This is a genomic window from Bacillus sp. RC51 (assembly GCF_044908115.1).
Classification (GTDB): Bacteria; Bacillota; Bacilli; order Bacillales; family Bacillaceae_G; genus Bacillus_A; species Bacillus_A mycoides.
The window spans coordinates 115,344-173,014 of record NZ_JBIYCW010000010.1 but is presented as its reverse complement, the minus strand read 5'-3'; the positions used below and the strand labels follow the sequence as shown (position 1 = coordinate 173,014).

Here is a 57,671-nt window from a genome sequence, read left to right as displayed (position 1 = left end):
TTCTGAAACTTTGGCCATTTGTCAAAAAGAAAAAATCCCTTTCGTGTTCGATTATCATCATCACATAGCGAATCTTTGTAATGAACCGCTAGAAGAATTGCTTCCTATGATATTTAAAACTTGGTCACATACAAATGTCCTTCCTAAAGTTCATATTTCTTCTCCTAGATCAGAAAAAGAATTTAGGGCCCACGCAGATTATATAGATTTAGAATTTATTAAACCCTTTTTACACATTACAAAAAAAATTGATCATGATTTCGATATTATGATTGAAAGTAAACAAAAGGATTTAGCACTTCTTCAGTTAATAGATGAAATCTCTTCTATAAGAGGGATAAACAGAAAAAATGGCGCAACGTTACAATGGTAAATTGTAACGTTGCGCTATTTTTTTCAAAAAAAAGTAATTTTTATAGTAAAAAACATCCCCGTTTGTATGCTATTATTTAGATTAGCATTTTCCCCTGAGATTCAACCTTATTGAAACGGAGTCATAATATGATTAATCAAAAAAAATATGTACAATTTGTCATGATGTATATAATTATATTTTCTCTTTGGATATTCCTTATCCCTAAGGATTTAAATATAAAAGAAATTGGAATTCTCTTCTTATTTTGTTTTGCTGCACTCTTTTCTTGCTATTGCTTATATAAAGCAATTAAAAAAATGAAGCGCGGTGATAAACTATTTTGGGCTTTACTACTATGTACTTGCATATGTGGACTAATTATGGAAATAACTTTATTTCTTCATTCACTTTCTATTTATGATCAAGTTATATTCTCATATGAATCACTACCTTTTTTCATCATACAATATATTTTGCTTTTTTCTGGCTTTGCTATAAAGTTTATAAAACATTACTCCATTAGGGGTCTTGCTCAATTTTCATTCGATAGCATATTCATTATTATTATGAATATTTATTTTACCTTAACCTTTATTTTAGATATTTCAAGCTTTCGTATGTTAACAAAGGACACGTGGATTTTGATTGGGTATTTTATCGCACAATCATTAGTAATTTACGCCGTTATTAGCCTATATAGAAGAGAACGGTATTCTTCTAGTAGAATCTCATTAATTATTGGCTTTACTATCATACTTGCATACGGATATATACATCTATTCCAATTAAAAACGGGAATGGGAACTTCTTCTGAAGTCTCTTATTTAATACATACTGCTTCGATTTTACTAATCGGTTTATCGTCCATACTGTACATTTTGGATAAACCAATGCAACATGAAACGAAAACGAAATATTATCGATTCGATTATGTACGCTTTATATTACCTTATTTTAGTATAATCATTACTTTTTCCTTTGTTGTTATTCAACCTTGGGATGATAAGTTCATGCTAATCGGTCTAGTATTATCACTAGTATTATTATTCCTACGACAACTTTACATGTGGAAAGATAATCAAGTATTAATCGATACGTATGAACAGTTGACTACACAACTAGAAGATGAAGTTGAAGAAGGCGTATCTGCCCTATCAAAAAGTGAACAACGTTATAAATCTTTATTCGAAGATCATCCTGATGCTGTTTTTTCTTTAAATATGAACGGGATTTTTCAACAATCTAATAAGGCTTGTGAAAGTTTATTTACAGCCTATTATTGTGAAGTAACAAGCTATTCTCTTCAACACTTCATTGATCCACAAGATCATGAATTATTGAAGAAATCTTTACAAATTACAAAAGAAGGTAGACCACAAACTCTAGAAATTCGTACAAAAGAAAAAGAAGGCTATTATTATCACCTTCACATTACATTCATCCCTATTTTTATAAATAAAGAAGTTGTTGGGATGTTTGGTATCGCACGTGATATTACAACTTTATATGAAAAACAAAAGCAAGTAGAGCATATGGCTTTCCATGATGCACTTACAGGACTACCGAATCGACGGAAATTCGAAAAAGATTTAAAAACGATTTTAAATCTAGCTCAAAACAACACTAATGACGTTGCGGTTATGTTCCTCGACCTAGATCGATTTAAAAAAATTAACGATCGACTCGGCCATGATGTCGGGGATTTATTATTAATTGAAGTAGCAAAAAGATTACGTGGATGTTTACGTTCAAAAGATATCGTTGCCCGCCAAGGCGGAGATGAATTTACGATTCTATTACCAGATATGTACTCTGAAAAAAGTGCTTCTTTTATAGCTGAACAAATTTTAACTATCTTAAATAAGCCTTACTTTATTAAAGATGAAGAACTTTCTGTTACACCGAGTATCGGAATTGCAATGTACCCTGACTATGGAACCGATGTAACCGAATTAATGAAAAATGCAGATATGGCTATGTATCGAGCAAAAGCTAATGGGAAAAATAGATTCATTTTCTTCTCAAAAGAAATGAGTATTGCACAAAATGAAATACACTTCCTAGAAGGTGAACTTTCAAAAGCTCTGCAACAAAATGAATTTTTCCTTGAATATCAACCGCAAGTAAATACAAAAACAAAACAAATTATCGGTTTTGAGGCATTAGTTCGCTGGAAACATCCAAAACTCGGAATTGTATCGCCTGCCCAATTCATTCCTCTAGCAGAGGAAACAGGATTTATTATTGAACTTGGCAATTGGATTTTACGTACCGCCTGCTTAGAAGCAAAAAAGTGGCATAACCAAGGATTTTCTCACTTAAAGGTTGGTGTAAACTTATCTGTTGTTCAATTTAATCACGCATATTTAATATCAACAATTTCAAAGGTCTTGGAAGAAACAGAACTAAAGCCGGAAGCGCTAGATATTGAGATTACAGAAAGTATCGCAATTAATCAAAATCATTCTGTAATTGCTAAACTAGAAGAACTTCAAAATCTCGGTATCCAAATTTCAATTGATGACTTTGGAACTGGTTATAGTTCTTTAGCTTATTTAACGAAATATCCAATCAATACATTAAAAATTGCTCGAGAATTTATTTGTGGAATTACAAATAGCCCTTTAGAAGAAGCGATTATCGCTTCCATTATTAAGCTATCGAAAGAATTAAATTTAGAGGTTATTGCGGAAGGTGTAGAAACAGAAGAACAATGGAAGTTTTTACATGAACAAAACTGTGACCATATTCAAGGATTCCTCTTTAGCAAACCTGTTTCTAGTAAAGATGTTTGGATGTTACTCCACAAAAAAACAACCGTCTAAGTAAGACGGTTGTTTTTTAATACTCAAAAGGCATATCTGAAGCTAATTGTACCTCTTGATCATTATGAGAAATTACTTGGCTTTTCTCTAAAGCTGTATCTGCTAATGAAATACCCCATGCCATCGCTAACGTTAATAGACTACCAATAAGTAGTTTTTTCATATTCCATCACCCACATTTTTCTTTTAATATATCATGAAAATTTATCCATATCGTATGCAATTATGCATATCTATTTTTTAGGTCGTTTTTATTTCTTCATTTTTTTTATAAGCGTTTCTTTATACGCATGCATTTCTAATATATCGAAAAAGAAGCAAGCTTTTTCATAAGAATCTTCAATCTCTGCCCCATCATACTCTAGCTTTTCTAAGCATTCACCTTTTTGATAGTATAACTGTCCAATCAATGCCATACTATTAATTCGACATGATATTTCAATGGCTTTATTTATTTGATAAAGTGCTTCTTCATATTGATTATCTAAGTATAATGTTTTTGCATGATTATGTCTTACCTTCACATCAAACTCTTTATTTTCAGGCAATGCCTCTAATTGCTTTAATATACCTTCAAATAACTCCATACCCTTCTTAAAATAACCATTTTCAGCATAAATATTTGCAATTGCATTTTCTATATAAAGTTTTTGATACACGTCTATTCCAGTTAACTGTTGATTTAGTAGCTTTTTTAGCTCCAGAATACAATATTCATAATCAATCTTCTTTAGCACATACGCAGATACATGATATTGCCATTGAAGAAACTGCTGAAACTCAGGATGATATTCTTCCTTTTTCAGTTCATTCCATACTTTATTATATATTTCTTTATATTTCTTTTGCTTACAAAGCATAATGATTTGATCTTTTAACTGCTTTTTCCTCTCAATATCAGAATAAATGAGTACCTCATAAAAATGAATAATGGGAACTTGTAACTTTGCTGCAATACCTTGCAATATATCCATACTTGGGTATACCGCGCCCGACTCAATTCTGCTCACCTCCGATTGATGACATACATTATCGGAGAGTTGTTTCTGTGTGAATCCTCTCATTCCCCTAATTTTCTTTATTTCGCTTCCTAGTTTTTCTGCGTGCATACTTGCTCACCGTCCCATTATAACAATCTAATTTTTTCAAGTTGTCATACCACTACAATAATGTGAATTCGACAATTTTTGATATGAAATAATGCATAATATATATAAGATTCCGCAAATTCTTCATATAATTCATCTCACATACAATAATAGATTAGAAGTTTTATAGATAAATTATAGAAAACTTGCTCGTGCTTTTCGTTACATTCGGTCTTCTTTATCCTTTATCAGCAGAAGCTGTTCACACCCAAGAATTAGACAAAAATGAAGTAAAAGTTGAAATTGCTCAGCCTAGTTTAACGATAAAAAAATTAACACAACCTCAAAATAATACGAAAAAAATATGGTGAAAAAGTATTTAAAAGATGAGATAAACGAGGCTAAAGCTCAACAAGAGTGAGTGACAACTGAAATGAATGTAGATTCCCAACCTACAAATAAAGAAACAAAAGAAAGTCAAACCGAAGTTCGCCTTGCACAAACTTACGAAAATTATAAAGTATATGGCCAAGATCTTATTGTAAAAGTAGATAAAAATGGAGTAATTACAACTGTTAGTGGTAAAGTTGTCCAAAATTTAGACCAACAACTTAATCTTACTATAACAAATTTTTTGTCGAAAAATGAAGTAAAATCTAAATTACGCGATATACTTCAAATTCTGAGCGATGCGACTGCGACGAAACTTTCTGTTGAAATACTTGTTTATAAGAAAAAAGAAGTTTACCACTCGTAGGTAAACTTCTTTTCATATCCATCCCTTTTCTTCCGCAATTGTAATTGCCTCAATTCTATTTTTCGCTTCCAGTTTTGCTAATACTTCCGAAATATAATTACGCACTGTACCAGGCGAAAGATAGAGCATCTTAGCAATTTCATTTGTAGTCTTTCCTTCTTTCGCAAGTACCAGCACTTCTTTTTCACGATCTGATAGCGGATTTTGTTCCTGCCATAAGCCAAACATTAGCTCCTGCGAAATTTCTCGCTTCCCTTTCATGACATTTCGAATTGCTGAAGCTAAGTCCTCGCTTGGGCTATCCTTTAATAAATACCCGTGAACACCAGTTTTCATTGCCCGTTCAAAATAACCAGGACGCGCAAATGTTGTTAAAATCATTACTTTACAAGGTGACTTTTCCTTCTTCAGCGCTTCAGCAACATCTAAACCACTTTGAATCGGCATTTCAATATCCATAATACTTATATCAGGCCTTAGCGATTCGATTAATTTTAACGCTTCTTCACCATTCGCAGCTTGCCCAACTACTTCAATATCATCTTCCAGATCAAGCAGGGCTCCTAATGCACCACGAAGCATTCGTTGATCTTCTGCAATAATAATCCGAATCATGCCCTCACCTCATCTTTTCCTGTTCTAATTACAATTGGAACTTTCACCGTTAACAGTGTCCCTGGATTGATCGTATCCAGTTCAACTACTCCATCAATAAGGGAAATCCGCTCCTTCATACCACGAATACCGTTTCCATCATGATTTTGCTCCTCTAAACCGACGCCATTATCTTCTACTTTCAAAATCAACTCACCTTGTGATTCTAATATAGAAACTGTACATGCCTTTGCCTTACTATGCTTCACGACATTCGTAACTGCCTCACGTAAACACATACCTAAAATATTTTGTTCAATTGGTGATAACGAGCTAGAATTAGCCTCCTGCTTTACTTCTAATTCAATATTGGCAGCTTGCAAAATCGCTTTTATTTGCTCAAGTTCTTCTTCCACTGTAATCATACGCATATCAGAAATTAATTCTCTCAGCTGTTTTAAAGCGGTGCGAGATGTTTGTGTAATTTCCTTCGCTTCCATACTTGCACGATCTGGATTTTTCACAATTAACTTCTCCACGAGCTGACTTTTCAAAGTAATAAGAGATAATGTGTGTCCTAACGTGTCATGAAGATCTCTTGCAATTCGCTGCCGTTCCTCACGTTTTACTAAGTCTTTAATTTGTTCGTTTGCTTCGTTTAGTTGATTTTTTAACATCTTTTTCTGATTAAAATTACGCATTCCAAATGGCGTAAGAAGCATTAAAATAAACATCGGAACGACATTCACTAAACTCGGGATTGTTAGTTGATTAACATTTATAAATATAAAAGCCCCAAGCATTACAACTAATAAACATAACAACACACGAAATGCCTTCTTACTTGGCGCAAATCCCATCGCACTTGCCGTAAAAAAGCCAAAGAATATCATGAAAGGATTATAAAATACGGCAAATAAACAGGTTAGTATCATTTGAATACACGCCCACAACACGAACGTCCTCTGAACAAAATAAAGTTGACGGTATGTGATAACGAAAACTATCAACATACCGATCCCTATTACAAGCTTCCATCCCGATACTTGTGTTAAATTATAAATTGGAAATAATAAATACACTAACCACATATATGGGAAGAAACCCATGTGTTTCGGAAAAAACTCAAACCTCTTCTTCTCTATCATTTATACCGCTTCCTGTCTCTTTCTTATATATATTGATACTACAACAAATATAAAGAAATAACCTCCTAGTACTGCGATATTTTCCCATCCAATTGATTTTCCAGCTACAATATCCCATGCCCCGCTACCAAAATGATATGTTGGTGTCCATTCACCGATAGATCTTAATACTTTTGGGAATACTTCAATTGGCATCCATAATCCGCCAATTACTGCTAGACTCATATTTAAAATATTCGCTAATCCAGCTGCTGCATCCGCCTTCTTAATTGAACCTATTACTGTTCCAAGGGCTAAAAATGGTGTCACGCCTAATAATAACCATAATCCTGCACCAATCCATTGGCCTATCGTTAACTCAACATTATTAATTAATATTCCTGCCATAAAAATAACTAAGATTGAAAAAGCATTCACTACTGTTTGAGCAATAATTTTAGCTGCTAAATATGCGCCCTCTGGAAGCGGTGTAATTTTTAACAAATGTGTCCATCCTTGCCCTTTTTCCTGAGAAAGTCTCACACCGAAACTAAAAAGGGCAGTCCCTACAATACTGAAAGTCGCCATTGAAATTAAATAATGTGCTTTCCATGCATCTCCGTTTTGCGGGACTTGAATAACATTTGTAAAGATGTAATAAAACATAACTGGCATTAATAATGAGAAAAAGATGAATAATTTATTGCGGAACGTACGTAAAACCTCTATTTTACATTGCATCCATAATGCTCTCATGCGATTCCCTCCTTCTGATTTGCAACAAACTGTTCAAATGCTTCATCTAGGCTTCCACGTTCAACTGAAACGTCTGTTACAGGTAGATTCCTCTGATAAATTGCTTGTAAAGTGGCATCTGTATCTTCCGTCGTTAAAGTGAAGCGCCCTTCATTTGACTGTACTTCTGTTACATGCGGTAATTCCTTTAGTAAACTCTTAGGAATTTTCTCTTTCGAATAAAACGAGATTGTTTTTCGAGAAATCGTCGCTTTCATCTCATCTGGTGTGCCATCTGCGATAATCTTTCCGTTCGCAAATAATAAAATTCGATCTGCTAGCGCATCCGCTTCTTCTAAATAATGTGTTGTTAAAATAATCGTTTTCCCTTCACTTGCTAATTTTCTAATCGTTTCCCAAAACGTTTTTCGAGATGTTATGTCCATCCCTACAGTTGGTTCATCTAAAAATAACAATTCTGGATTCCCTGCAAGTGCCAGCGCAAAATTTAACCTTCTTTTTTGACCGCCCGATAATTTCTCACACCTTTGCTTTCTTTCTGGTTCTAAGTTTGACAACTGCAGTAATATTTCTTTCTCTACGGGATTCGTATAATAACTACGGAATAACTCAATTGCCTCTTCTACCGTGATACTATCAATGACACTTACTTCTTGTAGCATCGCACCGAGGCTATTACGAACATCTCTATGCTTCGGACTCTTTCCAAATATAGAGACATTCCCCTCTGTCGGATCTTTTAATCCGAGCATCATTGAAATTGTCGTTGTTTTCCCCGCACCATTTGGACCGAGTAATGCTACTATTTGCCCTTTATTTACATGAAATGAAACGTTATTTACTGCTTTTTTATGTTTAAATGTTTTAGAAACACCATTTACTTCAATAATCTTTTCCATCTCTCCACCCCCGCCGTTTCTTATATTTACATTGTATGATCTGGAAAAGTTAGGAAACAGTATGATGCGTCATGACATCAATATGACAATTGTCATGTATTCTTTATGAGAGGAATCAACCCGCATACCGCACGCGAGTAGCAGTACAAAAATAAACATGATACAATCGGATAAGACATATATTCGAGGAAGGACAGTGGTTTTCATGATTATTCGTAATGAACAAGATTTAGAAGGTTTACGAAAAATCGGCCGCATCGTTGCACTTGCACGCGAAGAAATGAAAAAGCAAGCGAAGCCAGGTATGACAACGAAAGAGCTTGATTTAATTGGTAAAAAAGTATTAGATGAGCACGGTGCTATTTCAGCGCCTGAAAAAGAATATAAATTCCCAGGTGTAACTTGCATTAGTGTAAACGAAGAAGTTGCTCACGGCATTCCAAGCGATCGCGTATTAAAAGAAGGCGATTTAGTAAACGTAGACGTATCAGCAGCACTTGACGGATATTATGCAGATACAGGTATCTCATTTGTTCTTGGCGACGATGAAGAAAAAGAAAAACTTTGCCAAGCAGCAGTAGACTCATTTTGGGAAGCAATGAAAAAAGTAAAAGCTGGCTCAAAACAAAATCAAATTGGTCGTGCTGTTTCTAACTTTGCACATAAAAGTGGATATAACGTTATTCAAAACTTAACTGGTCACGGCATTGGTCTTAGCTTACACGAAGCCCCAAATCACATCTTAAGCTACTATGATCCAATGGATAATGCCCTTCTAAAAGACGGCCTTGTTATCGCTGTAGAACCATTCATCTCTATGAAAGCTGATCATATTATTGAGCGCGGTGATGATGGTTGGACATTCGTTACACCAGATAAAAGCCTTGTTGCACAATGTGAACATACAGTTGTCGTAACACGCGGTGAACCGATTATTTTAACAGAAATATAAAAAAGAACCGCTTCTTAGTAGGAAGCGGTTCTTTTTTATGCTCTTTTGAAAAGAAGTAATACGGTTGAACTCTTTTTCATTTACGTATATAATTTTTAACGAAGGTTATTGATGATTATCTCTCATAAAAGATGATCAAGGGAGTACCTTCTTTTTTTTATTTAATAGCACCGATTAAAGGAATGCGTTCTATTTATCATAAAACGCTTTCTTCGCTTTAATCTACGAATTGTATACTCTTTTAGACAGTACATATTTTCTTCATCCTGACCAAATTCAAGCTACATTTTATTACTACCTCAATACGAAAGAATTTTTTACAATGGATACATTATTTTGGTTAGCATATATCGTAAAACTTACCTTTATAACGATTCTTTGCACATTGCAGAGCATGAATCAAAAAATAGTGTACGCATCTCACTGCATATTTTTTGCATACACCTATTTTATGAAGATCCACTCAAACAGTCATACCCTATAAAGGTCTGATATCATTCCTTATCAGTATTTCACTCGACATTTTTTGTCGAAATTTGTATATTCACTCCCTATATTATTAGGATATACATTTCGTTTTACGTTACAAAGCATCGAATATGGACACTTTCCTAAAGAGTATACGTAGTAAAGGAGGCATCACGTAAAGCACATTGATCCATGACAAACAATCTCTTCACAAAGCATTTTTATGCAATAAAAGGATTCATAGAGGAGGCACAATGAAAAAACTTTTCAATATATGTTTAATTGTATTCGTACTATTTTCGCAGCTTGCTAGTTTTCCATACAATCAAGTAAAAGCAGAAACATTAACAGGGAATTCATTATTTGACACTGTTGAAATGAAAGATGCAACAAATCATATTATTGACGAAGCATTAAATCCTAAAAACTTAATACAAGTAGGATCAACCATTCACCTAGAATATGCTTGGTCAATAAAAGATCATCAAACAGACTCAACGGTGCTCCAAATACCTAACACATTAAAAATTAAAAGTAATCAACAAGGAAATCTGATGGCAGATCAGCAAATTATTGGTCAATATTTTGTTACAGCAAACGATAACAAAATGAAACTAGTATTTAACGATCAAGTAAAAGATTCCAAAGGTGCTAGCGGAAAAATCAATTTTGATACAGTATTCAATCCAGATTTAAAACCTGGTGCAAAATCTGTTCAACTCTCGTTCCCTCTAGGTACAACAGTTAAGTCTATTTCAGTTCCTGTTCAAGTAGATAACCCAGCTTCACCTACTACGAATAAGGATACCGCCCAACAGCCTATGGAAGAGCAAAAGAATGGTGATGCAGAGCAACCTGCGGTAGAGCAAAAGAATGGCGATGCAGAGCAACCTGCGGTAGAGCAAAAGAATGGCGATGCAGAGCAACCTGCGGTAGAGCAAAAGAATGGCGACGCAGAGCAACCTGTGGAAGAGCAAAAAAACGGTGACGCTCAAAAACCTGTAGAAGAGCAAAAGAACGGTGATGCTCAGCAACCTGTGGAAGAGCAAAAAAATGGTGATGCTCAAAAACCTGTAGAAGAGCAAAAGAATGGCGATGCAGAGCAACCTACGGAGAATCCTGGTGATAACACAACAGGGCAACCTGTTGAGAATTCAGATCCATCACCTAAGCAAATTACAGAAAATATTTTAACAAGTGTCACACTAACAGATAAAGACGGTAAGCCATTTAATAATACGGATAATCGTCCAAGTCCAGATTCTATTACCAAAATCAATTTTACATGGGAAGTTTTAAAATCGCTGAACGTCAAAGAAGGTGATTACTTTACTTTCCAGCTCCCAGAATACTTTATTGTCCACAATACCATTACACAAGATTTAATAGATGGAAAAGGACATACGATTGGATCATTCGTTGTTACGCCTGATGGAAAAGTAACGATGACTTTTAATGAATATGTTGAAGAGCATCCTGATATAACTGGTCATTTAAACATTCGTACGGAGTTTAATGAAGTAAAAATTACAGGGACTACAGAAAAACAAATCCCATTCCCTATTAAAGAAAAAGAAGTTGTTATTGAACTTGATTTCAAACCTAAAGTAACAAAATCTATAGATAAAAAAGGTGTACCTGATAGACCAATTAATACGAATCAAATTAATTGGAAAGTAGAAATGAACAAGACGAAAGATAAGCTTACAAATGCCGTCTTTCAAGATGACATTCCAAATGGGACTAGTCTCAAAGAAGATTCTATTAAGGTTTACTATTTAGAAGTAGATATTAACGGGAAAACAACTCGTGGTGCAGAAGTTCCTAAGGAAGAATATGAACTTACTTCATCCTCTAATAAATTAAATATTGCTTTTAAAAAGGAAACGAATAAAGCATATGAAATTGAATATGCGACAAAGATTACAGATGAAAGTGTTACTAGTTTCAAAAACAATGCAAAAGTATCTAGTGATAATCAAGATAGTGTATCAACAAATGCAACTGTAACTGTTTCACGTGGTACGCATCTAAAGAAAGATAGTAAGTACAACCCAAAAACACAAACAATCGAATGGACAATCACTTATAACGGTGACCAGAGAGATATTAAAAAAGCTGATGCTCTTTTAAAAGATGTTTTGGATAAATCTCATAAAGTTGATAAAAATTCTATCGTAGTAAAAAACGCTTCTTATGATGATACAGGGAAACTTGTTACAGGTGACAATGCCACAAACTTTACTGTAAAAGAAACCGATGAGGGATTTGATTTACAGTTTACTGAAGATATTAATAGTGCCTATGTGATTACTTATACATCGAAAGCTACGAATGATGTCATAAAAGATGGCGAAATCGAAAATAAGATTATTGCAGATGGTAAATGGAATAAAACAAACAAAGTTACGTTAAAACAACAAAACATCATAAAGAAACATAATAAAAATGCAGGCGATACAGATTACAATGCGAAAACAACAAAATGGACAATTGTTGTAAATGATAACAAATATGTGTTAAACGATGCTGTTATCAAGGATACATTTGACTTTGGTGGTCTAACGTTACAGGAAAATAGTTTCAAGATTACTGACGGATCAAATGAACTTAAATTAGGGATTGATTACACACTTCATGTAACTGATAAGGGATTCGAAGTGAAGCTAGCTGGTATTTACAAGTCTAATATGGATAAAACTTTAACTATCACATACACAACAGACTTTAATTACGAGAATCTATCCAAAGAGAAGGATAATAAATCATTCAAAAATACAGCAAATTTATCATGGATAGATATAAATGGGGACGATAAAAATAGTTCATCCGATGATACATTCAATCCTGACGGCTATACAAAAGGAAACGGATTTAAATACGGTTCTTACAATGCCCAAACGAAAGAAATTAAATGGGACATTGGATTTAACTATAATAATAGAACGATTAAGGATCCTTCTATTGTTGACGTATTAAGAGATAACCAAAAATTAATACCGGAATCTATTGAAGTTCGACATATGAAATTAACTGGTGGTGCACATGGATTTGAATTAGGTGATCCTGTTCCATCTAGCGAATATACGATAGAAACTCCAACAAAAGATAACAACAATACATTAACGGTTCATTTTAAAAACGAAATTAATTCTGCGTATTATATTAGTTTTAAAACTTCACTCGCAGGCGAACAAATTAATAAACGCTACGATAATTATGCCGATTTAAAAGATGGATCGAAAACTGTTACTACTATCCATGGTGCATTCGAGATTACCAACGGTGGTAGCGGTGTTACGAAAACAGCGAAACAAAATGACAAGCATATTGATTGGAGCATTTCTATTAACGCAAGTCAGTCAACTATTGAAAATGCTGTCGTAACAGATGACCCAACTGATAATCAAATTCTCGATGAAAAGTCTTTCCATCTATATCCGACAACGGTAGCCGTAGATGGAACTTTAACAAAAGATACAGCAAATGAATTAAAAGAAGGAACAGACTATAAACTCAAAGTAACAACAGACAACGATACGGGGAAACAACAGTTTAAAGTTGAATTCCTTCATACCATTGATCGGGCTTATATTTTAGAATACCGTACACTCATTAATGCAGACCATAATGAAAAGGTAAGTAATAAAGCGACGATTACTGGTCATCGTTTAACATTAACGAAAACTGAAGATGTTAAAGTAGTTGAAGTTAAAGTATCTTCTGGATCTGGAGGTGGTTCTGCTAGTAAAGGACGCGGAAGCCTTCAAATTATAAAGGTTGATGATAAAGATAAAAAAGTACCATTAGCCGGAGCAGAATTTACTTTATATGATCAAACAGGTACAACCGCTATTCGACCAATTACAACAGGTGATGACGGTGTCGCTAAGTTTAACAACCTACGACGTGATAAATATTTAATTAAAGAAACGAAAGCACCTAAAGGTTATGTAATTAGTAAAGAATTAAAAGAAGGTATACTTGTTGAACTAGGTTCAAAAGAAATTACAACTTATACCCTTACAAATAAGAAGTTTGTCGGGAAAGTAGTACTTACAAAAACTGATGCTCACAGTAGGGAAAAACTTGAACATGCTGTTTTCTCTTTACTGGATCAAAATAAACAGGTCATTCCTGAACATAAAAAATTAACAACAAATGATAAAGGACAAATTACTGTAGATAATTTAAAACCAGGAACTTACTACTTACAAGAAACAACAGCTCCTGAGCATTATACATTAGACAGTAAACCTATTACATTTACAATCAAAGAAGATCAAACGACAGTAGTAAACCGAACTGCAACAAATAGTTTAATTCCAGGATCGGCTATTTTAACAAAAGTCGATAAAGATGGAAAAACCTTAGCAGGTGCAGAATTCAGTGTAAGAGACCGAAATAACACAAAAATTCCTGGATATGAAAAATTAACGACAAATGATCAAGGACAAATCGAAGCAAAAGATCTACGTCCTGGAAAGTACCAATTTGTCGAAGAGAAAGCACCTGAGCATTACACATTAGACAAAACACCTATTTTATTTGAAATTGAAAAAAGCCAAAAGAAAGCAACTACTGTTACAGCGACCAATCACTTAATTAAAGGTGGTGTTACTTTAACAAAAGTTGATGATATCGATGGCTCTGCCCTTGAAGGCGCAGTATTTAAAATTGTTGATGCGAATGACGATAAAAAGGTAATTCGCGAAAATTTAAAAACAGGTTCAGACGGTAAAGTAACTGTTAAAGATTTAGAACCGGGTACGTATAAGTTTATTGAAACAAGTGCCCCTAAGGATTATGTATTAAATACAACTCCTATTGAGTTCACAATCGATAAGAGTCAATCAGCTTTCGTCACTGTTACGGCAAAAAACAGTTTAAAAACGGGCGAAGTTGAATTATTAAAAGTTGATGAATTTGGTGAGAAAAAACCTCTAAAAGGTGCAGTATTTAAAATTGTTGATGCGAATAACAATGAAGTTCGCACCGACTTAACTACAGATGCTAACGGAAAATTGAAAGCTGATAAACTACGTCCTGGCACATATCAGTTTATTGAAACACAAGCGCCTGAGCATTATAATTTGCGCACAAAATCTATTGAGTTCAAAATTGATAGAAGTCAAAAAGAGCCTATACTTGTGACCGCTGAAAATACTTTGAAACCAGGAGATGTCGAACTAACAAAAGTTGATGATATCGATGGTACCGCTCTTGAAGGCGCAGTATTTAAAATTGTTGATGCGAATGACGATAAAAAGGTAATTCGTACAGACTTAAAAACAGGTTCGGACGGTAAAGTTGTCGCTACTGGCTTACGCCCTGGCGATTATAAATTTATCGAAGTAACAGCACCGAAGTATTACGATAAGAATACAAATGCGATTAAATTCACGATTACAGAAAGTCAAACAACTAAGACCTTCGTTACTGCTAAAAATAGCTTAACAAAAGGCGGTATTGAATTAACAAAAGTAAATGCTGCAGATGAAAAGGAAACACTTGAAGGTGCAGTATTTAAAATTGTGAATATGGATACTAATGAAGATGTTCGTGCGGACCTTGTTACGAATAGTAAAGGAATGCTAGTTGTAGATGACTTACGTCCTGGTAACTATAAACTTATCGAAACAAAGGCTCCAACTTATTACGATGTAAATGTAGAACCAATTGAATTTACAATCGAAAAAGGACAACAAAAACTTCTTCCACTTACATTTAAAAATAGTTTAACGAAAGGAAAAGTTAAACTAATTAAAGAAGATGATGTGGACAGCAAAATAGCTCTTGCCGGTGCGGTATTCAAATTACAAGACGCAAACGGTACAGAAATTGCAAAAGATTTAAAAACAGATGATTATGGAGTACTAGTTATTCCTGATTTAGCACCAGGGGATTATCAATTTATTGAAACAGAAGCCCCTGCACATTATAAATTAGATCAAACACCTATTAAGTTCACGATTAAAAAAGGTAGCAAGGAAGATCTTCCTATCCCTGTTACTGTAAAAAATAGTTTACTTACAGGTGGCGTCACTTTAACAAAAGTAGATGACGTTGATGGCACTACACTTGAAGGTGCGGAATTTATAATCGTTGACGCTCATGACACTAAAAAGGTAATTCGCAAAGGCTTAACGACTGATGAGAACGGTATAGTTACCGCTTCTGATTTACGTCCGGGAGATTATCAATTTATTGAAGTAAAAGCTCCAAAAGACTATGACTTAAGCAAAAACCCTATTCCGTTCACTATCGGAAAAAGTCAAAAAGAAAATATTACCGTTACTGCTAAAAACAGCTTAACGAAAGGTGCTGTCACCTTAACAAAAATCGATGACATCGATCGTACGATGCTGAAAGGCGCAATCTTTAAAATCGTTGACATGGACGGTAAGGAAGTTCATACAAACCTTGTTACAGATGACAATGGCGAAATTTCTGTTTCTGATTTACGTCCGGGAGACTATCAATTTATTGAAACAAAGGCTCCTGAGCACTATGTATTAGACGAAACACCGATTCCATTTACAATTGAAAGAAGTCAAACGAAAAAGATTACTGTTACAGGTAAAAACACTTTAACAAAAGGTAGCGTTGAATTAACTAAAATTGACGATATTGATATCGATACAAAACTTGCTAACGCTGTATTTAATTTATTAGATGCAGACGGAGAACTAGTTGAAGAAGGCTTAAAAACAAATGATGAAGGAAAAATTGTTGTTGAAAATCTACGTCCTGGTACGTATCAATTCGTGGAAACAATAGCTCCTGAACATTACGATTTAAATAAAAAACCTATCGAATTTACAATTAAGAAAAGCCAAACTGAAATTCTTCATGTTACAGCTAAAAATGCTCTAACAAAAGGTGCAGTGGAACTTTCTAAAGTAGATAACATCGATGACACTACCCTTGAAGGTGCAGTATTTAACATTGTTGATATGAATGGTACTGTAATTCATAAAGACCTTGTTACAAATAGTAAAGGGAAGATCGAAATTAACGACCTACGTCCTGGTGATTACCAATTCATCGAAACAGAAGCTCCTAAGCATTACGTTTTAGATGAAACGCCTATTGGTTTCACTATTGAAAAAGGACAGACAAAAGCTATTTCTTTAACTGCTAAAAATAGTTTAAAACAAGGTAGTATCGAATTAATTAAAGTTGATGATTTAAACGATCAAACAAAACTTGCCGATGCTGTATTTAATTTACTAGATCAAAATGGCAAAGTACTTAAAACAGATTTAAAAACAAACGGTGAAGGAAAAATTGTTGTTGAAAACTTACGTCCTGGTACGTATCAATTTGTCGAAACAACGGCTCCTAAACATTATGATTTAGACAAAAAGCCTATTGTAGTTACAGTTGAGAAAAGCCAGAAAGATATTGCTACTGTTACTATGAAAAATAGTTTAACAAAAGGCGGCGTTGAACTTACTAAAGTGGATGACATCGATGGCTCTACTCTTGAAGGCGCAGTATTTAACATTGTTGATATGAATGGTACTGTAATTCGCGAGAATCTTACTACAAATTCACAAGGTAAAATTAGCGTTTCTGACCTGCGTCCTGGTGATTATCAATTCATCGAGACAACGGCTCCGAAACACTACGATTTAAATAAAGAACCGATTCCTTTCACTATCGAAAAAGGACAAGCTGAACCTATTTCTGTTACTGCTAAAAATAGTTTAACGAAAGGTGCGGTAGAGCTTTCTAAAGTGGATGATATTGATGGTACTGTCCTTAAAGGTGCTGTATTTAAAATTGTTGATATGAACGGTAATGATGTTCGCACTGATCTTACGACAGATGCATATGGTAAAGTTGCTGTTCCTGATTTACGTCCGGGAGACTACCAGTTTATTGAAACGAAAGCTCCTGAACACTATAAATTAAATGATACACCAATTAAATTTACAGTTAAGAAAAGCCAAACAGAACAGCTGCAAGTTACTGCTACTAACAGCTTAACTGAAGGTGCGGTAGAGTTAATTAAAGTTGATGATATAAATCCAGATACAAAACTTTCTGATGCGGTATTTAACATCATTGATGCGAAAGGTAAAGTTGTTCGCACGAATTTAACTACTGATGAACACGGGAAAGTTTCTGCTTCCAATTTACGACCGGGAGATTATCAATTCGTAGAAACGACAGCTCCTAAAGATTATGATTTAAATAAAACACCGATTCCTTTCACTATCGAGAAAAGCCAATCAACTCAAGTTTCTGTTACTGCTAAAAATGGCTTAACAAAGGGTGGCGTGGAATTAACGAAAGTTGACTCTTTAGATGCGAAAGAAACGCTGGAAGGTGCGGTATTTAAAATTACTGATATGAACGGTAACGACATTCGTACGAATTTAGTTACCAATAAAGATGGAAAAATCATCGCTAAAGACTTACAACCTGGAGACTATCAATTTATTGAAACGAAAGCTCCGAAACATTATGACTTAAATGAAGAACCGATTAAGTTCACAATTGAAAGAAGTCAAACAAAACATGTCTACGTTACAGCTACGAACAGCTTAACGAAAGGTAGTGTGGAGTTAATTAAAGTTGACGATGTTGAAGAAAACACAACACTTGAAGGTGCGGTATTTAAAATTGTTAATAAGGATGGACACGACGTCCGTACTGATTTAACTACTGATAAAAACGGCCGTTTAGTTGTGGATGAATTACCACCAGGAGACTATGAGTTTATCGAAACAAAAGCTCCTAATCACTATGACTTAAACGAAACACCTATTAAGTTCACAGTTAAAAAAGGACAAGAACAAATCGCTTCCGTTACTGCTACGAATAGCTTAACAAAAGGCGCTGTGGAACTTTCCAAAGTGGATGACGTTGACGGTTCTGTCCTTAAAGGTGCAGTATTTAAAATCGTTGATATGAACGGAAAAGACGTCCGTTCTGATTTAACTACTGATAAAAATGGAAAAATCTCTGTTTCTGATTTACGTCCGGGAGACTATCAGTTCGTTGAAACGAAAGCTCCTCTGCATTACGACTTAAATCAAAATCCTATCAAGTTTACTGTTGAAAAGAGTCAAGCTGCTAACGCTTCTGTTACTGCTACTAATAGCTTAACTAAAGGTTCAGTCGAACTAATTAAGCTTGACGACGTTGACAGCTCTACTCTTGAAGGTGCTATCTTTAAAATCGTTGATCAAAACGGCAATGATGTTCGTTCTGATTTAACTACTAATAAAGATGGAAAAATTTCTGTTTCTGATTTACGTCCTGGGGACTATCAATTCGTTGAAACAAAGGCTCCTACTCATTACGACTTAAATCAAAACCCTATCAAGTTTACTGTTGAAAAGAGTCAAACGGCTAAAGCTTCTGTTACCACTACGAATAGCTTAACGAAGGGATCAGTTGAATTAACTAAGCTTGACGACATCGACAGCTCTACTCTTGAAGGTGCTATCTTTAAAATCGTTGATCAAAGCGGCAATGATGTTCGTACTGATTTAACTACTAGTAAAGATGGAAAAATTTCTGTTTCTGATTTACGTCCTGGGGACTATCAATTCGTTGAAACAAAGGCTCCTACTCATTACGACTTAAATCAAAACCCTATCAAGTTTACTGTTGAAAAGAGTCAAACGGCTAAAGCTTCTGTTACCGCTACGAATAGCTTAACGAAGGGCGCTGTTGAATTAACTAAAGTCGACGACGTTGACAGCTCTACTCTTGAAGGTGCTATCTTTAAAATCGTTGATCAAAGCGGCAATGATGTTCGTACTGATTTAACTACTAATAAAGATGGGAAAATTAGCGTTTCTGATTTACGTCCAGGAGACTATCAATTTATTGAAACGAAAGCTCCGAAACATTACGACTTAAATCAAAACCCTATCAAGTTTACTGTTGAAAAGAGTCAAACTGCTAACGCTTCTGTTACTGCTACTAATAGCTTAACGAAGGGATCAGTTGAATTAACTAAGCTTGACGACATCGACAGCTCTACTCTTGAAGGTGCTATCTTTAAAATCGTTGATCAAAGCGGCAATGATGTTCGTACTGATTTAACTACTAATAAAGATGGGAAAATTAGCGTTTCTGATTTACGTCCAGGAGACTATCAGTTCGTTGAAACGAAAGCTCCTACTGGCTATGATTTAAGTGCTAAGCCAATTCCTTTCACAATTACGAAGGGACAATCTGGGGTTACCTCTGTTAAAGCTTTAAATAGCTTAACAACAGGTTCAATTGAGTTAACTAAAGTTGATATTGATCACCGTGGAACACTTGAAGGTGCCATTTTCAATATCTTAGACCACGATGGAAAAATAATCCGAGAAGGCCTAAAAACAGACGAACACGGTAAATTAATCGTAAATGATTTGAAACCTGGTAATTATCAATTAGTGGAAACAAAGGCTCCTGAAGGCTATCAATTAGATGCTTCACCGATAAGCTTTACAATTGAAAAAGCTCAAGCTACCCCACTACAAATTACAGTTTCAAATAAGAAGATCGAATCTTCACCAGGTGGAGATGATAAACCAATTACTCCTCCAAATAAAGAGGAGAAACCAGGAAAAGAAACTTCCGAAGAGCTAGAAAAAGAAAATCCTGAGACTCATGGAAAAGAAACTTCCGAAGAACTAGAAAAGGAAAATCCTGAGACTCACGGAAAAGAAACTTCCGAGGAACTAGAAAAAGGAAATCCTGAAACACAGACAAACAAACAGCAAGATGATCGAAATATAGATAAAAAACTTCCAAATACAGGTCATAAAGAAGATCATACACAAGCAGCAGGTATCGTTCTTCTACTAGCTGGATTGTTAAGTATTTTAGCCACAAAACGTAAAAAACATTGTAAATAATATGTTTTACAGCCAATCAATTTATTAGTTGATTGGCTGTTTTTTTTGTGCAAAAAAGACGATACACAAAGTATCGTCTTTTTAACGGGGTGAGGCTGTCCAAAAGTACGGAAAACTCTTGAACAGCCTCGTATTTTCATATGGATGCCTTACATATATCACTGATGACAATTATGAAATGCGGAAACATAGTTACCATCACGTGATTGAAACAAAACAAAAGAAAAGAAACCCTATAACGGATCCCTTTTCCCTACATAATCTAAAGTTTGGGTACACTAGATTCATGCAATGTAGGAGCCTTCAGAACAGAAAGCGAACCTTCATTTAAAATGATAGCATACATATATCCGCTGAAAATATGCAAATGTGCATATAGCGTTTTTTATTTCTCAACATATATTTATTGAAAATTCAGATATATAAAGGTAAGATAAAGTGAAACTTTAATCAGTGAGGGTTTTGTCCATCTCTCATTGATTATTAGCCCACACCAATCGGGCTTTTACGGGCAGCCCGACTCCCATCTAACTTCTTTGCTTTACAGCTGAATTTTGAGATGGGGGTTTTACTGCCCAAAAATAGCGGGATATAGTCGTTATCCGTCTTCTTTTGTCAGTCAGAGAGAATAGAAGAATGGGAGAGGAAAAAATGAGAAAATCACTGAAACAAAAAATAGTAAGCTCCTTGCTTGCTGTATCACTCGCCGTTAGCTTGGCTCCAATCGGACAAGCAAAAGCTGATTCCACGTCAGAAATTACACAGACTCCACCTATTACAAAACAAGTTGATGCAAACAGCGCCATCGAGCATATCCGTTTCTTATCCGAAACAATCGGTCCCCGTCCAGGTGGTACAAAATCAGAAGAATGGGCTTCTCGCTATGTTGGTATGAAGCTTAAATCAATGGGATATGAAGTAGAGTATCAGCCCTTTCAAGTGCCGGATCAATACGTTGGATTTATCGAATCACCATTAGGGACAAAGCGTAATTGGCAAGCTGGTGCTGCTCCAAATGCACTAATTTCTACAGAAGCTGTTACAGCTCCGCTTATCTTTGTTCAAGGTGGTACAAAATTAGACGATATTCCAAATGAGGTAAACGGAAAAATTGTTTTATTCGAAAGAGGTGCAACAGTAGCAGATTATAATAAACAGGTTGAAAATGCTGTTAGTAAAGGGGCAAAAGGTGTTCTGTTATACAGCTTAATTGGCGGACGCGGGAACTATGGACAAACTTTCAATCCTCGCTTAACTAAAAAACAGGCTATCCCTGTCTTCGGTCTTGCTTATGCTCAAGGAAATGCATTTAAAGAAGAAATCGCTAAAAAAGAGACAACAATTCTTTCCCTAAAAGCGAGACATGAATCTAATCTGACATCCTTAAATGTCATCGCTAAAAAGAAACCAAAAAATAGTACAGGTAATGAAAAGGCCGTCGTTGTAAGTTCACACTACGATAGTGTCGTTGGAGCACCTGGGGCAAATGATAATGCTTCTGGTACAGGATTAGTATTAGAACTGGCTCGTGCTTTTCAAAATGTAGAAACTGATAAAGAAATTCGTTTTATTGCTTTTGGTTCTGAGGAAACTGGCTTACTTGGCTCTGATTATTATGTTAATAGCCTGTCCCAAAAGGAACGTGATCGAATTTTAGGTGTCTTTAACGCAGACATGGTTGCAACAAATTATGATAAAGCAAAAAATTTATATGCAATGACTCCTGATGGCTCAACAAACCTTGTAACAGATGCTGCCTTACAAGCAGGTAAACAATTAAATAATGATCTCGTTCTCCAAGGAAAATTTGGCTCTAGTGATCACGTACCATTTGCTGAAGTGGGTATTCCTTCTGCACTATTTATTTGGATGGGCGTCGATAGTTGGAATCCATTAATCTATCATATCGAAAAGGTATATCACACGCCTCAAGATAATGTATTAGAAAACATTTCGCCTGAACGTATGAAAATGGCATTGGAAGTTATCGGAACTGGTGTTTATAACACTCTTCAAAAACCTGTTACTCAAACAGGTCAAAAAGCAGCTTAATACAGATCAAAAAAGGCAACCACATGTTATTGTGATTGCCTTTTTATAAACTTCTGCTTTTCTTTATTGTCCAGCTCCAGCGGCTAGAATATTCGGTGGTTTCGCGCCTTCCTCTGAGGCAAAATACGCCTCTCTGTCAGGAGCTCCATCCACCTCCTATTCTGAACGAGCCGCTTCCGCTTTTCTTTATTACATTTTTTCTGGTGCAGATACTCCTACGATTGCTAATGCATTTTGAAGTGTCGTGCGTACTGCTTTCATTAATTCGTAACGAGCTTTACTTAATTCTAAGTTATCTTGGTTTAATACTTTTTCTGCATTGTAGAAGCTGTGTAATGCTGCTGCTAATTCAAATGCATAGCTTGTAATGCGGTGTGGCAGACGCTTTTGCGCTGCATCCGCAACTACAGCTGGGAATTCACCCAGTTTTTTCAGTAACTCTACTTCTTTCTCAGAAGTAACAAGTTTGTAATTCACGTCTCCGCCTGTAGCTAATCCTAGCTCTTCACCTTGACGAAGGATACTGCATACACGAGCATGTGCATATTGTGCATAGTATACTGGGTTTTCATTAGATTTTGATACAGCTAAGTCCATATCGAAGTCTAAATGAGAATCACCGCTACGCATTGCGAAGAAGTAACGCATTGCGTCCACGCCTACTTCTTCCATAAGCTCACGAAGTGTAACTGCTTTACCTGTACGCTTACTCATTTTCATTTTTTCACCATTTTGGTACAGTTGTACCATTTGGATGATTTCTACTTCAAGTGTTTCTTTATCGTAGCCTAGTGCTTGAATAGCAGCTTTCATACGAGGAATGTAACCGTGGTGGTCAGCACCCCAAATGTTGATTAGCTTATCGAAACCACGCTCTAATTTATCACGGTGATAAGCGATATCTGGCGTTAAGTATGTGTAAGAACCGTCATTTTTAATTAATACACGGTTTTTGTCGTCACCGTAAGTCATCGAACGGAACCAAGTTGCTCCGCCTTCTTCAAAGATTTCGTCACGCTCTTTTAATACAGCAAGAGCCTGATCAATTTTTCCGTTTTTGTATAATGATGTTTCTGAGAACCACACATCGAAGTTAACACGGAAGCTTGCTAAGTCTTTTTGAAGTTTTGCTAACTCATATTTTAAACCGTATGAACGATAGAATTCATAGCTTTCTTCTGCATCAGCTTTTGCATAACGATCGCCAAACTCTTCAGCTAAACGTTTACCGATTCCAATGATGTCCGCACCATGGTAACCGTCTTCTGGCATTTCTTTCTCTAAACCTAAAGCTTGCATGTAACGAGCTTCAACAGAAAGAGCTAAGTTATGAATTTGATTACCAGCATCATTAATGTAGTACTCACGAGATACATCATATCCTGCTTTTGCTAATACGTTACATAAAGTGTCACCTACTGCCGCACCACGTGCATGTCCTAAGTGAAGATCGCCTGTTGGATTCGCAGATACGAACTCAATTTGTACTTTTTCACCTTTACCAGTATTCGTTTCACCGTATGCTTCACCAGCGTTGACGATTGTTGGGATTAAGTCTGTTAAGTAGCTATTATCCATGTAGAAGTTAATGAAACCAGGACCAGCGATTTCAATTTTTTCAATAGAAGCTTTTGCTTTATCGAAGTTTGCAACTAATTCTTCTGCAATCATACGAGGTGCTTTTTTCGCAACGCGTGCAAGTTGCATTGCCATATTTGTAGAGAAGTCACCATTTGTTTTATCTTTTGGAGATTCTAATACAACGTTTGGAATTTGTTCTTCTGTCGCTAGTTCTGCCTTTAATACAGCAGCTTGAATTTCTTCTTTAATCAATCCTTTTACTTGTTCTAAAGAATTCATTATTTTGCCTCCTTCAAATTAAGTGTAATTGTATATCTGCCAGCTTCTTGTTCACTTAGAAGCAATGCGTACGTTAAGAAGAGTTGTCCTTTTTTCTTTTCATCCGACCATTTAAAAAGAACGTTATCAGTTTTCGTTTGCAATGCAAACGTACCAAGTTCACTCGTATACGTACCAGTTGTCCATTCACCTTTCACATGCGTCTGACGCATAGAAATAGCACCTGAACGCATAATGAGAACTTGTTCATCTTGAATTTTAATAATTGTTTTCACTTCGCCTTGTTCGTTCGGCTCTTGGAATGTTATATATGTACCTTGACCTTTTACATAGTATTGACCATTTGCTTCAAAAGCAACGGTTTCCTTCCTCGCCCCTTCACGGATTTCTGTTACGAAATGAACGTGTACCGGCAAGCCTGCAAGTTGTTTCTTCACGTCTTGCACACCCTTCAAATGTTATAGATATTAAATACTACTTATAATAAATCACTTTTCCTATCATATCAAAAAAAGACTCTGTCTGTCTGCTGAAAAATCAGGAAAACTCCTTTTCAAAAAATAATTCACCTTCACTTTATTTCATATGTTAAAATATTTTTTAAATCTAAATATTCTTTTATTTTAAGGGGTGAATTTGGTGCTACCAACAAAATTTAAAAAAGGTGATGAAATAAGGGTTATTTCACCATCTTGTAGTTTAAGTATTGTCTCAAATGAAAACAGAGACCTTGCTATAAAAAGATTAACCGACATAGGCTTTCAAGTTACATTCTCAAAATATGCTGATGAGATAGATCGATTCGCTTCCTCTTCTATTTCTTCACGAGTTCAAGACCTCCACGAAGCATTTAGAGATCCTAATGTAAAAGCCATTTTGACGACACTTGGCGGATACAACTCTAACGGTTTATTGAAACATCTCGATTATGATTTAATTCGAGAAAATCCGAAAATTTTCTGCGGTTATTCTGATATTACCGCTTTAACTAACGCGATTTATGCTAAAACAGGCTTAGTTACATATTCAGGTCCTCACTTCTCTTCATTTGGAATGGAGAAAGGGCTCGATTATACGACCGATTACTTTTTAAAGTGCTTAACTTCTCATGAACCTATTGAAATACTACCAGCTGAAACTTGGAGCGATGACTCTTGGTATATGGATCAAGAAAATCGAGAATTTATTAAAAATGAAGGATATGTTTCGATTCAAGAAGGAGAAGCTACAGGGGATATTATCGGCGGCAATATGAGCACATTTAATTTACTGCAAGGTACACCATATATGCCAAGCTTACAGGGCAAAATTTTATTTCTTGAAGAGGATAGTTTAACAGGAAAATCTACCCTAAAAACTTTTGATCGATATTTACATTCTCTTATGCAGCAACCTGACTTTGAACATGTAAAAGGCATTGTTATAGGACGAATGCAAAAAGGAGCAGAATGTACGATAGAAGACATTCAAGAAATGATTGCTTCAAAGCCTGAACTTACACATATACCTATCATTGCAAATACAAGTTTCGGACATACAACTCCTATTTTTACTTTCCCAATTGGCGGAAGGGCAAAAATCATTTCTAATAAAGAAAGTTCAGCTATCACCATTTTAACTCACTAAAAAAGGAGCGAACGATTCGCTCCTTTTATGGTTTTTCTATTTTTTGCAACGCTTTTTGCGGGATTGATTCTTTCGAGATTTCAGCCCATCCTTTTCCCTGCATACCTTTTGCATAAATTTTTATAAAAGCACCCGTATGCAATTCACGGTTCACCATTCTTTTAATAACTTGTAGCTTTCCATCTTCTGTATACCCTTTAAATGTATACAAATATTCATCGTCTTTTTTTTCACTTTTATCTATAACAGCATAATAATCTTGTATTTCTTTATTTGAAAAGAAGTTGTCTACAAAAGCATGCACACCTTCTGTTTTCGTGTTTAAATAATATGCTGTTCCTCCTAAAATAATGGCGAACACAGCTAAAACTTTAATTACCAATTTCATAAATGCGCCTCCTGTTTGCACTTCTTTCTCACTAACTGTCTGTCTATACCTGTATTATACGAAAAAAGGCATACTATACTCTATCGAAATGCCTTACACTTTCCTTACATTATTGTAAGAGTTTTTCACCTTACAGCAATTTCCCAATAAAAATTTTTTCCGTTTAACAAACTTTTATATTATTATTGAATGATACAAATTTTTATTACAAAAATCAAAGGAGACAGTTTTCAAATGGCTATCTTGCAAGGTTTAGCACTATTACTTGTTGTACTTTGTCTATTTACACTTTTCAGTTACCGTGCGCCTTACGGAATGAAAGCAATGGGCGCTTTAGCTAATGCAGCAATCGCAAGTTTTCTTATTGAAGCATTTCACCGTTATATTGGTGGAGAAATGTTTCATAATGACTTTTTACAATCAGTAGGAGAAGCTTCTGGTAGTATGAGCGGTGTCGCAGCGGCAATTTTAGTCGCATTGGCAATCGGTGTCTCACCCGTATACGCTGTTTTAATCGGTATCGCTACTAGCGGATTCGGTATTTTACCAGGATTTTTCGCTGGATACGTTTGTGCTTTCGTCGTAAAATTTCTCGAAAAGAAATTACCAGCTGGTGTAGAATTTTTAGCAATCCTATGTATTGCCGCACCAATTTCACGCGGAATGGCCATGCTTATGGATCCACTCGTTAACGCAACACTTGGTAAAATCGGTTCTATGATTTCAGTTGCGACTACAGAAAGTCCTATCATTATGGGTATTATGCTTGGTGGATTAATAACAGTTATTTCTACATCTCCATTAAGTTCTATGGCACTAACTGCAATGCTTGGATTAACTGGTTTACCAATGGCAATTGGTAGTCTTGCCGTAGCAGCTTCTGCCCCAATGAACTTCATTTTCTTTAAGCGACTAAAAATCTGTTCAAAGAAAGATACAATCGCCGTGGCAATCGAGCCGTTAACACAGGCCGATGTTGTCTCAGCAAATCCAATTCCTATCTATATGACAAACTTTGTTGGCGGTGCGCTTGCCGGTATTATTACGTCGCTATTCCAGCTCGTTAATAATGCACCAGGGACAGCATCACCAATTCCAGGACTTCTCGTACTGTTCGGATTTAATGATGTAATAAAAGTAACGATTGCTGCCGTATTATGTGGAATCGTTACCACTATTGTTGGATACGTCGGTTCCATTGTGTTCCGCAAATATCCAATCCGTTCTGCTGATGAAATTCGCGGAATTACTTCGGAAGAGAAAGTTGCGTAAAGAAAGGGAGCTATTCTCATCGTTTGAGAATAGCTCTTTTTTATGTCGCATGACGGTAAGTGAAATTATATTGAACACAACTCCGCATATATCGACGTTTCGACAAAGGATATCGACTTAACTACTAAATAAGACAATAATAACCTACCTATTAATAAAAGAAGCCGGCTCAAAACACTTTTTGAGTCGGCTTCACTTTTACTTTATCTAGCTACAGCGGCTAGAATGTTCGGTGGCTTCACTTCTTCCTTCGAGGCAAAAAACGCCTCTACGTCTGAAGCTCCATCCCCCTCACATTCTGAGCAAGCTGCCTCCGCTTTTACTTCACCCAACCGAGCAGCATTTCCCGCACGAATTTGCTTGCTGCGATTGGTGTTTGATCACTATGATCGTAGACTGGAGCTACTTCTACTAAGTCTGCTCCGACTACTTTTATATTTGAATTTGCAATTGCTACGATGGACTCTAATAGTTCTTTAGATGTGATGCCTCCAGCTTCTAATGTTCCTGTTCCAGGAGCGTGAGCTGGGTCTAATACATCTATGTCAATTGTGACATAGACTGGGCGTCCTGCAAGTTTCGGTAATACTTCCTTTAACGGTTCTAATACGTCAAATTTATATAAATTCATACCTACTTCTTTTGCCCATTCGAATTCTTCCTTCATTCCAGAACGAATACCGAAAGAATATACGTTTTCCGGACCAATTAAATCGCACACTTTACGAATTGGTGTAGAGTGAGATAAAGGCTCTCCCTCATATGACTCACGTAAGTCAGTATGAGCATCCATATGGATGATTGCTAAATCCGGATATTTTTTTGCCATTGCCTTAAAAATTGGCCAAGACACTAAGTGCTCTCCGCCGAGACCTAGTGGAAACTTACCGGCACCTAATAGTTTTGTTACATATTCTTCAATCATGTCTATGCTGCGCTGTGGATTCCCAAATGGTAATGGGATATCACCCGCATCAAAATATTTTACCTCTTCTAGTTCACGATCTAAATACGGACTATATTCCTCAAGACCGATTGATACTTCACGAATACGTGCAGGGCCAAAGCGAGATCCTGGACGGAAACTTACTGTCCAATCCATAGGCATCCCGTAAATAACTGCCTCTGACTCTTCAAAACTTGGATGACTTTTAATAAATACTTTACCTGAATAAGCTTCATCAAAACGCATATTCTTTTCCTCCTTATGTGGAACTTAAGGTATCCCAACCTTTCACTATTTCTCAAATTTGGAGCGCATTGCTCCTCTTTCTCGATTTACCTGGGCCTTCTTGTTATCACAAGAAGACTACTTCATTTGTAGCAGTGTAAGTAACTAGCATGTTCAAGCCTTCTAGACAAACACCTTAAATGAGTTACTTACACTTTATTTATTTCAATTTAACGCTCTTACTTAATTAAACCGCCAACAAATTTCGGTAATGCGAATGCTGCATTGTGTAATTCTTTTGTGTAATATTTCGTTTCGATTTCATGGAAACGCTCTTCACTTACTTCTAATGGATCATGTTTTTTAGATCCGATTGTGAACGTCCAAAGTCCACTTGGATACGTCGGAATGTTTGCTGTGTATAGACGAGTAATTGGGAAAATCTCTTTTACGTCTTTAAACACAGTTGTAATTAGTTCTGGTGTAAACCAAGGGTTGTCCGTTTGGGCAACGAAAATACCATCTTCTTTTAACGCTTTTGAAATTCCAGCGTAGAAGCCTTTTGTAAATAAGTTTACTGCTGGACCTACTGGCTCAGTAGAATCTACCATAATTACGTCATATTCGTTTTCGCTTTCTGCGATGTGTAGGAAACCGTCTCCTACTTTTACTTCTACACGCTCATCATCTAATGCACCTGCAATTGATGGTAAGTACTGCTTAGAGTACTCAATTACTTTTCCATCGATTTCAACAAGAGTTGCTTTCTTCACGCTTGGGTGTTTTAACACTTCACGAATAACACCACCATCGCCACCACCAACAACTAATACGTTCTCAGGGTTTGGATGTGTAAATAAAGGTACGTGCGCTACCATTTCATGATAAACGAACTCGTCCTTTTCTGTCGTCATAACCATGCCGTCTAAAATAAGCATGTTTCCGAACTCTTCCGTTTCAACCATATCAAGCTTTTGAAATTCTGTTTGCTCCGTATGTAATGTGCGGTTAATACGCGCCGTAATTCCAAAATGCTTTGTTTGTTTTTCAGTGAACCATAGTTCCATCGTACAATCACGCCTTTCGCTGCAAATTTATAATGGGGACATCATTAATGTCCCCTACCAAAAATAAAACAAAACATCCAAAAAGTATAGTTAAAAGTAAAAAAATACCGAAAATATATTTTAGTCAGAGGGTTCTAACATATATGTAAAAAGGGTTTGCTCTGTAATAGGAAAGAAAACCCTTTCTTAAGAAAGGGCTTCTGTCTCTATTTCTACCGGTTTACGAATCGGAATTAAGATCATTACGCAACCAACTAACACAACAATTCCACCGACTAAAAACGGACTTTGTGGTGAAACTGTATGACCGATGACTCCTGATAAAATTGGAGCAATCGCGCCCCCTAACCAACGAACGAAGTTATAAACACCTGATGTAACAGATCTTTCATAAGGTGAAATATCCATTACATAACTTGTAAATAACGCGTTATTTAAGCCTGATGCTAATCCTGATAGAACGATTAATACGATTTGTAACCACATAATTTTAACGAAGAATAGTGCAATTAAGAAAATCGCAAATACGAGTAAACTACCTTTTAACAATGTTTTCGGTTCATATTTACCTTCTAGCTTATGCGCTAAAATTGCTGATCCGTAAGCTAATGCTAATCCCCATCCGCAAAATACAAATCCTAATTGAATAGCAGATAAATGCATAATAAGTGGTGAATATGCTAACACGACGAAAAATCCGTAGTAATATAACATCCCGGAAATGGCACCTTGCATAAAAGGTTTATACTTCACCAGGTTAAGTAATTCACCTACGCCTGCTGCTTTACGCTTCACTTTTCGCTCCGGTTCTTTTACAAAAAAGAAAACTAAAATAAATGCTAAAAAAATTAAAATACTCGTCGCAAAAAATGGGTAACGCCAAGAATGTCCACCTAATATACCACCTAACAATGGGCCACCTGCCATCCCTAAACCGATAGCTGCTTCATATAATCCTACTGCTTCATGAACTTCTTTACTTAATGCAATTAGTAATGTCATCGCCGTTGCGAAGAACATCGCATTTCCTAATCCCCACCCCGCGCGGAAAAGAGATAATTGAGCAATCGTTTGCGATATACCACATATAAATGCAAATACAGTTACAATCGCAAGACCGATTGTCATCATTCGTTTATCACCAAATCTTGATGCAAATATTCCAGCTGGTAACATCATAATTGCCATCGTTAAAATATAAGCTGTAAATAACATCTCGACTTGCCAATGCGAAGCACCAATTTGTTCAGCAATACTTGGTAAAATTGGGTCGACTACTCCTATACCTGAAAAGGCAAGGAAGGTAGCCACCACTGTAATCAATCTCCCTAATTTTTGTTTGCTCTCCATTTTGATTACTCTCCTTTTGTATTCTCTAAAAATGTAACTGCACGGCTTAAACTATCCTCTAGCTCTGCCTTAACACGCTGCATTTGCTCCATTTTTTCGTCTAACGTTTGCACTTGTTTTTCAAGCATCTCTTTAATTTCTTGAATCACTTCACGGTCACGCGGATTCTCACTATTTCTTCTTTGTTCCATTCTTTCTTTTAACGATAAGAAATGTTGCATTTCTTGAAGCGTAATTCCTAGTACTTCTTTCGCTTCCACAATCCTTTTAATTCTCGCAATGTCCTCGTCTGTATACAGGCGAATGTTCCCCTCACTTCGTTCTGGGGGATGAATTAAACCAATTTCCTCATAATAACGAAGTGTACGCTTTGTTAAACCAACTTGCTTTGTTACTTCATCGATTTTATACATGTTTATTCCTCCCTTCACTTGATTGTTACATTTTACGTTAACGTTAACTTTTATGCAACTGTTAGACTTTTGTAAATGTTTGTCCTATTCAATTGTATTTTTCCCAAGGCAGTTTCATAATGAAGAAAAAGAGATGATAAGGAGATTTTCACATGAATAAACCACTTATTTTCGCTCACCGCGGGGTAAAAGGGACACATCCAGAGAATACGATGATTGCCTTTCAAGAAGCCGAACGCATTGGTGCTCATGGAATTGAACTTGATGTCCATTTATCAAAAGATGGTGAACTTGTCGTAATTCACGACGAAACCGTCGATCGTACAACAAATGGCATAGGACTTGTTTCTGAAAAAACTGTAGAGGAATTACAAGCTTTAGATGCTGGTAGCCATAAAGATCCTTCTTTCCATGAGGCGAAAATCCCAACATTACGAGAAGTATTTATTTGGCTCTCTACAACAAATTTACAACTTAACATTGAATTAAAAACAGATGTTCTTCATTATCCAGATATTGAAGAAAAAGTTGTTGCTCTTGTTCGTGAATACCATCTATCCAATCAAATTGCATTTTCATCATTTAACCACGATTCCGTTTCATTATTAGCAGAAATTGCTCCAGAAATTCCAAGAGCGATTTTGTACGATACACCACTTGCAGATCCTATTGCTGAAGCAAAAAGGCGCGAGGCGACTGGATTACATCCAAACTTTCAATTATTAACGAAAGAGTTTGTCCAATTAGCACAGGGGCAAGGATACGTTTTTCGTCCTTACACCATTAATGAATATAAAGATTTACAAACTATGATTGACTATGGTGTAGATGTCATCATTACCGATTGGCCAGCACGTGCCTTTGAGCTCCTTTCTTAATTGAAGGGGCTTTTTTGTTTTCAAAATTTCATTGTTTAAAATAAACGAAAACCCTCAATACTAATACAATAATGCTTGTATTAATGAGGGGCTGAAAAAGATGGATCAAACTATGAATCCAAAACTTAAAAAATATAAACGTCTTTTCTTCACCGTAATGTTTTCTTGTGTTCTTTTTTTCGTTTTTTCCTTTTTTATTATCATTATAGCTGCAAAAATTATGGGGCCTCCCCCTGTTGCAGTGCCGCAAACGAGTGTCTTTTACGCTAATGATGACACTGTTATAGGACAAAGTAACGAAACACAAAAGCGCTATAATGTATCTCTTGATGAAATTTCTCCTTATGTAAAAGAGGCAACACTATCTATTGAAGATCAACGATTCTACAAACATCATGGATTTGATATAAAGCGCATTGTTGGTGCCATTGTTGCCGATTTAAAAGCAATGGCAAAAGTACAAGGTGCTAGTACTATTACACAACAGTATGCTCGTAACCTATACTTAGATCATGATAAAACGTGGAAGCGTAAACTATTAGAGGCAATGTATACCGTTCGCCTTGAAGTGAACTATAATAAAAATCATATTTTAGAAGGATATTTAAATACAATTTATTACGGGCATGGTGCTTACGGAATCGAAGCTGCTTCTCGCCTTTATTTCGATAAAACTGCAAAAGAATTAACATTAGCAGAAGCTAGTATGCTCGCAGGCATTCCGAAAGGACCTAGCTTCTACTCTCCCTTTTTAAAAGAAAAGCGTGCTAAAGGGCGTCAATCTCTCATATTAGATGAAATGGTAGAACAAGGTTATATTACAAAACAGCAAGCTACCTTAGCGAAAAAGGAAACACTTACTTTTGCTTCATTGGATACGAAAAAAGTTGCAGAAATTGCACCTTACTTCCAAGATGCTGTACAAGCTTCTCTTCTTCGTGATATCGGATTAGATGAGCAAGCCTTACAGCGAGGTGGCTTACGTATTTATACAACGCTAGACCCTAAATTACAATCTGTAGCAGAGCAAGCTGTAAAAAATCATATACCTGAAACAACAAACATCCAAACTGCCCTCGTCTCTATGAATCCAAAAACGGGTGAAGTGGCCGCCCTTGTTGGTGGAACTGATTATAATACGAGTCAATTTAACAGAGCTACACAAGCCGCTCGTCAGCCCGGCTCTACATTTAAGCCATTCCTATATTACGCAGCCTTAGAACGAGGATTCACCCCTGCTACGCGCTTAAAAAGCGAATACACTGTATTCACTTTAGGTGACGGTGTTTCCAAATATAAACCGAAAAATTATAAAAACTATTATGCAGACGACTTTGTGACAATGGCACAAGCACTCGCTGTTTCTGATAACGTATATGCTGTGAAGACAAATCTATTTTTAGGCGAAGACATTCTTACAAAAACAGCGAAGCAATTCGGTATTACTAGCGCATTAAAAGATGTTCCGTCTCTTGCTCTCGGCACATCTCCTGTAAAACCAATTGAAATGGTCAATGCTTATAGCATGTTTGCAAACGGCGGGAAAGAAGTAAAACCAATCTTTATAAGGCGCATCGTTGATCACGAAGGAAATATGCTATACGACGCTCATTTAGAAAGTAAACAAGTTCTAGATAAAAGCAAAGCCTTTGTGATGGAAGAAATGATGGCAGGTATGTTTAATAAAAAACTAAGCAGTTATGCCGCTGTGACCGGTCAATCGATGTTATCAAAATTATCAAGAACATATGCTGGAAAGTCTGGTTCTACAGAAACTGATAGTTGGATGATTGGATTTACCCCGCAGCTCGTAACAGGGGTTTGGATTGGATACGATCAACCTAAATCCATTTCAAACGTAGCAGAACAAGGATACGCAAAAAAAATATGGACCGATACAATGGAAAAAGGATTAGATGGACAGCCTAAACAAGAATTCAAACAACCAGCAGATGTTGTTGCAGTCGATGTTAATCCTGAAAACGGTAAGATTGCTACAAAAAACTGTCCCATTTCTGTGAAAATGTATTTCGCAAAAGGTACAGAGCCAACAGAGTATTGTATGGATCACGTTGATGATAAGGAAGAGTTCGAAAAGGTTAGTGAAGAGAAGAAAAAGGCGGGTTGGTGGAAAAAATATCTCCCGTGGTAAAAAAATAGCTGACGGAAATCCGTCAGCTATTTTTATTCGCCTAATAATGCGTGGCGCAATTCTTCACTAGATTCGTTCCAAATTGCTTCATTATGCTCTTTTAAGAATGTACCAAGTACTTTTTTAGATGATTCATCCATATGATCAATCATGATGTGACGCTTTAGTGATTTATCCATTTTGTTTACATGCTCTGGAAGTGATTTATATCCGCGGCGAATTTCACGATCAACTGTCATTTCACAGGCTGTTGCACCTGCGTAATAAGCACCGTTTGGTGTTCTTTCAATTGTTACCCAAACGAGCCAAAACGGTTTTCCGTTTGGAACTTCATCTTTATTTGTTAAAAACTTAATTCCTTTTTCTACTGTACTACGCGCATGCATCGCACCGATATCAACGAACGCAGTTTTCTCTAATACATCAACAAATACAGGAGAAATATTTTCTAAACTTAATGCCCCAACGCCAAAACCACCATGTCCATCTGTTGAATCATTTTTCACGATATTAAAACCGATTTTTTTCTTTTTCTCTGTCATATGTAAACTCCTCCTCACTTAATGATTAAAAAAGCCTGAAAATAGGCGCAATGATATTTTGTAAAAATACTAATACATATGGAATAACAACATTGAAAATAGGTTGAATTGTGTAATTGCTAAGCGGTGTAATAACAAGAATTAATAACGCAATTGATCCATACTTTTCATACTGTGTCATTTTCGCACGAATATTTGCTGGTGCTAAATCTTCCACAACGCGATACCCATCAAGTGGCGGGATTGGTAATAAGTTAAATACAAGTAAAACAATATTAAGCATAATAAAAATTTGGAAAAATTGATCCAGCGTATCTGCTACTGCAAGTGGCATCGCATTTAACACACCAAATGTTATTAAGCTATACCAAATAATTAAACCAATTGCACTTAAAATAAGATTACTTATCGGTCCCGCAATAGAAACTAATATTCCTGCAAGACGCGGTCTTTTAAAGTTATATGGGTTAACAGGCACGGGTCTTGCCCAACCGAATCCAAGAATTAATACAGCAATCATCCCGATAGGATCTAAATGAGCCATCGGTGATAACGTTAACCGTCCTTGTTTTTTCGCTGTATCGTCTCCAAATTTATATGCAACATACGCATGTGCAAATTCATGCACAGATAGCGCAATAATAATCGCCATTGCTACCAATGGAATTTGTTGCAACGGGTATCTAAATAACTGATCCATAACTCATCTCCTCTTCAATATGTCAAAAAAAGAAATTATTTGTTTTTCCGATTGTTCTTCTTCATAATCCGCTATAATAAGAGTGTAACTTACATAAAAGGAGCGATTGTACATGCCATACGTAACAGTGAAAATGCTAGAAGGACGCACAGAAGAACAAAAGAAAGCTCTTGCTGAGAAAGTAACCGCAGCAGTAAGCGAAACAACTGGTGCTCCTGAAGAAAACATCGTTGTTTTCATCGAAGAAATGTCTAAAAACCATTATGCAGTTGGCGGAAAACGCTTAAGCGACAAATAATTTCAAGTTTTTTCATAAGAAGCAGCTCTTAGCTGCTTCTTATTTCTTTCCTTCTAACAACTCGATAATTCTCTCTTTATATTTTCCTTTTCTTCCATCTTCATAGATTAAATCATGCGGATAGAATAACTTTTGATCCGTTCTCTTCTTACCCGTAATCGCCTCAACAATATCCGATTCACGCGAAAGCTCTCTAAGTTCCCCATTCGGCATAAGGAGTAAGATTGGCAGACGCTCTTCTTCTTCTCCTGCACGGTAAAAGTCATACGGTAAGTCTGATGTTGAATCAACAACTAAATAATACTCTGGATCTAGTCCAATCTTCTTAAATAAGCTACTTAATTCCATCCAATTATCTAAACCGTGCTTATCTGTAAACTCTACATATTTAAATAGATTTCGATTCATAAAACGACGGCATAAGTCACTTAAAATTGGATCTTCTTCCTCTTGCCATACTTGGAAGTAATAATACATTACGTTCTCGTCTAACTTTAAATAATCCTCTACTGTCACTTCTTCTTCAAATAAAGAATAGAAATGAACAGGATGATATTTAAACGCATAATACTTCTCATGCAACGATTTAGCTCGGTGTAAAATCTTCGTTAAAATAACTTCTGCACTACGTGTTACCGGATGAAAATATACTTGCCAATACATTTGATAACGGCTCATAATATAATGCTCTACAGCATGCATACCACTATTTTTAATGACAACTTGATTACCGTACGGGCGCATGACACGCAGTATACGTTCCATATCAAAATTCCCATACTTTACGCCAGTAAAATATGCATCTCTTAATAAATAATCCATACGATCAGCATCAATTTGGCTTGAAATCATACTAATCGCTAATTTATTAGTAGATGTTTTCGCAATTACATCTGCTACCTTTTGCGGAAACTCCTTATCAACACGGCTTAACACATCGTTAATTTCCGTATTGCCCACGATAATCTTTTGCGTAAATTTCTCATGATCTAACGAAAATACTTTTTCAAACGAGTGAGAAAACGGGCCGTGACCGACATCATGAAGTAATGCCGCACATAAACATAATAATCTATCTTCAGCATTCCAATTTGGTCTGCCATCAAACACATCATCAATCATACGACGAATAATTTCATATACACCTAACGAATGAGTAAAGCGACTATGCTCTGCACCGTGAAATGTAAAAAATGTCGTTCCAAGCTGCTTAATACGGCGCAAGCGTTGAAATTCTTTCGTTCCGATTAAATCCCAAATAACACGATCACGCACGTGCACATATTTATGTACTGGGTCTTTAAACACTTTTGTTTCGCTGAGTTTGTCGTTTAAATATACCACCTTCCGACATCCCCCTTTCTTTACTGCATTCTTACTATATATTATAAACGATATAGGAAACAGAAAGAAATGAAAGACTGTATTAATTCCTTGTATATAAAGAAAAATCACTTTTACCGAAGTAAAAGTGATTTTTCTTTATATATTATTTTCCTAAAACAAACTCAGCAACTTCGTCTAAGATCATTTCTTTACCTAGTGGGAAGTATCCTTTATTTAGGTCTTCATTGCTAATTGTAAATACGTGGTTGTTTTTAACAGCGTTCATGTTTTTCCAAATTGATTCTTCTTGGAATTCTTTTAAGCGCTGAGAACCATCACCCGTTGTAAATACGAATAAGTAATCTGGGTTGTAATCAATTAAAGCTTCTTTTTGTACTTGTACTAGCGGTTTATCAGTTGGTGTACCTTTAACTGCTGGTAATTTTAAGTCATTAAAGATTACGCTACCGTAACCGTAGTCACCGTATACGCGGAATGCGTTTGGATATGCAGCCATTTTCATGAATGTTGCATCACCAGTTTTAGCGATGATTTTGTCATGTAATTTGCTTGCTTTTTCATCATACTGTTTGAACCATTCTTTTGTTTCTTTCTCTTTACCTAAGATTTGACCTACTTCTTCGAATTTTGGGCGCCATTGGTCTAATGGAGTTTTTAACATAACTGTTGGTGCAATTTTAGATAATTGATCATAAATTTTTTCTTGACGATTGTTTACAATAATTAAGTCTGGTTTTGCAGCAGCCACTGCTTCGATGTTAATTTTATCGCCCCAAGCAGAACCAACTGGTTTAACGTCTTTTAATTTATTTGCAATATGTGCATCAATTTTTTCTTGAGATGTATTAGCAGTAATAATTGGTTTCATACCAAAGATTAATAATTCTTCTGTTGAACCACTAAGGTCAGCAATTTTCTTTGGATTTGCAGGAATTTTAATTTCCCCTTTTGCGTGTTGTACAGTGCGCTCTTCAGTCTTCGCATCTGCTTTCTTTTCTTCTTCTTTGTTAGAACAAGCTGCAAATAGTACAGAAGTAACAACTAGTACCATTGCTAATAGTGCCATTTTAAAATTCTTCATATTCCGACTCCTTCTAGCTGTATTTCTCTTATAATTTGCATGTAACTATAAGAAACGAAAACAACATTTAATTAATATATTTTTATTAATTGTTGTTTATAACCCATTCTAACGGGCGTTCAACTTCCCATCCGTGGGTAAGAAGCTCAACGTCCATTAGAACTCCCCCTCTCACCTCTTTAAGAGGGGGAAATTCTATTAATTATGCTTTTTTACGCAATTGATTATTAATCATCGCTAAATCGTATGTTAAACAAATTGGTTTACAGTTTACTGGACATGGAACGATTTGAGCTTCGATTTCAAATACGTCACGAAGCGTTTCACTTGTCATAACTTCATCTGGCGTTCCTTGTTTCATTAACTTCCCAGCTTTTAATGCAATCATATGATCAGAGAAACGAGAAGCATGATTTAAATCGTGAATAACCATAACAATCGTTCTGCCTTCTTCTTTGTTTAACTTCTTCAGTAAGTTTAATACCTCAAGTTGATGAGCCATATCTAAGTATGTTGTTGGTTCATCTAACACGAGTAAATCTGTTCCTTGTGCAAGAGCCATCGCAATCCATACACGTTGACGTTGACCACCTGATAAAGCTTCTGCTGGACGATTTGCAAATTCTGTCATCCCCGTCACTTCAAGTGCCCAATGAATGTAGCGATAATCCTCTTCTTTCAATGTTCCAAATCCTTTTTGATGAGGAAAACGTCCATATGAAACAAGTTCAAACACAGTAAGGCCTGTTGGCACTTCTGCAGTTTGTGGTAAAATCGCCATTTTCTTTGCGATTTCTTTCGTTGGCTGTTTCTCAATTGCTTTTCCATCAAGATAAACAGTACCTCGTTTTGCTTTCAAAATACGAGAAGCCGTTTTTAATAATGTGGATTTCCCACAACCATTTGGTCCAATAATCGTTGTAATTTGTCCTTCCGGAATTTCAACCGTTAATCCATCTATAATTAACCCTTCATTATACCCAACAGATACCGCATCAACTGCTAAAGTTGCCATACAAAAAGCCTCCCTTTATTTTGTCCTCATAAGTAGATATATGAAATATGGTGCGCCAATTACAGAAATAACAAGACCGACCGGTATTTCTGAAGTTGGTAACACACTTCTGGAAATTACATCTGCAAATAAAAGTAAAAACGTTCCTATTAATGCAGCCGTTGGTAACATAATTTGATGTTTACCACCAACGAGGCTTCTCGCTAAATGCGGAGCCATTAAACCGATAAAACCAATACCGCCCGCAACAGCGACAGATGCACCAGCTAAACAAACTGCAATAAATAATAATTTACGTCTTTCCTTTTCTACGTTTACACCAAGACCAACTGCTGTAGAGTCGCCTAAATTCATTACATTTAATATGTGCGCTTTACTAATGGCCAGTGGTAAGAAAATAACCATCCATGGGAGTACACTTAGTACGAACTTCCAATCTGTTCCCCATAAACTTCCTGCCAACCAAATCGTTGCAAAACGGAAGTCGTTCGATGTCATCTTCATAGAAAAAATTAAACTAACAGCACCAAATCCGGCTGCAACAGCGATACCAACAAGAATTAATCGAGTGGATGAAACACCGTCTTTCCATGCTAGTAAATAAATAATAACCGCTGCTAATATCGCACCAACTAGCGCGAAGAATGGAAGAATAAATACAGATAAAAATGTACCAGTTCCAACTTTTCCAAAGAAAAAGTAGACGAATACTACAACTGTTAATCCCGCTCCGGCGTTAATACCGATAATACCTGGATCAGCAAGTGGATTTCGTGACAGCCCTTGCAAAATTGCACCTGACATAGCTAATGCAGAACCGACTAATATAGCAATAACCATACGTGGCATACGAAATTCAAATAAAATAACAGATTGATCTTCTGCACCTAATCCAACCAATGACTTTAATACATCCATTGGAGGTATTTTAAATGTTCCTGTATTTAAGCTTACTAAAAATACAGCAACGATTAATCCTACTAAAATCGTTAAAATAGAAACGTTCTTTTTTGTTAAGACACTCGTCCTCACATCTTTCCTCTCCCTTCGTTACGTGCTAAGTAGAGGAAGAATGGAACTCCAATTAGCGCTGTAATTGCTCCAATTGGAGTTTCAAATGGCGGATTAATAACGCGAGATAACATATCTGCACATTCAATTAACAATCCACCTAAGACCGCAGAACATGGAATAACCCATCTATAATCTGAGCCTACAAGGAAACGAGTCATATGTGGAATTACAAGACCAACAAATCCAACTGATCCTGCCATAGAAACCGCAGAACCCGTTAATACAAGAACAAGTACTGTTCCGATAAATTTAATTAATGTCGTATTTTGACCTAGCCCAATCGCGATTTCTTCACCAAAGCTTAAAATGGTAATATATCTCGACATCATAATTGCTATAATGAGACAAACAAGACCAATCGGTACTAACATATTAATACTTTGCCATTTCACTCCGGCAACGCCGCCTGCATTCCACATACTCACCTCTTGGGCAAGATTGAAGTACAATGCGATTCCAGATGAAATTGCTCCTAATAAAGCACTAATTGCAGCTCCAGCTAAAGCTAATTTCACAGGCGTTAATCCACCTGGTGAAGAAGTCCCAATGCCATATACAATGCTCGCTCCAAACGCAGCTCCAATAAAAGATGCGATAACAAACATTAAATAAGGTGAATTAGGGAAGAATGCATACATAATTGCAATCCCGAATACAGCACCATCTGTAATCCCCATTAATGATGGTGATGCAAGTGGATTCCGTGTCATCCCTTGCATAATTGCTCCTGACACTGCTAAAAAGGCACCTGCAACTACGCCCCCTATTGCTCTAGGCATGCGAAGTTCTTGAATTACGTTATGATGCGTTATAGACCCATCAAACTGAAATACAGCTTGCCAAACGGTCTTTAAACTAATATCTGCAGCACCAAACGAAATAGAAACTGCCATGCTTAAAGCTAACAAAATTGTGCCTGCTATTAAAATAATAGAGGCAACGAGCGGTCTGCTCTTAATCTCTTTAACATTCACATCTTGCTGTTCTATACTCCTTGCGCTCGCTTCCATCCCTCAACCATCCTAACCAACAACATATATTTAATAAAATGAAATTTATTCTCAAATAGTAATAAAAAAATTAGATGAATTGATTTTTTCCTGATAATGATTCTCAGAATCAGACACTTTCTATTCTACCTACCACGTCAAAAGACTGTCAACCATTATTTTGAAATACGAATTCATACAAAACGCTATCTTATGGACATAAAAAAAGAAGAGTAATCTGTTCACTCTTCTTTTTCTTACTTATTTAACTTTGCTTCAATTTTTATAATTAATTCGTCTTCTGTTGGAGCCGCAACTGGACGATTATTTACAAACGCGAATGATTTTTTACGACCAGGGCCACAGTAAGACTGACATGCAACCTCGATCGTTGCACATGAATCTACTTTTTTTAACTTCGGAATCAACGTTTTAACGTTCGTTGCCTGACAATCATCACACACACGAAATTCGTTTCCCATTATATATAACACTTCCTCTATTTTAAACTTTTCACAAGTACATTTAAAAATAAACACTAAATGGTATTTTACCGCTCTTTGAAGCTTGTTGCAAGTCTCCGGGCGTAGCTCTATTCCTATATAAAGCTACCTATTTTTTATATTTTCTCCTTCAAAAGCTTTCATCATTCATAGCCACATTTCTTCTCTTCATTGAAATCTACCATATTTTTAAAAGCTTTGTATAAAAGCTCATTTTTTTGCCCATTATAAAAATAGGAAGTTCATAAAAAGAAAGGGAGTTGAATCTATGAAAGTAAGACAAGATGCTTGGACAGACGAGGACGATTTATTACTTGCTGAAACGGTGCTTCGCCATGTTCGAGAAGGAAGTACTCAATTAAATGCTTTTGAAGAAGTAGGAGATCAGTTAAATCGCACATCTGCTGCTTGTGGTTTCCGCTGGAATGCTGTTGTTCGCTATAGCTATGAACAAGCTCTTCAACTAGCAAAAAAACATCGTAAAGATAAAATGCGTGCTGCGGGCGGTGAACAAACAAAAAAACGTTTGCTTTACACACCACCAGCTTCAGCGGCGGCGATAACTGATTATGAAGAATACGTACCGTATGAAACAGCTGTTCAATATACAGAAGCTACTCCATATCAAGAGCCGACTGTCCCTGCTCCAAAAAGCTCAATAACAATGCAAGATGTTATTTACTTTTTACAAACAGTTGGATCTTCAAATATAAAAGTAACAGCTCTTGAAAACGAGAATACGAGATTGAAACAAGAAATTAAAACGCAAATTCTGCGAAATGAAGAGCTAGAAAAGAAACTAGAAAAATTAGAACAACAATCTCATACTGTACAAGAGGATTACGAAACGCTTATGAATATTATGAACCGTGCTCGTAAATTAGCAGTAATGGATGATGAGGAACGCTCACAAACATCTTTCCGCATGGATCGAAACGGTAACTTAGAAAAAATTGCAGAATAAAAAGGATGCATTGCATGCATCCTTTTTTATTATTTCACTTCAACCATATGTGCTTCTTCTACTTTAGAATCTCTTTTTATATCTGGGAAAATTTTTCCCTTTGGATTTTCTTTAAAAGCTGCTAATCCAATCGTTTTTACCGGTTCATTTATCTTTGTATATTCGGCATCGCTAACAACTGCATACATATCTGCATATTTACGCGCATCACCGATTACTACATTACCCTCATACTTCATTTTCTTTCCATCAATTACTACATCATTTTGTGTATCTTTAGCAAACACTATTCCCACTTCACCTGAAACAGACGGTAATGCTTTAATTGGTTCTACATCTTCTTTCACTACTTTTTTCAGCATTTTTTCTTTCACCATTTTTTCAGCTGTCGTTTTACTCATAATTAAAACTTTTTTCTCATTAACAGCTCCTAGTTTTGCTTCAAATGTATTTTGGGATTCAATTTTATCTTTATATTGATCCATTGTTTTTTGAACTCCCGTCTCATCTCCGTACATAACAACTCCAGTTGCTTGTGGTGCGATTATATCCATAATAGAACAACCGCTAAATACAGCAGCGGACATAATTGCTACGAGTCCTAATTTAACTTTTTTCATTTGTATTCCTCCTAAAAGCATAATTGCATCTCCTAGTTTAACCACCGCAGCTAGTTTAACCAATTCACTTTCCTTACAACAACATTACAATTTAGTAAGATTTCTCCCTAAAACTACTTTCTATATTTTTGCTATAATAGAGATTGTCATTTTAAAGATAAGGGGTTAGTTATATGAGCAATTCCCGTTCAATTTTATCTCAGCCAGAGTGGCGTATTGTGGATCAGTCTAGTTTAGGACCAACATTTCATGCACTTCAGTCATTCGCAATGGACGACACGTTATGCACAAGTATTGGAAAAGGCCAATCCGCTGCAACAATGCGCTCTTGGGTTCATCACAATACAATTGTTCTTGGCATTCAAGATTCACGTCTACCACATTTAGAAGAAGGTATTTCCTTTTTAAAAGAAAACGACTTCAATTTTATCGTTCGTAATTCTGGTGGACTTGCTGTTGTACTTGATGAAGGTGTTTTAAACGTATCACTTTTATTCCAAGAAACAGAAAAGGGTATCGATATCGACCTTGGATACGATACGATGTGGCATTTAATTAAGGAAATGTTAAAAGATTACGATGTTACTATCGAGGCAAAAGAAATTGTTGGTTCTTATTGTCCTGGTAGCTACGATTTGAGCATTCGCGATCAAAAATTTGCTGGTATTTCTCAGCGTCGTATTCGCGGAGGCGTTGCTGTACAAATTTACTTATGTGCGACAGGAAGCGGATCTGAGCGTGCCGCACTCGTTCGTGATTTTTACAACGTAGCAATTCAAGGCGAAGAAACAAGATTTACGTATCCTGAAATTGTACCGAGTACGATGGCTTCACTATCTGAATTACTTGGCGAAACAATTACAGTGCAAGATTTAATGATGCGCCTTTTAAAAACGTTGCAACAATTCACTCCAAAGTTAACATCATCTCAGCTAACAGTAGATGAAGTTCCTTTATATGAGACGAATTTACAACGTATTATTGATCGTAACAATAAAGCACTTGGCTTAGAAAAATAAAAAAGGCCACCCTCATTTCAAGAGAAATAGGGTGGTCTTTTTTCATATTAATTCATTATAGAATTAAAGTGCTTGAGCTGCTGTAATTAAAGCTAACTTATACACTTCTTCTTCGTTACATCCACGAGATAGATCATTTACAGGCATGTTTAAACCTTGTAAGATTGGTCCTACTGCTTCGAAGTTACCTAAGCGTTGAGCGATTTTGTAGCCGATATTACCAGCTTCTAAGCTTGGGAATACGAATACGTTAGCATCACCTTTAATTGTAGAACCTGGAGCTTTTTTCTCAGCTACAGATGGTACGAATGCAGCATCGAATTGGAATTCTCCATCTAAAGTTAATTCAGGAGCCATTTCTTTTGCAATGCGAGTTGCTTCTACAACTTTTTCTGTTTCTGGAGATTTCGCAGAACCTTTTGTAGAGAAGCTTAACATAGCAACGCGTGGGTCCATGCCGAATAGTTCAGCAGTTTTCGCACTTTCAATACCAATTTCAGCTAAATCTTGGCTATTTGGTGCAATGTTAATTGCGCAATCAGCGAATACATACTTCTCTTCTTCACGTACCATGATGAATACGCCTGAAGTTTTTGTAACACCTGGTTTTGTTTTAATGATTTGAAGTGCTGGACGAACTGTATCAGCAGTAGAGTGAATTGCACCGCTTACTAAACCGTGTGCTTTGCCCATGTATACAAGCATTGTACCGAAGTAGTTTTCGTCTTTAAGGATTTTGCGAGCATCTTCTTCTGTTGCTTTACCTTTACGGCGTTCAACGAAAGATGCTACCATTGCATCCATCTCTTCGTATGTAGCTGGGTCATAAATATCAACGCCTGCTAATGTTAAGTTCATGCTAGCAGCTTTTGCGCTAATTTCTTCTTTATTACCAACTAAAATTGGTTTTACTAACTCTTCTTTTGCTAAACGCTCTGCAGCGCCTAAAATTCTTTCATCAGTTCCTTCAGGAAGTACGATAGAAATGCCTTTTCCTTGAACTTTTTCTTTTACTGTTGTAAATAAGTTGCTCACGAATAAACCCTCCTACATATGTTAAAAACTCTATCTTTAAGAATACTGCTTTTCCTCTATATTTTAAACTTATAGCTCCCAAAAAATAGATAAAATGAAAATGATTATATTTTCATAAAATTCAGCATAGAAATAAAGCCCCTTTAAGCCTTATTCTCCTCCTATTTTCAAGTAAATTTAAATGTGACAGTTTTATGCACCGAAACTTTATTTAGATGTTTTTAATCCTATATATGCTATAGTTAACGTGTAAAATATCATTAACTGAGGTGAATAGAATGAGTGAAGCAACAACAACGTTAGATGGCTGGTATTGTTTACATGATTTACGTTCTATTGATTGGGCAGCATGGAAAACATTATCTAGTGACGAACGCGGACAAGCAGTGTCTGAATTTTTAAATGTCGTTGAAAAATGGAACGAAGTAGCTACTGCAAAAAAAGGCAGTCATGCAATGTATACAGTTGTTGGTCAAAAAGCAGATATTATGCTTATGATCTTACGTCCAACAATGGAAGAGTTAAATGAAATCGAAACAGAATTAAATAAAACAACATTAGCTGAATATTTAGTTCCTGCATATTCTTACGTATCTGTTGTTGAACTAAGCAACTATCTTCCAGCTGATGAAGATCCATACCAAAACCAACAAATCTTAGCTCGCTTATATCCTGAGTTACCAAAAGCAAATCATATTTGCTTCTATCCAATGGACAAGCGTCGCCAAGGTGATGACAACTGGTACATGCTTCCTATGGAAGAACGTAAAAAAATGATGTACAGTCACAGTAAAATCGGTCGCCAATACGCAGGGAAAGTACGCCAAGTAATTTCAGGATCAGTCGGATTCGACGATTTCGAGTGGGGCGTAACATTATTCGCTGACGATGTTCTTCAATTTAAGAAGCTTATATATGAAATGCGCTTCGATGAAGTAAGTGCCCGTTACGGTGAATTCGGTACATTCTTCGTTGGGAACATTTTACCAGACGAAAAAGTAGAGAAATTTTTACACATATAATAATGAAAAAGGAACGAATTTCGTTCCTTTTTTTATTACCCTCTATATTTCTCCTCAAAAAACTTCTTTTCTCTGCAAATTTGAACAAAAATCGACAAATTCTTTTCAATTTCCTTACAAAATTGTAACCTTTCTATATCCAAATTCATGCTAAAATGGTACGAGCTATATGCTAATAACGATGCGAAGGTGATAATGTATATGAAGAAAATCTTGTCTATTTTACTAGTGTCTCTATTGTCATTTTCTTCCTTAGGAGTAACAACATCCCATGCGGAAGAAAAAATACATATAGAGGCAGCTGCTGCACTTCTATTTGATGCGGATACAGGAAAAATACTGCATGAACAAAATCCAGATGAATTACTAGCTATCGCTAGTATGTCAAAATTAATTGTTATTTATGCCGTATTAGAAGCAATTAAAGAAGGAAAAATCACTTGGGATACGAAAGTAACTATTTCTGATTACGCTTATGAAGTTTCACGTAATAATGAATTCTCTAACGTGCCGTTCGAAAAAGGACGTCAATATACTGTAAGAGAATTATACCATTCTATCGTTATCTTCTCTGCAAATGGATCTAGTATTGCTTTAGCAGAATTACTTGCAGGCAGTGAAAAGAACTTCTTAAATCTCGCAAATGAACATGCGAAAAAACTAGGGTTAAAGAAATATAAATTTGTAAACGCTACGGGGTTAAATAACGCTGATTTAAAAGGAAAACATCCTGAAGGAACTGATCCGAATGGAGAAAACTCCATGTCAGCTCGCGATATGGGTATTCTTTCAAAAACAATTATTACAAAGTATCCAGAAATGCTAGAGGATACAAAACAAAGATTTAGAAACTTCCCAGATAATCATCCAAAACCAATTCGTATGGAAAATTGGAACTGGATGTTACCAGGTGCTGCTTTCTCTTATGAAGGAGCAGATGGTTTAAAAACAGGAAGCTCTGATACCGCTGGGTATGGTTTTACCATTACAGCAAAACGCGGTGATTTACGTCTTATTTCTGTTATTATTAAAACGAAATCAATGGACGAACGTTTCACAGAATCTCGCGCATTAATTGAGTATGGATTTAATAACTTCGAAAAACAGAAATTAAAAATAGATAAAAACAACAAAATTTCTGTAGTAAAAGGAAAAGAAGACTACGTAACAGTTGCACCAGAAAAAGAAGTGACAGTAGTTACTGCAAAAGGTAGCAAATCACCTTACAAAATTTCTACTGAAGCAGATAAATCACTTGCTGAAGATGAGCATTTAGTTGCTCCTATTAAGAAAGATGCAAAGGTAGGTTCAATCGTCTTAGAACCATCTGATAAATATGGTTTCTTAGACGGAAATAAAAGTATAAAAGTTACTGCAAAAACGACTGCAGAAGTAGAAAAAGCAAATTGGTTCGTATTAACAATGCGTTCAATTGGCGATTTCTTCTCAAATTTATGGTCTAAAGTATTTTAATGATGAAAAGCTAGCTCACGCTAGCTTTTTTTATTTTCCCCTCTAGATGTAAAACTTCGTTTGGTTGTCATATCTGCGTCCTTTTTCTCATACGTATGAACTAGTAATTGTTCCACACTTCATCTAAGAAAAACCTCTTTCCAAAGGGTATTCCAAAAAGAGAGGTGACACATAATGGGTGTTATCGCACATACAGAAGAAGATGTAAAGTTATTAGCTAGACTCATGCGTGCTGAAGCTGAAGGAGAAGGACAACAAGGCATGCTAATGGTTGGAAATGTCGGTGTAAATCGTGTCCGCGGAAATTGTTTAGATTTTAAAAAAGTACGGAACTTACGTCAGATGGTTTATCAAAATCCTGGTGGTTTTGAAGCTACTCAAAAAGGGTATTTTTATCAACGAGCAAGAGAACAAGATATTGCCTTAGCCCGTCGAACAATTCAAGGGCAACGTTTTTGGCCTGCAAATTTCGCTTTATGGTTTTTTAGACCTGAAGGTCCTTGCCCACCAACTTGGTATAACCAGCAAAACTCTGGACGTTTTAAAAAGCACTGCTTCTTCCAACCATCCGGGGAGGATTGTCCAAGCGTATATTAAGGAATGAAAATGAGGAGGGATTTTTGAATGACACAGCAACAAAACCCGTACTACGGAACAGGTTTTTATCAACCATCTGGAACTTATGTGCAACCGCAACAAATGACCGCGCAGCAACAGCAACAACAGCAAGCGATGCAACAACAAGCTGCTCAGGCTCAACTTGCAGTTTCTCAAGGTATGTTACCACTAGAACAATCTTATATTGAAAATATCCTTCGTTTAAACAAAGGTAAGCAGGCTACAGTTGTAATGACTTATGAACGTGGTAGCTCGCTTGGCACACAATCTTATACAGGGATTATCGAGGCAGCCGGCCGTGATCATATCGTTATTAGTGAGCCGAAATCTGGAAAACGCTTTTTACTACTAATGATTTATTTAGATTATGTAGAATTCCCAGGAGAAATTGCGTATTTACCTGGTCAACAAGCAACTTATGCTCCAAGACCATAAAAAAAAGCTGGCGAATGCCAGCTTTTGTTTTTTATAACCCTTTTACAACTGCAGTTCCGACTAAAATCCACGCCACAATAAACGCTACACCACCAAGGGGTGTAATTGGGCCAAAGAATTTAATACCTGTTGTACTTAATGCATAAAGACTGCCTGAGAACATAATAATCCCAGCTACCATAAGCCAACCTGCAGTGTTTAAAAGTGATGATTGCATTTTGTCCATTAATAGAGCAACTACGAATAAGCCACCTGCATGAAACATTTGATATGTAACGCCCGTCTTCCACACTTCTAACATTTTTGCAGAAATTTTATTTTCTAAACCATGTGCTCCAAAAGCCCCTAATGCAACAGATAGCCCCGCTGCAATACAACCTAGTAAAAAGAAAATTTTCATCTTAATTCCCCTTTTTATTTTTATCATAAGCAATTTTCACATATAATCCAAACGATTTTACTTTTAAAAGTCAAATAAAGATTTACCGTTTGCATCCTTTTCTTTTATATATACTTTTTCTCCAGAAACCGGCATAACTGGTTGAACTGTCGTCATAGGCTGAGACCCGATTACTTGTGTTTGAACTTGTGGTTCTCTATACGTAGAAGGCTCCACTTGTTCATCCAATAATAAATCACATAAAGCACGTACAACTAATAAGTGTTCTTTTGATTGTTGTCCTTCACTACTTTTTGCCTTTGCAATTTCATTCGCCATTTTATTTAAAATCTTATCACTAGATACTTGCATTCCTTGTCACCTCTTACTTTGTAGTTCTTTCTCAAATTGCCCCAGTTTCTCCACTGAACCAAATACTATTATCATATCATGTTCTTGCAGTTTTTCCTGCCCCGTTGGATTATGGATAATATCCCCATCTCTTAAAATCGCCAAAATCGTTACATCAAATTGATTTCTCACATTACTCTCTATTAACGATTTACTGGCTAAGATAGAACCTTTTCCAACTTGAATCTCTTCAATTACAAATGATTGCTCTATTCCATACAACACTGTATCAATATAATGAACTGTCAACGGATTCGCAATACCTTTCGCTATATGAATTCCCGCCATACTAGATGGATTAACAACCTTATTTGCACCAGCGCGTCGTAATTTCTCTTCTGTTTCTGGCTTTTCAGCTCTTGCTAAAATTTTAATTGCATCGTTCAGTCCTCGTGCGGTTAACGTAATAAATACATTTTCAGCATCGTTTGCTACTATAGCCACTAGACCCGCTGCCTTCGAAATTCCAGCATTATGTAATACTTGGTCTTCAGTTGCATCTCCATGTACATATAAAAGTTTTTCCTGCTCCAATATACTTTCATCTTTATCCACAACTACAAATGGAATTTTCTTTTCCTGTAATTCATGTACAACTTGAAGCCCTACTCTACCGCAACCACATACTATAATATGATTTTGTAACTGTGCTATTTGTTTATCCATCTTCTTCCTCCGCACTGCATGAAATAAATTCCCCTCAATGATCATAGCTGCTACTACACCCATTGCATACGTAACGATACCGACGCCAACAGGTATAATAAGGAGCGCAAAAAATTTCCCTGCCTGTGTTACAGGCACTACATCACCATATCCAACCGTTAATACAGTAATCATCGTCATCCAAAATGCTTGAAACAGGCTAATCTCTTCAATTGTCATAAATCCTAGCGTTCCTAGAATTACAACAAAGGTCATACATATAACTGCTATCCATAATTGCTTACGTGCATTCATATTATGTTTCAACTCTTTTCTCTATCTACAATCTTTGCCAGAGGAAATGAAATACGTATATACTAGAAACGGAATCTATGAAAGAGGTTGATATAATGAAGCTATTTCTTTCTGCCTTACAATGGGCACTATTTATTTTAGCTGGAAGTCTTATTGTACCAATTAGTGTCGCAACTAGTTACGGCCTTGATGGCGCTGAAGCTATCGCGTTTGTACAAAGAACATTATTTGTTCTCGGTTTTGCCGGCCTACTGCAAGCTATATTCGGTCATAAACTTCCTATCCAAGAAGGTCCTGCAGGCCTTTGGTGGGGAATTTTCTCCCTATATGCAAGTTTAGGCGTCGTATTATTTGGATCAAGCAATGAAACACTTAAGGTCCTTCAGTACGCTTTCCTACTAAGCGGAATTATTTGTATTATTCTTAGTGTTTTTGGACTTATTGATAAACTAGTTCGTTACTTTACACCGACAGTAATTGGAACGTATTTATTCCTTTTGGTCGCACAACTTAGTGGCTCCTTCTTAAAAGGGATGTTTGGCCTTGATGGACAACATACAGAAGTACAGCCAAAGGTATTTATTCTTTCACTCATTGTTATTTTACTATCTTTTTTCATTATGAAGCTATCTATTATTGGACAATATTCCGTTCTTTTCAGTATCGTCTGCGGCTGGATATTATTTGCGTGCTTCGGATTATCTAATCCAGTAACACCTGTGACAGATATAATTCGTCTTCCATCTCTGTTTGTTTTCGGGATGCCTCGCATTGAATGGAACATGGCAATTACGGTAGTTTTCGTCACACTACTACTTCTAACAAATATGTTAGCAAGTATTCGCGTTGTACAAAAGGTTGTTTCTAAGTATGAAGAAAATGCTCCAGATCGCTTCAAACAAGCTGGCATTATAACAGGAATAAATCAATTGCTAGGCGGTCTATTTTCAGCCATTGGCCCTGTTGCCATTTCTGGATCCGCAGGGTTTATTGCAACAACAAATATTTATAAGCGCCTTCCATTTATGTTAGGGTCAAGCTTTATCATTCTTGTTAGTATATTCCCAAAGATTACTTCATTCTTTGCAGCCATCCCCATTGCAGTTGGGTATGCTGCAATTTATCCTGTATTTGCAAGCATGATTGGTCTAGCTTTCCGCGAATATGACACTGTACAAAATAAAGAACAATTATTTAAAGTAGCAGGTCTTTCAATCTTTACAGGAGTCGGCGTTATGTTCGTTCCAGCAGGAGCGTTTTCTACGCTGCCACCATTTTTAGCATCATTTTTAAGTAACGGTCTTGTTCTTGGATCTGTAATGGCTATCTTGCTGGAAATATTATTTTCTCGTTCGCACGAAAAACAACCATCGTAAATTGGAAAACTTCCATTATTGCACTCTATCTTTAGAGTTGTTACGATAATGATAAATTATCATGGGCAACACGCTCATGATAATTTATACTAACAATGCAGAACTTCTCCTAGTTTCATGCAAAGAAGTTCGATGTCTTACTATATATTCCCCACTATCTTCATAAAAATTTATTTCTATTTCAACAAAGAAAGGAATTTTCTATATGACTTATAAAATGATTGTTCTAGATTTAGATGATACTTTATTACGCGACGACCATACAATTTCACCTCGTACGAAAGAGGCTTTAATGACAGCACAAGAGCAAGGAGTTAAAGTTGTACTTGCTTCTGGGCGCCCAACGTTTGGTATGCGCAATGTTGCAAAAGAACTTCGTTTAGAGGAATACGGTAGCTTCATTCTATCTTTTAACGGCGCAAAAATTATTAACTGTAAAACAAATGAAGAAATCTTCAGTAGCACGCTATCTCCTGAAATCGTTCACAACCTATTTGAAATTAGTAAAATTGAAGATGTATGGATTCATACTTATATTGGCGATGATATCGTAACAGAAGAAAATAATCCTTATACTAAAATTGAGGGCGAAATTACTGGTATGCCAATTATTGAAGTAGATGATTTTAAAACTGCTGTTAAAGAGCCTGTAGTAAAAGTATTAATGAATAAAGAAGCTGAACGCCTTGTTGAAGTAGAAAAGAAACTACAAAAACAACTAGAAGGTCAATTAAGTGTTATGCGCTCTAAACCATTCTTCTTAGAATTTACTGAACATGGTGTTACGAAAGGAACGAGCTTAAACCAATTAATCCAAAAACTTGGTATTAAACGCGAAGAAGTTATCGCAATGGGCGATAGCTATAACGATCAAGCGATGATTGAATTTGCTGGTCTTGGCGTTGCGATGGGCAATGCACCAGATGATATTAAAGAAATTGCAAACTATGTAACAGATACAAATATGAACGATGGCGTTGCTAAAGTTGTAGAGAAATTTGTACTAAAAAGCAAAGCGCTTGTTTAATATTTTCATTCATAAAACCTATTTGAAGTCAAATACTTCAAATAGGTTTTTATTTAAATTGCAATGCTTTTGTGACTATATTTTGAACTTTGCACTATTCTCGTAGTGTAAACTTTCTTTTTGTATATAATTAAACAAAATAGACTATTTCATTTTGAAAAAGAATACAAATTTACTATATACAAGCATACATTAAAGGAGGCTACTTCATGTTATCTACACCAATCGGAAGATTAAGAGCAATCGGCTTAATTGAGGGGATTTCTTTCCTATTACTATTATTTGTAGCAATGCCATTAAAATATTTTGCAGGGTTTGCAACAGCTGTTAAAATTACAGGTATGGCTCATGGCGTTTTATTTATTCTATTCATCTTTGCGGTAATTCAAGTAACAATCGTACACCGTAAAACAATTTTATGGGCACTTGGTGCACTTGCTGCATCAGTTATCCCATTTGGTACTTTTGTACTAGATGCAAAACTAAAAAATGAACAGTAATAGTAAAAAGGTAGTTAACAATCGTTAGCTACCTTTTTTGCGTTTATATATTCGGAATTTGCCAATCGATTTCTTTTTCATCCATGTTAGATAAAATCTCATTTACTTTAGAGTACGGCTTACTTCCAAAGAAACCACGTCTTGCTGATAATGGACTTGGATGTACGGACTCGATAATATAATGATTCGTATTCGTAATTAACTTTTTCTTCGCCTGAGCATGGCGTCCCCATAATATGAAAACAACTGGCTTTTCACGTTCATTTAATAGCTCAATTACGCGATCTGTGAAATGCTCCCATCCTTTTCCTTTATGAGAATTCGCCTCACCTTGACGAACCGTTAACACAGTATTTAATAGTAAAACCCCTTGCTCCGCCCATTTTACTAAATAACCATTATTCGGAATTTCATAACCGTATTCATCTCGAAGTTCTTTGTACATATTTAGCAATGATGGCGGCGTTTTAATACCAGGTTGTACCGAAAAGCTTAAACCATGTGCTTGATTCGGTCCATGATATGGGTCTTGTCCTAAAATAACAACCTTTGTATTTTCATAACTTGTATACTCTAGAGCGTTAAAAATATCTTCTTTCTTTGGATAAATCACATGCTCCTCATACTCTTCTTTTAAAAGATTAGCTAAAGCTTGATAGTATTCTTTCTCAAATTCTGGCCCAAGTAATGGTCCCCAATCATTCTGCAAAATGTTTTCCATGCCTTCACTTCCTATCCAATTAATTCACCATATCCTGCCTTGTAAATACTACAAATGAAATGATAAGGGAAACTACTGCCCAAACCGTTAAATTCATTAAAGAAAATCCCATCGATAATCCTTGTAATGCAGGCAGTTTTCCTGATAAATAATCCGTTAGCGATAAGTTGACACTAAAAATGTATTTCGCACCTTCCCAAGACGTTGCGAATGAACTTAAAATGCCGCCTGCAATTAACGCAGCTAACATAACGCCCATACCAGCTGGTGTATTACGAATTAAAACAGAGACCATAAATGATATAGTTCCAACAACGATAGCAACAAACCAAGCTAGTCCGTACGCCATTAAAATGTATTGCCACTGCGGAATAAGGTGTACAAAGTTTGTATTTAACGTTTCCTTATCAATGACGAATCCTGTTAGCACAGGTAAATTCCATCCAGAGTATCCAAATACAAGCCCTGATAATGCGTAAGCAAACAAACCGACAAGAAGCAATATGAGCGAAATGAAAAATAACATCGTCACATATTTACTAAGGAGTATTTTCCAGCGCCGAATTGGCCTCGTCAGAAGCATTTTCATCGTACCATCGCTTCGTTCTCCTGAAACAATATCAATGGCGACAATCATAACGAGCAATGGAATAAATAACGTTATTCCTTGTTCAATAAACGCCCTCACAAATGTCGGTGCTCCTGGCGCAGTCGGATTAATATTATGATCTAAATAATATTGTTGTTGTTCCACTCTTACTTTTAACCAATCCCGCCATTCTTCTGGCAATCTAGAATTGTTCAAGCGGTTTTGTGAATCAACAATTTGTTGCTGTAATGATACTTTCCAATCGGTCGTACCAAGCCTTTTTTGCGTCGTTTCTATTTCACGATACTGAGCATACACAAAAAGTGGAATCAAGATTGCTAAAATAAGCATGACAACAACAATCCGTTTCTTACGATAAATCTTTTCTGATTCATTTAAAACTAGATTCGCAAATTCACGCATGTTGCTCACCCCTTGTGAGTTCAATAAATAAATCTTCTAGCGTAAATACAAGCTCTTTGACGCTATGTACATCTATCCCGTTTTCTACAAAATGCTTATTCCAAACATTAATAGACGCAACATCCATACGACATAATAAACGCTCATCTTCTACACTAACTTCCTCTATCTCTTCAGCAGCGTCTAACATGTCTTTCGCTTTGGAAATCGGTGTAACGACCCATTCCACACGATCACTCGCTGTTTTGATCAACTCTTCAATAGGTGCAACTGTTATCATTTTTCCTTTATGAATAATAGCAACACGGTCGCATATCAGTTGCACTTCACTTAATAAGTGACTCGAAATAAATACACTCATATTTTCTTCTTTTACAAGCTTATGTATAAATTCCCTAAGCTCTCTAATCCCAGCTGGATCTAAACCATTCGTCGGTTCATCTAATATGAGCAATTTCGGGTTTCCAAGTAGCGCCTGTGCAATTCCAAGGCGCTGCTTCATACCAAGGGAATATGTTTTTACCTTATCGTGAATACGCTCATCTAAATGAACCATTTTTGCAATTTCAACAATACGTTCATCTGATATATCACCAAGCATGCGCGCAAATTGCTTTAAGTTTTCCCATCCCGTTAAATATGTATAAAGCTCTGGGTTTTCAACGATACTTCCAATTTGACGCATCGCTTCTCTGAAATTTTCCTTAATAGAATAACCACCGATAGAAATAGTACCTTCTGTCGCTTTAATCAGTCCGACTAACATTCGAATTGTTGTCGTTTTCCCGGCTCCGTTCGGTCCTAAAAAGCCAAACACTTCTCCTTGTTTTACATCAAATGAAATGTCCTCTACAAGAGTCTTCTTTCCAATTACCTTCTTCAAGTCTCGTACAGAAAGTATCGTCGTCATTTTACCCCTCCTTGCTCTAGTTTTAATTTACTTACAACATTTTGGACTAAACGCTCCGCCATATATGTGTAACCTACTTCATTCGGATGAAAATGATCTGAGTATAATAAATCTTTCCCACGATTTTGGAATAAATCAAATGTCGGTGTAATATATACGTTTTTATCATTTAATGCTAACTTCTCTAAAGAAGCGTTCCAATCAACAACAATATTTGATGAACCTCTCAAATCTTCTACATCTTCAAAAGGATTGTATAATCCTAGCCAAAAAATAGGGCTATCTGTGTTTAATTTACGAATTTCTTCTATAATTTTCTTCGCTTCATTTTGAAACGTTTCCGTATCAGGACGATACGTCTCTAAATCTATCTTTCCGAGCGATTCCCATCCTGGGAACAAATCATTTCCTCCAATTGTTAAAACAATTACATCTGCTTGCTTAATTGAATATTGAGCTCCGCTGCTTTCGATTTGTTTTAACAAATCGGGCATTTTCGCACCACTAACTGCCAAATTGCTTAGTGCAACTTTTTGTTTATAATCTTTTTGTAAATTCTCTTTCATTCGTCCAATATAGCCAATTCCTTCTTTATCACCAACGCCGCGCGTTAACGAATCACCTAAACTAACTACTTGTAACGTTCCTGTTTTCTTTTTCTCTTTTTCCACTACGTCAGTCTTCGTAATTAATTTTGAAGCTTTCGGATTTAATACATC

The 57,671-nt window shown here is 36.1% G+C and carries 51 protein-coding genes (2 of these 51 cut by a window edge); 21 read left to right on the top strand and 30 right to left on the bottom strand.

All coding sequences use genetic code 11. From position 1 onward, the window contains the following. Both uvsE and ABH959_RS19820 read left to right on the top strand, forming a co-directional pair. Window positions 1-373, top strand: the 3' portion of a protein-coding gene (gene uvsE, locus ABH959_RS19825) for a UV DNA damage repair endonuclease UvsE (RefSeq protein WP_113936180.1). Its footprint begins 581 nt before the window's first position; the window shows 373 of its 954 coding nt (coding positions 582-954); the start codon falls outside the window, past its left edge; its stop codon occupies window positions 371-373. A 128-nt stretch (window positions 374-501) separates the two neighbouring features. Further along, on the top strand, window positions 502-3,180 hold the full coding sequence (locus tag ABH959_RS19820) for a DUF4084 domain-containing protein (protein ID WP_113936179.1): 2,679 nt from the start codon (window positions 502-504) through the stop codon (window positions 3,178-3,180). Window positions 3,181-3,196: 16 nt separating this feature from the next. Here the strand turns inward: ABH959_RS19820 and ABH959_RS19815 are convergent, their stop codons facing one another. Both ABH959_RS19815 and ABH959_RS19810 read right to left on the bottom strand, forming a co-directional pair. Beyond that, window positions 3,197-3,343: a quorum-sensing peptide PapR gene (locus tag ABH959_RS19815; RefSeq protein ID WP_002068556.1), complete on the bottom strand. Its 147-nt coding sequence runs from the start codon at window positions 3,341-3,343 to the stop codon at window positions 3,197-3,199. Between the two features lie 88 nt (window positions 3,344-3,431). Then, window positions 3,432-4,289: a helix-turn-helix domain-containing protein gene (locus tag ABH959_RS19810; protein ID WP_404493079.1), complete on the bottom strand. Its 858-nt coding sequence runs from the start codon at window positions 4,287-4,289 to the stop codon at window positions 3,432-3,434. A gap of 191 nt (window positions 4,290-4,480) precedes the next feature. Here ABH959_RS19810 and ABH959_RS19805 point away from each other — a divergent pair, with 191 nt between their 5' ends. Together ABH959_RS19805 and ABH959_RS19800 are read left to right on the top strand one after the other, a co-directional pair. Then, the gene (locus ABH959_RS19805; protein WP_235661761.1) at window positions 4,481-4,639 is read left to right on the top strand and encodes a hypothetical protein; all 159 of its coding nucleotides are present in this window, start codon (window positions 4,481-4,483) and stop codon (window positions 4,637-4,639) included. A gap of 62 nt (window positions 4,640-4,701) precedes the next feature. Continuing rightward, window positions 4,702-5,025 (top strand): bacillolysin, encoded by a 324-nt coding sequence (locus ABH959_RS19800; RefSeq protein ID WP_113936177.1) that lies wholly within the window; start codon window positions 4,702-4,704, stop codon window positions 5,023-5,025. A 12-nt stretch (window positions 5,026-5,037) separates the two neighbouring features. On the opposite strand, the gene ABH959_RS19795 is transcribed toward ABH959_RS19800, so the two are convergent. The 4 genes from ABH959_RS19795 to ABH959_RS19780 are packed head-to-tail and all read right to left on the bottom strand — an operon-like array spanning window position 5,038 to window position 8,401. Next, a complete protein-coding gene (locus ABH959_RS19795) occupies window positions 5,038-5,640 on the bottom strand; it encodes a response regulator transcription factor (RefSeq protein WP_002089785.1) in 603 nt (200 codons plus the stop codon). After that, window positions 5,637-6,767, bottom strand: a complete 1,131-nt coding sequence (locus ABH959_RS19790; RefSeq protein WP_404493078.1) for a sensor histidine kinase — start codon at window positions 6,765-6,767, stop codon at window positions 5,637-5,639. Before ABH959_RS19790 ends, ABH959_RS19795 begins: the two co-directional genes overlap by 4 nt. Next, window positions 6,768-7,502, bottom strand: coding sequence for an ABC transporter permease (locus ABH959_RS19785; protein WP_113936175.1), 735 nt, complete (start codon window positions 7,500-7,502; stop codon window positions 6,768-6,770). After that, window positions 7,499-8,401: an ABC transporter ATP-binding protein gene (locus ABH959_RS19780; protein ID WP_016102315.1), complete on the bottom strand. Its 903-nt coding sequence runs from the start codon at window positions 8,399-8,401 to the stop codon at window positions 7,499-7,501. Before ABH959_RS19780 ends, ABH959_RS19785 begins: the two co-directional genes overlap by 4 nt. A gap of 157 nt (window positions 8,402-8,558) precedes the next feature. Here ABH959_RS19780 and map point away from each other — a divergent pair, with 157 nt between their 5' ends. The 3 genes from map to ABH959_RS19765 all read left to right on the top strand — a co-directional run bounded on the left by map (window position 8,559) and on the right by ABH959_RS19765 (window position 22,744). Further along, a complete protein-coding gene (gene map, locus ABH959_RS19775; RefSeq protein ID WP_080001788.1) occupies window positions 8,559-9,353 on the top strand; it encodes a type I methionyl aminopeptidase in 795 nt (264 codons plus the stop codon). Window positions 9,354-10,075: 722 nt separating this feature from the next. Then, entirely contained in the window at window positions 10,076-20,692 is a 10,617-nt protein-coding gene (locus ABH959_RS19770) for a SpaA isopeptide-forming pilin-related protein (protein WP_404493077.1), read from the top strand. 651 nt (window positions 20,693-21,343) lie between these two features. Further along, window positions 21,344-22,744 carry a M28 family metallopeptidase gene (locus ABH959_RS19765; RefSeq protein WP_404493076.1) on the top strand — a complete coding sequence of 467 codons (1,401 nt, stop codon included), beginning with the start codon at window positions 21,344-21,346 and terminating at the stop codon, window positions 22,742-22,744. A gap of 189 nt (window positions 22,745-22,933) precedes the next feature. On the opposite strand, the gene argS is transcribed toward ABH959_RS19765, so the two are convergent. Together argS and ABH959_RS19755 are read right to left on the bottom strand one after the other, a co-directional pair. Next, a complete protein-coding gene (argS, locus tag ABH959_RS19760) occupies window positions 22,934-24,604 on the bottom strand; it encodes an arginine--tRNA ligase (protein WP_002016342.1) in 1,671 nt (556 codons plus the stop codon). Then, window positions 24,604-25,041: a YwiB family protein gene (locus ABH959_RS19755; RefSeq protein WP_002089794.1), complete on the bottom strand. Its 438-nt coding sequence runs from the start codon at window positions 25,039-25,041 to the stop codon at window positions 24,604-24,606. Before ABH959_RS19755 ends, argS begins: the two co-directional genes overlap by 1 nt. Before the next feature lie 202 nt (window positions 25,042-25,243). Here ABH959_RS19755 and ABH959_RS19750 point away from each other — a divergent pair, with 202 nt between their 5' ends. After that, a complete protein-coding gene (locus tag ABH959_RS19750; RefSeq protein WP_219300798.1) occupies window positions 25,244-26,230 on the top strand; it encodes a S66 family peptidase in 987 nt (328 codons plus the stop codon). Window positions 26,231-26,255: 25 nt separating this feature from the next. Here the strand turns inward: ABH959_RS19750 and ABH959_RS19745 are convergent, their stop codons facing one another. Next, the gene (locus tag ABH959_RS19745; RefSeq protein ID WP_002130097.1) at window positions 26,256-26,618 is read right to left on the bottom strand and encodes a YxeA family protein; all 363 of its coding nucleotides are present in this window, start codon (window positions 26,616-26,618) and stop codon (window positions 26,256-26,258) included. Window positions 26,619-26,852: 234 nt separating this feature from the next. On the opposite strand from ABH959_RS19745, the gene ABH959_RS19740 reads away from it, so the two are divergent. After that, entirely contained in the window at window positions 26,853-27,890 is a 1,038-nt protein-coding gene (locus tag ABH959_RS19740; protein WP_002068536.1) for a PTS sugar transporter subunit IIC, read from the top strand. A gap of 319 nt (window positions 27,891-28,209) precedes the next feature. Here ABH959_RS19740 and speB read toward each other — a convergent pair whose 3' ends face one another. The 4 genes from speB to ABH959_RS19720 all read right to left on the bottom strand — a co-directional run bounded on the left by speB (window position 28,210) and on the right by ABH959_RS19720 (window position 31,891). Then, complete coding sequence (gene speB / locus ABH959_RS19735; RefSeq protein ID WP_113936173.1) at window positions 28,210-29,082, bottom strand: agmatinase; 873 nt, start codon at window positions 29,080-29,082, stop codon at window positions 28,210-28,212. A 218-nt stretch (window positions 29,083-29,300) separates the two neighbouring features. Further along, window positions 29,301-30,128: a polyamine aminopropyltransferase gene (gene speE, locus ABH959_RS19730; RefSeq protein WP_404493075.1), complete on the bottom strand. Its 828-nt coding sequence runs from the start codon at window positions 30,126-30,128 to the stop codon at window positions 29,301-29,303. 186 nt (window positions 30,129-30,314) lie between these two features. Beyond that, window positions 30,315-31,478, bottom strand: coding sequence for an MFS transporter (locus ABH959_RS19725; RefSeq protein ID WP_113936172.1), 1,164 nt, complete (start codon window positions 31,476-31,478; stop codon window positions 30,315-30,317). A gap of 5 nt (window positions 31,479-31,483) precedes the next feature. Continuing rightward, a complete protein-coding gene (locus ABH959_RS19720; RefSeq protein WP_002016353.1) occupies window positions 31,484-31,891 on the bottom strand; it encodes a MerR family transcriptional regulator in 408 nt (135 codons plus the stop codon). A 152-nt stretch (window positions 31,892-32,043) separates the two neighbouring features. Between ABH959_RS19720 and ABH959_RS19715 the strand changes: the two genes are divergently transcribed. Both ABH959_RS19715 and ABH959_RS19710 read left to right on the top strand, forming a co-directional pair. Then, window positions 32,044-32,769: a glycerophosphodiester phosphodiesterase gene (locus ABH959_RS19715; RefSeq protein ID WP_404493074.1), complete on the top strand. Its 726-nt coding sequence runs from the start codon at window positions 32,044-32,046 to the stop codon at window positions 32,767-32,769. Between the two features lie 100 nt (window positions 32,770-32,869). After that, complete coding sequence (locus tag ABH959_RS19710) at window positions 32,870-34,921, top strand: transglycosylase domain-containing protein (RefSeq protein ID WP_404493073.1); 2,052 nt, start codon at window positions 32,870-32,872, stop codon at window positions 34,919-34,921. Window positions 34,922-34,953: 32 nt separating this feature from the next. Here the strand turns inward: ABH959_RS19710 and ABH959_RS19705 are convergent, their stop codons facing one another. Further along, complete coding sequence (locus ABH959_RS19705; RefSeq protein WP_002016357.1) at window positions 34,954-35,463, bottom strand: YwhD family protein; 510 nt, start codon at window positions 35,461-35,463, stop codon at window positions 34,954-34,956. Between the two features lie 25 nt (window positions 35,464-35,488). After that, on the bottom strand, window positions 35,489-36,163 hold the full coding sequence (locus tag ABH959_RS19700; protein ID WP_113936169.1) for a site-2 protease family protein: 675 nt from the start codon (window positions 36,161-36,163) through the stop codon (window positions 35,489-35,491). 112 nt (window positions 36,164-36,275) lie between these two features. On the opposite strand from ABH959_RS19700, the gene ABH959_RS19695 reads away from it, so the two are divergent. Next, complete coding sequence (locus ABH959_RS19695) at window positions 36,276-36,461, top strand: 2-hydroxymuconate tautomerase (RefSeq protein ID WP_001147171.1); 186 nt, start codon at window positions 36,276-36,278, stop codon at window positions 36,459-36,461. 39 nt (window positions 36,462-36,500) lie between these two features. On the opposite strand, the gene ABH959_RS19690 is transcribed toward ABH959_RS19695, so the two are convergent. The 6 genes from ABH959_RS19690 to ABH959_RS19665 all read right to left on the bottom strand — a co-directional run bounded on the left by ABH959_RS19690 (window position 36,501) and on the right by ABH959_RS19665 (window position 42,449). Beyond that, on the bottom strand, window positions 36,501-37,805 hold the full coding sequence (locus tag ABH959_RS19690) for an HD domain-containing protein (protein ID WP_002089804.1): 1,305 nt from the start codon (window positions 37,803-37,805) through the stop codon (window positions 36,501-36,503). Between the two features lie 145 nt (window positions 37,806-37,950). Further along, a complete protein-coding gene (locus ABH959_RS19685; protein WP_113936167.1) occupies window positions 37,951-38,889 on the bottom strand; it encodes an ABC transporter substrate-binding protein in 939 nt (312 codons plus the stop codon). 202 nt (window positions 38,890-39,091) lie between these two features. Beyond that, entirely contained in the window at window positions 39,092-39,904 is an 813-nt protein-coding gene (locus tag ABH959_RS19680) for an ABC transporter ATP-binding protein (RefSeq protein ID WP_113936166.1), read from the bottom strand. Between the two features lie 15 nt (window positions 39,905-39,919). After that, window positions 39,920-40,936 (bottom strand): FecCD family ABC transporter permease, encoded by a 1,017-nt coding sequence (locus ABH959_RS19675; protein WP_002089808.1) that lies wholly within the window; start codon window positions 40,934-40,936, stop codon window positions 39,920-39,922. After that, window positions 40,933-41,988: a FecCD family ABC transporter permease gene (locus tag ABH959_RS19670; protein ID WP_002089809.1), complete on the bottom strand. Its 1,056-nt coding sequence runs from the start codon at window positions 41,986-41,988 to the stop codon at window positions 40,933-40,935. Before ABH959_RS19670 ends, ABH959_RS19675 begins: the two co-directional genes overlap by 4 nt. 236 nt (window positions 41,989-42,224) lie before the next feature. Beyond that, complete coding sequence (locus tag ABH959_RS19665) at window positions 42,225-42,449, bottom strand: YuzB family protein (protein ID WP_002089811.1); 225 nt, start codon at window positions 42,447-42,449, stop codon at window positions 42,225-42,227. Window positions 42,450-42,738: 289 nt separating this feature from the next. On the opposite strand from ABH959_RS19665, the gene ABH959_RS19660 reads away from it, so the two are divergent. Continuing rightward, a complete protein-coding gene (locus ABH959_RS19660; protein WP_002089813.1) occupies window positions 42,739-43,434 on the top strand; it encodes an RsfA family transcriptional regulator in 696 nt (231 codons plus the stop codon). A gap of 29 nt (window positions 43,435-43,463) precedes the next feature. Here ABH959_RS19660 and ABH959_RS19655 read toward each other — a convergent pair whose 3' ends face one another. Continuing rightward, window positions 43,464-44,054: a lipoprotein BA_5634 family protein gene (locus ABH959_RS19655; protein WP_404493072.1), complete on the bottom strand. Its 591-nt coding sequence runs from the start codon at window positions 44,052-44,054 to the stop codon at window positions 43,464-43,466. Between the two features lie 173 nt (window positions 44,055-44,227). Between ABH959_RS19655 and lipL the strand changes: the two genes are divergently transcribed. Next, a complete protein-coding gene (gene lipL, locus ABH959_RS19650; RefSeq protein WP_404493071.1) occupies window positions 44,228-45,073 on the top strand; it encodes an octanoyl-[GcvH]:protein N-octanoyltransferase in 846 nt (281 codons plus the stop codon). A 63-nt stretch (window positions 45,074-45,136) separates the two neighbouring features. On the opposite strand, the gene pta is transcribed toward lipL, so the two are convergent. Then, complete coding sequence (pta, locus tag ABH959_RS19645) at window positions 45,137-46,108, bottom strand: phosphate acetyltransferase (protein WP_002144665.1); 972 nt, start codon at window positions 46,106-46,108, stop codon at window positions 45,137-45,139. Between the two features lie 278 nt (window positions 46,109-46,386). Here pta and hemQ point away from each other — a divergent pair, with 278 nt between their 5' ends. The 4 genes from hemQ to gerQ all read left to right on the top strand — a co-directional run bounded on the left by hemQ (window position 46,387) and on the right by gerQ (window position 49,656). After that, the gene (gene hemQ / locus ABH959_RS19640; RefSeq protein WP_113936162.1) at window positions 46,387-47,130 is read left to right on the top strand and encodes a hydrogen peroxide-dependent heme synthase; all 744 of its coding nucleotides are present in this window, start codon (window positions 46,387-46,389) and stop codon (window positions 47,128-47,130) included. A 195-nt stretch (window positions 47,131-47,325) separates the two neighbouring features. Continuing rightward, entirely contained in the window at window positions 47,326-48,603 is a 1,278-nt protein-coding gene (locus ABH959_RS19635; protein WP_404493070.1) for a serine hydrolase, read from the top strand. A gap of 174 nt (window positions 48,604-48,777) precedes the next feature. Continuing rightward, entirely contained in the window at window positions 48,778-49,200 is a 423-nt protein-coding gene (gene cwlJ / locus ABH959_RS19630; RefSeq protein WP_002089824.1) for a cell wall hydrolase CwlJ, read from the top strand. A gap of 27 nt (window positions 49,201-49,227) precedes the next feature. After that, window positions 49,228-49,656 carry a spore coat protein GerQ gene (gene gerQ / locus ABH959_RS19625; protein ID WP_002089825.1) on the top strand — a complete coding sequence of 143 codons (429 nt, stop codon included), beginning with the start codon at window positions 49,228-49,230 and terminating at the stop codon, window positions 49,654-49,656. A gap of 31 nt (window positions 49,657-49,687) precedes the next feature. On the opposite strand, the gene ABH959_RS19620 is transcribed toward gerQ, so the two are convergent. From ABH959_RS19620 to ABH959_RS19610, 3 genes are all read right to left on the bottom strand, one after another. Further along, entirely contained in the window at window positions 49,688-50,056 is a 369-nt protein-coding gene (locus ABH959_RS19620) for a DUF423 domain-containing protein (protein ID WP_002089827.1), read from the bottom strand. 63 nt (window positions 50,057-50,119) lie between these two features. After that, window positions 50,120-50,407, bottom strand: a complete 288-nt coding sequence (locus ABH959_RS19615; RefSeq protein WP_002089830.1) for a YwdI family protein — start codon at window positions 50,405-50,407, stop codon at window positions 50,120-50,122. Between the two features lie 6 nt (window positions 50,408-50,413). Further along, window positions 50,414-51,406 (bottom strand): potassium channel family protein, encoded by a 993-nt coding sequence (locus ABH959_RS19610; RefSeq protein ID WP_002089831.1) that lies wholly within the window; start codon window positions 51,404-51,406, stop codon window positions 50,414-50,416. A 95-nt stretch (window positions 51,407-51,501) separates the two neighbouring features. On the opposite strand from ABH959_RS19610, the gene ABH959_RS19605 reads away from it, so the two are divergent. From ABH959_RS19605 to ABH959_RS19595, 3 genes are all read left to right on the top strand, one after another. Next, on the top strand, window positions 51,502-52,782 hold the full coding sequence (locus ABH959_RS19605; RefSeq protein ID WP_242310767.1) for a purine/pyrimidine permease: 1,281 nt from the start codon (window positions 51,502-51,504) through the stop codon (window positions 52,780-52,782). 205 nt (window positions 52,783-52,987) lie between these two features. Beyond that, window positions 52,988-53,809: a Cof-type HAD-IIB family hydrolase gene (locus tag ABH959_RS19600; protein WP_404493069.1), complete on the top strand. Its 822-nt coding sequence runs from the start codon at window positions 52,988-52,990 to the stop codon at window positions 53,807-53,809. 209 nt (window positions 53,810-54,018) lie between these two features. Next, window positions 54,019-54,309, top strand: a complete 291-nt coding sequence (locus ABH959_RS19595) for a DUF3817 domain-containing protein (protein WP_113936158.1) — start codon at window positions 54,019-54,021, stop codon at window positions 54,307-54,309. 43 nt (window positions 54,310-54,352) lie between these two features. Here ABH959_RS19595 and ABH959_RS19590 read toward each other — a convergent pair whose 3' ends face one another. The 4 genes in view from ABH959_RS19590 to ABH959_RS19575 are tightly spaced (at most 19 nt apart) and all read right to left on the bottom strand, a layout consistent with a single transcriptional unit that may run on beyond the window. Beyond that, on the bottom strand, window positions 54,353-55,030 hold the full coding sequence (locus ABH959_RS19590; protein WP_404493068.1) for a uracil-DNA glycosylase: 678 nt from the start codon (window positions 55,028-55,030) through the stop codon (window positions 54,353-54,355). A gap of 19 nt (window positions 55,031-55,049) precedes the next feature. Then, window positions 55,050-56,042, bottom strand: coding sequence for an ABC transporter permease (locus tag ABH959_RS19585; protein WP_002138969.1), 993 nt, complete (start codon window positions 56,040-56,042; stop codon window positions 55,050-55,052). After that, window positions 56,035-56,952 (bottom strand): ABC transporter ATP-binding protein, encoded by a 918-nt coding sequence (locus tag ABH959_RS19580; protein ID WP_113936156.1) that lies wholly within the window; start codon window positions 56,950-56,952, stop codon window positions 56,035-56,037. The genes ABH959_RS19585 and ABH959_RS19580 overlap by 8 nt, the downstream gene beginning before the upstream one ends. Next, a protein-coding gene (locus tag ABH959_RS19575) for an SGNH/GDSL hydrolase family protein (protein WP_113936155.1) crosses the window boundary here: on the bottom strand, window positions 56,949-57,671 show its 3' portion. The gene runs 159 nt beyond the window's last position; 723 of the gene's 882 nt are visible here — the last part of the coding sequence; the start codon falls outside the window, past its right edge — the gene reads right to left on this strand; its stop codon occupies window positions 56,949-56,951. The genes ABH959_RS19580 and ABH959_RS19575 overlap by 4 nt, the downstream gene beginning before the upstream one ends.

Coding starts and splice junctions, on each gene's coding strand:
- ABH959_RS19820 (WP_113936179.1), top strand. CDS start 502: ATGATTAATCAAAAAAAATATGTACAATTTGTCATGATGTATATAATT.
- ABH959_RS19815 (WP_002068556.1), bottom strand. CDS start 3,343: ATGAAAAAACTACTTATTGGTAGTCTATTAACGTTAGCGATGGCATGG.
- ABH959_RS19810 (WP_404493079.1), bottom strand. CDS start 4,289: ATGCACGCAGAAAAACTAGGAAGCGAAATAAAGAAAATTAGGGGAATG.
- ABH959_RS19800 (WP_113936177.1), top strand. CDS start 4,702: ATGAATGTAGATTCCCAACCTACAAATAAAGAAACAAAAGAAAGTCAA.
- ABH959_RS19795 (WP_002089785.1), bottom strand. CDS start 5,640: ATGATTCGGATTATTATTGCAGAAGATCAACGAATGCTTCGTGGTGCA.
- ABH959_RS19790 (WP_404493078.1), bottom strand. CDS start 6,767: ATGATAGAGAAGAAGAGGTTTGAGTTTTTTCCGAAACACATGGGTTTC.
- ABH959_RS19785 (WP_113936175.1), bottom strand. CDS start 7,502: ATGAGAGCATTATGGATGCAATGTAAAATAGAGGTTTTACGTACGTTC.
- ABH959_RS19780 (WP_016102315.1), bottom strand. CDS start 8,401: ATGGAAAAGATTATTGAAGTAAATGGTGTTTCTAAAACATTTAAACAT.
- map (WP_080001788.1), top strand. CDS start 8,559: ATGATACAATCGGATAAGACATATATTCGAGGAAGGACAGTGGTTTTC.
- ABH959_RS19770 (WP_404493077.1), top strand. CDS start 10,076: ATGAAAAAACTTTTCAATATATGTTTAATTGTATTCGTACTATTTTCG.
- ABH959_RS19765 (WP_404493076.1), top strand. CDS start 21,344: ATGAGAAAATCACTGAAACAAAAAATAGTAAGCTCCTTGCTTGCTGTA.
- argS (WP_002016342.1), bottom strand. CDS start 24,604: ATGAATTCTTTAGAACAAGTAAAAGGATTGATTAAAGAAGAAATTCAA.
- ABH959_RS19745 (WP_002130097.1), bottom strand. CDS start 26,618: ATGAAATTGGTAATTAAAGTTTTAGCTGTGTTCGCCATTATTTTAGGA.
- ABH959_RS19740 (WP_002068536.1), top strand. CDS start 26,853: ATGGCTATCTTGCAAGGTTTAGCACTATTACTTGTTGTACTTTGTCTA.
- speB (WP_113936173.1), bottom strand. CDS start 29,082: ATGCGTTTTGATGAAGCTTATTCAGGTAAAGTATTTATTAAAAGTCAT.
- speE (WP_404493075.1), bottom strand. CDS start 30,128: ATGGAACTATGGTTCACTGAAAAACAAACAAAGCATTTTGGAATTACG.
- ABH959_RS19725 (WP_113936172.1), bottom strand. CDS start 31,478: ATGGAGAGCAAACAAAAATTAGGGAGATTGATTACAGTGGTGGCTACC.
- ABH959_RS19720 (WP_002016353.1), bottom strand. CDS start 31,891: ATGTATAAAATCGATGAAGTAACAAAGCAAGTTGGTTTAACAAAGCGT.
- ABH959_RS19715 (WP_404493074.1), top strand. CDS start 32,044: ATGAATAAACCACTTATTTTCGCTCACCGCGGGGTAAAAGGGACACAT.
- ABH959_RS19710 (WP_404493073.1), top strand. CDS start 32,870: ATGGATCAAACTATGAATCCAAAACTTAAAAAATATAAACGTCTTTTC.
- ABH959_RS19705 (WP_002016357.1), bottom strand. CDS start 35,463: ATGACAGAGAAAAAGAAAAAAATCGGTTTTAATATCGTGAAAAATGAT.
- ABH959_RS19700 (WP_113936169.1), bottom strand. CDS start 36,163: ATGGATCAGTTATTTAGATACCCGTTGCAACAAATTCCATTGGTAGCA.
- ABH959_RS19695 (WP_001147171.1), top strand. CDS start 36,276: ATGCCATACGTAACAGTGAAAATGCTAGAAGGACGCACAGAAGAACAA.
- ABH959_RS19685 (WP_113936167.1), bottom strand. CDS start 38,889: ATGAAGAATTTTAAAATGGCACTATTAGCAATGGTACTAGTTGTTACT.
- ABH959_RS19680 (WP_113936166.1), bottom strand. CDS start 39,904: ATGGCAACTTTAGCAGTTGATGCGGTATCTGTTGGGTATAATGAAGGG.
- ABH959_RS19670 (WP_002089809.1), bottom strand. CDS start 41,988: ATGGAAGCGAGCGCAAGGAGTATAGAACAGCAAGATGTGAATGTTAAA.
- ABH959_RS19665 (WP_002089811.1), bottom strand. CDS start 42,449: ATGGGAAACGAATTTCGTGTGTGTGATGATTGTCAGGCAACGAACGTT.
- ABH959_RS19660 (WP_002089813.1), top strand. CDS start 42,739: ATGAAAGTAAGACAAGATGCTTGGACAGACGAGGACGATTTATTACTT.
- ABH959_RS19655 (WP_404493072.1), bottom strand. CDS start 44,054: ATGAAAAAAGTTAAATTAGGACTCGTAGCAATTATGTCCGCTGCTGTA.
- lipL (WP_404493071.1), top strand. CDS start 44,228: ATGAGCAATTCCCGTTCAATTTTATCTCAGCCAGAGTGGCGTATTGTG.
- hemQ (WP_113936162.1), top strand. CDS start 46,387: ATGAGTGAAGCAACAACAACGTTAGATGGCTGGTATTGTTTACATGAT.
- ABH959_RS19635 (WP_404493070.1), top strand. CDS start 47,326: ATGTATATGAAGAAAATCTTGTCTATTTTACTAGTGTCTCTATTGTCA.
- cwlJ (WP_002089824.1), top strand. CDS start 48,778: ATGGGTGTTATCGCACATACAGAAGAAGATGTAAAGTTATTAGCTAGA.
- gerQ (WP_002089825.1), top strand. CDS start 49,228: ATGACACAGCAACAAAACCCGTACTACGGAACAGGTTTTTATCAACCA.
- ABH959_RS19620 (WP_002089827.1), bottom strand. CDS start 50,056: ATGAAAATTTTCTTTTTACTAGGTTGTATTGCAGCGGGGCTATCTGTT.
- ABH959_RS19615 (WP_002089830.1), bottom strand. CDS start 50,407: ATGCAAGTATCTAGTGATAAGATTTTAAATAAAATGGCGAATGAAATT.
- ABH959_RS19610 (WP_002089831.1), bottom strand. CDS start 51,406: ATGAATGCACGTAAGCAATTATGGATAGCAGTTATATGTATGACCTTT.
- ABH959_RS19605 (WP_242310767.1), top strand. CDS start 51,502: ATGAAGCTATTTCTTTCTGCCTTACAATGGGCACTATTTATTTTAGCT.
- ABH959_RS19600 (WP_404493069.1), top strand. CDS start 52,988: ATGACTTATAAAATGATTGTTCTAGATTTAGATGATACTTTATTACGC.
- ABH959_RS19595 (WP_113936158.1), top strand. CDS start 54,019: ATGTTATCTACACCAATCGGAAGATTAAGAGCAATCGGCTTAATTGAG.
- ABH959_RS19590 (WP_404493068.1), bottom strand. CDS start 55,030: ATGGAAAACATTTTGCAGAATGATTGGGGACCATTACTTGGGCCAGAA.
- ABH959_RS19585 (WP_002138969.1), bottom strand. CDS start 56,042: ATGCGTGAATTTGCGAATCTAGTTTTAAATGAATCAGAAAAGATTTAT.
- ABH959_RS19580 (WP_113936156.1), bottom strand. CDS start 56,952: ATGACGACGATACTTTCTGTACGAGACTTGAAGAAGGTAATTGGAAAG.